Consider the following 52,353-nt stretch of genomic DNA (forward strand, 5'->3'; position numbering starts at 1 on the left):
CTGAAGAAGCATGGGATCGCCGGCCAGGCTGTTTCCGCCATCACGATCGACGCCGGGCAGCCGTAAGACTGGGGGCGCCGCCCCCAGACCCCCGCCGGGGGGATAGTATCCCCCCGGACCCCGCCTTCAGTCAGGATCCGCCATGCTCATCACCAACGCCGCCCTCGTCACCTGCAACGACAGCCGTGAAGTGATCGCGCACCAGGCCATCCTGATCCGCCACAACAAGATCGCCGAAATCGGTGACAGCAAAGCGCTGGAAGCTCAGCACCCGACCGAAGAAAAATTCGACGCCACGGGCCTGGCCGTCACCCCCGGCCTGGTCAACGCCCATACCCACACCGTGCTGACCGCGCTCCGCGGCACCGTGGAAGATTGGGAAGGCGACGTGATCTACGGCTACATGTCGCCGATCTCCTACGCCATGACCGACGAAGAACGCGCGACCATGGCCATGCTCGGCTGCCTGGAAGCCATCCGCAGCGGCACCACCACCCTTGTCGATCCCTTCCGCCATGTGCCGTCCTACGGAAAGGCCATGGCCTCGACCGGACTGCGCCTCTGGCTGTCGGAAAGCTGCGCCGACATCGACACGCGGAAAATCCGCCACGGCGACTACTCGGAGGACGAGGCCTTCGGCGCCCAGTTCCTTGACCGCGCCGAGGCCATGATCGAGAGCCTGCACGGCAGCCACAACGACCGCGTCCGCTGCCAGGTCGCCGCCCATGCGCCGGACAACTGCTCGCCGCGCATGCTGCGCAGGCTGCTGGACCTGGCCGCCCGCCACGGCCTGACCCGCACCGTCCACCTGTCGCAAAGCCCCGGCGAGGCCAAGGCCGTCCGCGCCGCCCGCAATGCCACCTCGGCCGAATACCTGGACCGCGAGGGCTTCCTCGGCCGCGACCTCTCCGCCGCGCATTGGACCTTCTGCACCGAATCCGACATCGCGCTGCTGGCCGAGCGCGGCGTCACCATGGCGCATACCCCGGCCAGCATCAGCCGCCGCCGCGGCATGCACCAGGCGAAGCTCGGCCTGATCCGCGATGCCGGGGTGCGCGTCGCCTTCGGCACCGACAACATGACCGAGGACATGTTCCAGGCCATGAGCATCGGCTCCATCCTGCACCGCACCGGCCGCGGCCGCGCGACCGAGGGCGGCGTCGCCCCGGGCCCGCAGAAGATCCTGGACGCGGTGACCCGCGACGCCGCCGGCAGCGTCGGCGCCGAGGCCGAGATCGGCAGCATCGAGGTCGGCAAGAAGGCCGACCTGACCTTCATCGACCTGAACACCCCGGCGATGCGCCCGGTGGTGCGGCTGGTCTCCAATATTGTTCACTATGGCCATCCGGGCGTGGTGCATTCCGTGATGGTCGACGGCGACTTCGTCATGCGCGACCGCCGCGTGCTGACCGTCGACGAGCCTGCCCTGCTGGCCGAGGCCCAGGCGGTCACCGAGCGGGTCTGGGGCCGGATGATCGAGCAGAACCCTGATCTGGCGAAGACGCCCGACCCGCTGCCCTGGTTCCAGATCTAGCCTGCGCGACGCGGGGCGCGCCCATCGAGGCACGCCCCCACTGACAGAATCAATCGGCGCGGGCGCCGGAGTCGCGGACGACCTGCTGCCACATCGGCCGCTCCTTGGCGGCGCGGGTGGCGGCATCCTCGGCCGTGGTCCACAGCGCTGTGGCGCCGCCCTGGATGAAGCGTTTCTGCATCGCCTCGTCCTGGGCCACGCGGCGCATGGCGCCGTTCAGCTTCTCGATCACCGCCGGCGGCGTGCCGGCCGGGGCCACGAAGGCGCCCCAGACGCTGACCACGAAGTTCGGCACGCCGGCCTCGACCATGGTGGGGATGTTGGGCAGGGTCGGCCAGCGCTCGGCGCCGGTCACCGCCAGGCCGCGCATCCGCCCTTCCTGGATCAGCGAGATCTGCGAGGCCAGGTTGTCCAGCGCCACGTCGACATCGCCCGCCAGCAGCGCCGGCACCACCTGCGCGGCGCCGCGATAGGGGACATGGGTCGCCTTCACGCCGGTCCGGCCGAACAGCATGGCGCTGGACAGGTGGGTGGTCTGGCCGATGCCGGTCGAGGCGTAGGTGATGCCGTCAGGCCGGGCCTTCGCCCACGTCAAGAAATCCTGCAGGGTCTGGGCCTTGTTGTGCTCGGGCGCGACGACGGCGATGTTCGGCGTGTCCCAGGCCAGGCCGATCGGCAGGATGTCCTTCGCCGTGTCGAAGGGCATGCTCTGGAACAGGAACTGGTTGATGGCCATGATGCTGGCCGTCACCGCGCCGATCGTGTAGCCGTCCGGCGCCGCCTTGGCGACGGCGTCGGTGCCGATATTGCCGCTGGCGCCCGGGCGGTTCTCGATCACCACCGGCTGGCCGAGGCTGGCGCCCATGCGCTCGGCATAGAGTCGGCTGAGCACGTCGGTCGAGCCGCCCGGCGGATAGGGCACCACCATGCGGATCGGCTTGGCCGGCCAGGCGGGCTGGGCCAGCGCCGGCCGGGCCAGCGCTCCGGCGGCGGCGGCGGCAAGGGGCAGCGCCAGCAGGCTGCGGCGGTGGGTCATCGTCTCGTCTCTCCCGGTCAACACGCCGTCTTCGCGGCGTCGGGAGCGAGCATCGGCCAGGCCGGGCGCGGCTGTCCAGCGCCCTTCAGCCGCGGCGGGGCAGGGCGGCGCCGTCGACGCGGAACAGGTGGCAGGCCTCGGGCGGCAGGTGCAACCGCCCTGCCATGCCGCGCTGCAGGCGGCCGCCTTCCGGAATGCGGGCGGTCAGCAGCGTGCCGTCGGGGGCGCGCAGATAGGCCAGCTGCTCCTCGCCGAGCTCTTCCACCACCTCGATCGGGCCGCTGATGGCCGGGCCCTCGCCCTCGAGGCGCAGATGCTCGGGGCGGATGCCCAGCGTCAGCGCCTCGCCGGGCTGGGCGCTGGCGCGGTCCACAGGCACCGCCAGGCTCGCCCCGCCCGGCAGCGCCACGGTGACGGTCTTGCCGTCGCTCTCCTCGGCATGCACAGCAAAAAAGTTCATGCGGGTGGCGCCGATGAAGCCGGCGACGAAGAGGTTGCGCGGGTGGCGATACAGCTCCAACGGGCTGCCCACCTGCTCGACCCGCCCGGCATTCAGCACGACGATGCGGTCGGCCAGCGTCATCGCCTCCACCTGGTCATGGGTGACGTAGATCATGGTGGTCTTCAGCGACTGGTGCAGCCGCGCGATCTCGATCCGCATCTGGCCGCGCAGGCTGGCATCGAGATTCGACAGCGGCTCGTCGAACAGGAAGACCTGCGGCGCGCGGATGATGGCGCGGCCGATCGCCACCCGCTGCCGCTGCCCGCCCGACAGCTGCTTCGGCAGCCGGTCCAGCAGCGGCGTCAGCTCCAGGATGCGCGCCACCTCCTGCAGCTTCTCTTCCACGGCGGCGCGCTCGCTGCGCTTCGCCTGCAGGCCGAAGGCGATGTTCTCGCGCACCGTCATATGCGGATAGAGGGCATAGGACTGGAAGACCATGGCGATGCCGCGCTCGCGCGGGGCCTTGGCGGTCATGTCCTCGCCGCCGATGCGGATGCTGCCGCCCGAGACGCTCTCCAGCCCGGCCACCAGCCGCAGCAGCGTCGACTTGCCGCAGCCGGAGGGGCCGACGAAGACGCAGAACTCGCCATCGGCGATGTCGAGGTCGACGTCGCGGATGATCTCGGCGCCGTCGAAGCGCTTGCGCAAGCCGCGCAGTTCCAGGCTGGCCATGGGGCGGTTCTCCGGCAGCTCAGCCCTTCACCGCGCCGGCGGTGAGGCCCGAGACGATCTTGCGCTGGAAGGCGACGACCAGCGCGACGATCGGGATGGTGACGACGGTGGAGGCGGCCATGACCAGGCCCCAGGGCAGCTCCTGCCGGCTGCCGCCGCTGAGCAGCGCGATGGCGACCGGCACGGTCCGCGTCTCCTCGGAAAGCGTGAAGGTCAGGGCGAAGAGGAACTCGTTCCAGCTGACGATGAAGGCCAGCAGGGCGGTCGGCGCCAGCGCCGGCCAGAGCAGCGGCAGCAATACCCGCGTCACCACGGTCAGCGCGCTGGCGCCGTCGGCATAGGCGGCCTCTTCCAGCTCCTTCGGCAGCTCGCGCATGAAGGTGGTCAGCACCCAGATGGTGAAGGGCAGCGTCAGCATCAGGTTGGCCAGCATCAGCCCGGGCAGGGTGTCGTAGAGGCCCAAAGCGCGGATCAGCTCGAACATGCCGGACAGCACGGCGATCTGCGGGAACATCGATACGCCGAGGATGGTCAGCAGCAGCGCGTAGCGGCCGCGGAAGCGCACCCGCCCCAGCGCATAGGCGGCGCCGACCGCCAGGACCAGCGAGACGCCGGTCACCGTCGCCGCCACCAGCACCGAGTTCAGGATGGTCCGGCCGAAATCCTGCTGGGTGAAGACCAGCTCGTAGTTCCGCGGATCCAGCGCCTCCGGCAGCATCGCCGGCACGAACAGGAAGCTGCCGGAGCGGAAGGAGGTGACCAGCGCGTGGTAGAAAGGAAACAGCGCGAAGGCGCCGATCGCCAGCAGCAGGAGCGCGAAGCCGAGGTGGCGGGCGAGCCGGATCATCGCGCCGCCTCGCCATCCAGCTTCAGCCGGCCGAGCAGCACGACGCTCAGCGTCAGCAGCGCGATCACCAGGAAGAGCAGGGTGGAAGCGGCCGAGCCCTGGCCGACATCCTGGAACTCCACCAGCAGTTGCCGCGCATAGACCGACATCGACATGGTGCCGGCGGAATTGGCGGTGAGCACATAGATCAGGTCGAAAACCCGCAGCGCGTCCAGCGCCCGGAAGATCAGCGCGACAGTCAGTGCCGGGCGGATCAGCGGCAATGTCACGCGGAAGAAGACACGGACCGGATGGATGCCGTCGACGCGGGCGGCCTCGTAGCAGTCGGTCGGCAGCATCTGCAGGGCGGCCAGGATCAGCAGCGCCATGAAGGGCGTGGTCTTCCAGACATCGACGATGACCACGGCCCAGAGCGCGGTGTCGGCATTCGCCATCCAGGCCACCGGCGCGTCGATCAGCCCCAGTCCCATCAGCGCATGGTTGATGACGCCGAACTGGTCGTTGAGCATCCAGGACCAGATCCGCGCCGAGACGATGGTCGGGATCGCCCAGGGGATCAGCACCACCGCCCGCACCAGCCCGCGCATCGGGAAGCGGGCATTGAGGGCGAGGGCCACCACCATTCCCAGCACCGCCTCCAGCCCCACCGAGACGAGCGCGAACCACAGCGTCCGCCAGACCGCGTCCCACCACAGCGGATCGGCCAGCACGCCGAGCCATTCGCCCTCATAGCGTTCCAGGTAATTGGCGAAGCCGATGAAGCGCGCCTCGGACAGGCGGCCGAGCTCGGCATCCGTCAGGCTGAACCAGATGGTGCGGGCCAGCGGCCAGCCGGCGACCGCCAGCAGCACCACCAGCGTCGGCGCCAGGAAGATCCAGGCGGCGCGGATGCGGGCGCGGACCAGCCCGGATTCGACCGGCCTTGCCTCCATGGTCCCGCTCACCAGCCGCGCCGCCCGATGCGGCGCAGGTCCTGGGCCAGGCCTTCCAGCGCCGGATCGGCCTGTTGCCGCCCGGCCAGCACCCCATGCACCCGGGTCCAGAAGGCGTTGGAGACCCGGTTGTACTTGCTGCCCGCCGCCAGGGACGGCCGCGCCACCGCGCCGCTGAAGGTCGGGAACAGGGTGCGGAAGAAGGGATTGGCCTTCAGCACCTCGGGGTCTTCGTAAAGCGCGGGCAGCGTCGGATTGTAGGCGGCGACCACGGCGCGGCGCTTCTGCTCGGCCGTGTCGGTCAGGTACATGACCAGGGCTGCGGCCTCGGCCGGGTGGCGGGAATAGCGCGAGACGCCGAGATTCCAGCCGCCCAGCACGCCCGTCGGCGCGTCGCCAGGTTCCCGGGGCAGGGGGGCGATGCCCACCTTGCCCCGCACCGGGCTGTCCTCGCCCTCGGCCAGGGCCCAGGCATAGGGCCAGTTGCGCATGAAGACGGCGTTGCCCGACTGGAACAACCCGCGCGCCTCTTCCTCGGTATAGGTCAGCACGCCTTCGGGGGCGATCCGGCCGATCCAGCCGCCGGCGCGGGCGAGGGCTGCCCGGGCGCGGTCGTTGTCGATGGTGACATGGGCCTGGGCATCCAGGATGGTGCCGCCGCCCGAGCCCGCCACCCATTCCAGCGCATTGACCGTCAGCCCCTCATAGGCGCGGCCCTGGAAGACATAGCCCCAGAGCGGCTGGCTGCCGGGCGGGGCCGCGGCGCGCTCGGCCTGCTGGATGGCTGCCGCCGTCTCGGTCAGCGCTTCCCAGGTCGAGGGCACGGCGCGCCCGTGCTTCTCCAGCAGGTCGCGGCGATAGAACAGCACGCCGGCATCGGTGTAGAGCGGCATGGCGATCAGCCTTCCGTCCACCGTGTTGTTGGCGATGATGGCGGGGAAGTGCCGCGCCTCGGCGCCCCGGGAGAAGGGCTTCAGGTCGATGAAATGATGGCCGAGGATGCCGGGCCAGACCACGTCGATCTGGTAGACGTCGATCTGCGGCGCGGCGCCGGCGAGCATCATCTGGTACAGCGCCAGCCGCTCGCTGGCCGAATTCGGCACCGAGACGATCTTCACGCTGTGGCCCGATTGCCGCGCCCAGGCCTCGGCCCCGTCGCGGCAGAGCTCGAGCTCCTGCCCCAGCGCACCGCAGGAGATGGTGACCTCGACCGCCGCGACCGGCCGCGCCGCCGCAAGGCCGAGGCCGGCCGCCAGCAGGAATGCGAGGCAGCGTCGGATCATCGGCGTCTCCTTCCGGATCTCGGGACAGGGCGCCATGGAGGCACCGGGCACCGCCGGAGGGGCCAGGGCGGGCAAGGGGCCGTCCAGGGCTAAACGCCGTGGCCGCGCCCGGCAAGCCAAGCCGGGCGACGGGTCAAGCCATTGTGACGGTGGGCTTGCGACGAAAAGGGCCGGGACCTTGCGGTCCCGGCCCTGATCCGGCCTGCCAGAAAAGGCGGCTCAGCGGATGGTGTAGGTGCTGACCTCGCAAACATTGACACCGCGGCGCTCGATGCGCTGGCCGCCCTGCAGCACGGTCAGGAAGTCGAAGACGCAGGCGCCGGTGCCGTCGTCGATGTTGATGGTCACAGACTGACCCGGCTCCAGCACATCATTGCCCAGGATGTCCTCTTCCCAGCTCGATCGCTTCGAGTTCGAGGCATGGAAGGAGACGATGGTGGTGCGCGAAGCGTTCACCAGCTGGACCCGACGGTCCTGCGCCTCCGCCGGGGAGGGCGCGAAGCTGACGGCGGCGGCGGCGGCGATGAGGGAGGCTGCGAGGAAACGGCGAAGCATGACTCGGCTTTCCAAGGGTTGGTGCCGCTATTCTGCCGCGCTTTCGCTCCGCCGTCGCTGGGATTGCGATATATTTCTGGGCCTGCAACGCAAATTCGCGACTGCGAACAAGGGCTTGTGACCAGCCTTGCTCACTTTTCAGAGATTGGCGCCAGCCGGAACCCTGTGCCTCTGGAAACGCGAACGGCGGAGGCGGGCTGGGGGGCCACGCTCCGCCGAGGGGATAGGCGTCGTCGGGGAAGGAGGGAAGAAGGGCGACTTACCAGCGGCCGTAAGAGCCCATGCTCAGGGTGCTGCGCTCGCCATAGCTGTTCCAGGCGGCCTGCGTCTCGGCGCGGTCGGAGAGGACGGCGTCGTCACGGGCGCGGTCGGCGGCCAGGGCGGCGACGCGGCGCTCGGAAACCAGATCCTTGGCGGGCTGCTTACGGAAGAACATGGCGACCTCCTGCTTCTGCGCCATATTTGCGGCAGGCTGCCGCCATAATCCAGACACAAAATCGACAGGCAGGCACATTTCCGCCTTATTTTCGCCTTGATTGCGGCGGGGCCGGAGAGTGCAGCCAGGGAAAACAGGCAGTTCCAGGCCACAAGCCAAGGCTTGTCCGTGCAGAAGAAGCCTGCCGCCGGCGTCCGCACCCAAGAGAAACCGTTGAATGCCGGCAAGGTGCCTGCGATTCGACTGGATTGGGGTGCGGCCGGGAACTTGCCATCTCTTGGCTTGGAGGCCCTGAGGGCGGCGCGGCCTTAGCCCGTATCATCCTGGCTGGACTGTTGCTTGCTGAAACATTGCACCGGCGAGAGCCAACGGGCGGGGGGCAAATAAGGCGGCGATGCGGCGTCCCGCTCCAGCTTGCCACATTTGCACGAAGCCGGACGTTGCTTGTGCGGCCAAGTCGCCATCCGGTGCGCAAGCCGACCCAAAAGCAAAGCCCAAGCCAAACAGCAGAAAGCCGGAAGGGGCATGGCCCGTCCGGCTTGGATGACTTCTTCGCTTTTACTGGAAGAGGATGGCTGGGGAACCTGGATTCCCTGATCAGCCGACCACGCTCTAGGCCTTCAAGGCTTTCCAGGCCGCCCGCGAAGGATTTGTGGACCACGAATCCGGACCCGTCAACCGCGTCACCCGGACGGCAGTGAAGCACCGCAGGCACCGCTGAGTCCCCCCGCCGACCGCCTCCGCCTGCCCAGAATTCCTTGTCATCGTCCTGGGTGGCCGGTGCGCCCGCACCAGCGGTCCAGTCCCTGATCGCTGGACATAACGGTTCTTCAGGCGGCCGTTCCGGCGTCATCGCGAACCTCTTGTCCTTGCATGCGTGCAGTAATGCCTGGCGGCCTGAGCCCGCGACCGCTGTGGTCCCATCAATGGTAGACATGAGGGCGCTCCCGGGTAGCGAGCACAGTACCGACCAGCCGGGTCAGGCGCCGCAGGGAACCGCCCTGCCACGCAGCTTCCAGAGCGGCGAACTCGACACCATCAAGCGGCAAAGCCCACCGGCGGTCCAGGCCGCGCTCAATGGTCAGGCTCTCCAGGATGCGACCAGCTAGGGAAGCGAGGTGTTCGGACCTCGGCTTCGGGAAGGAAAGGGCCAGAAAGCGGTCCCGCAGCGCGACTGGCACATCGTCCAGTCCGTTAGCCGTGGCGAACCAGATCACATGGGCCAGGTTGACCGGCGCCTCGAGATAAGGATCACGCCAGCACCTGGCTGTTCGCGGCTCCAGCATCGACAAAAGGGCATCGAGAAGGCTCCCGTTGACCTTGGCTGTGCCCGCCTTGTCTACCTCGTCCAGGATGACGGCAGGTGAGGCATGTCGATAATCCCGCATGAGGCTTGCTGGAGAGGAGGGACCGCCGGTGCTCCATCGGCGGGCGGTACCCGCGAAGGCTGCATCGGCCACTCCGCCGCAGCCATAGATCTGCGATGGCAGGTTCAGGAGCGTGGCCAGCCGCAGGGCGTAGGTCGTCTTCCCGCAGCCGGGCGGTCCGACCAGCAGAGTTGGCCGCAGCGCAACATATGGCCTGCCGACGAGTTCGCCGAGGATAACCTCCGTGACGGCCGCTGCATGCGGGAATTCTGCATGGAGCGATCGCCGTACCTCTGCCAGGTCAGACACTGGCTCCAGAGGAAGCCGCAGGTTCAGGAGGTCCTTGAACTCCTTGAAAACCCGCTGCCCAGCCGCGGTAGACAGATTACCGATCTCCATGAACACGATGTCCGATTGGCACCGTGCGTCAGTGCCCGTACCACAGGCGCCAGTCTCGTCAGGCGCGGGTGTCTCATCCTCCTTCATGAACTGCGTGGCCAAGCTAGATTGAGACTTCGTCCGGGCAGGTGCCTGGTCAGCAGTAGGTGATGAGCCGGATTTTCCTGAGCGGTTAGCCAACATCTTGGCCATCATCTGCTCGCCGGGGCCAGCGAGTGCGGCCTCCAGGAACACCGTCGCCCCATTTCGGGACCAACGTTCGGGCAACTCGATCTGCCCGGTCGCTGCCAGCAGCCAGCCGACGGCTGACCTGGCACGATGGATAGCCTCATGCTGCTCGATGCCGGGCTCATAGGCACGGGCGACCGCGAAGGCCGCGACCTTGTGGATTGACGCGGCATGCCCCGACAGGGCGGCATAGAGATAACAGCGGATATCCCCATGCATCTGTGCCAGGGAGGGCAGTCTGCGTTGGGCCAGGAAGCCCTCGATGGCTTCGGCTGCCGTGATGTAGTCTTTGACCACTGGCTTCTCGGTCAGGTCGCTAAGAGCCAGGATCAATGCGTGGGTAGCGAGGTCCTGAGGGTCCAGGAACTCGACTGCGCGTGCAGCAAAATGCCCGGCATCTTGGTGTACATCATCTCGAAACAGCGCACAGCCATCCAGGACCTCGGGAAGCGAGGGCACACGCTTCCCGGCAGAAGCCTCGGCAGAGATGTGGTTCAGGTGATCGCGACGTGCGGTGACGACGTCGATAACTCGGCGCGTGTTTGAGACCTGCCCGGAACGGCTCATGAGAGCACCTCCGCCGCCTGGTAGTGAGGCGCACATCTCCTGGCACCGGACAGCCCGACGCGCAGCATGATAGTCATGGGGGTGAAGCCCTGCGTTCGAGTGGCGTTTACCCACCTCCCGCACCGAGGCGCGGGAGGTGGGGGGAACGGAAGAGCCAGGCCTCACACGGTCAGCGGCAGTCCGCTAACGCCTCAGGCCTGCGCCATCCGCCCTGTTCGTATTCGCAAGGTGTCCAGAGGACGGATCGCCCACCAAGCCTGGGTCAGGCTCCTGGCAGCGGCATCAAAGGCCGAGATGTCGGCGCGGTCCGTCATGGAGAGAACGTATGTAGAACGATGTAGGCCGTCAACGACGAAATGCGATTCGTGGAGACCGCTGTCGATGTGATGAGGTGGGCAGGCTCACCGGGGTGCATGGAACCTGCCACAGGCTCGTTGCAAGGCGCGAACTGTAGGGAACATAGGAAGTGAGTTCAGCGCGATTCGTAGGGGAGATGGCCAAAACAGGATGCAGATTCAGAGGCTTGCAAGCGCTGAATCGCGCCTGCGCGAAGAGAAATAATCTGGCGATGCTGAGCACCTTGGCAGACAATAGTGCCTCGCTCGCCGGGAGATCCGCACGATGAGCCATAGCCAGCCGCAGGAAACGACGGACTACGAGTCCGCGCTGGAGATGCGTGCCGGGGGCAGCCTGTCGGCAGAGGATGTCGGACATCTTCTGGGCGTCACCCTTCAGGAAGTCGACAAGCGGCGCCGGGAGCGAGCTCTCCTGGCTATCCAACACGGCGACGAATGGGCCTACCCGCGCGCGCAGTTCGCCGGGACGGAAACAATCCCCTACCTCGCGAGGGTGGTGGAGGGCCTCGAAGTCTCCGGCCCGTGGGTGACATCCGAGTTTTTAATCACCCCTGATGACACCCTCGACGGCCTGACACCCAGGGAGGCGCTACTACAGGGTGGCGAGATGCGTGATCGAGTCTTGAGCCTCGTGCGGGGCTGGAGCGAGGGAGAGGGTTTCCCTTGAGCGCATGGACGGCCGCTACGCGTCCCTTCAGATGAGTACATTCCGCTGATTGCGCCCCGAGCTCCTAGCCTAGCCGCTCAGCCAACTTGGCCACCTGGATGCACTTCCAGGTAAGAGACGAAGCGGGAAGCCGCTGCCATCTTCGGCCCTGGCCAAGCCTCCGGAGTGACCGGCCATGCGGCTTACTGCGCTGGCTGGAGCACCGGTGAGGACGAGGCGGGAGGATTAGCTTCCAATTCGGCAATCAACTGCTTCATCTCGCCGATCTCCCGCACCTGGGCCTCGATGATGCTGTCGGCCAGTTGCCGAACGCGAGGATCCCGGATGCGGGCGCGCTCGCTAGTCATGATGGCGATGGAATGGTGCGGGATCATCGCCTTCATGTAGGCCACGTCGCCCACCGTCTGCTGGCTTCTGACCAGCCACAGCGCCCCCGCGAACACCAGGACGCTGGCGCCGAGGATGGCCATGTTGGCGGTCCGGTTGCGATACATGCCCAACATGAACAGCAGCATGATGACCGCCATGGTCGCTCCCATGACGAGTGCCATCCAAGTCCGGGTCTGGCTGTAGAAGACGTGGTCCAAGGCGTAGGTGTTCAGGTACATCAGGCCGAACATGATCACGGTCGAGGTCAGGATCATCAGGCCGAAGCGCGTATAGCTCATGGCAGAGTGTCTCTCTGAAAGGCCGGGCATCTTCAGTCCCGGCAAGCCTCGGCATCAGGAATCGGTTGAGGGGTGGCCGACGCCCGCAGGCATCGGCCATGTGGGGAACCCGTCCGATTGGACGTTCGTCAGGCTCAGGCGATCGGGCCGCCGCTCTCCGGGAAGACGTACCAGGAGCCGAAGTCGCCGATGCCCTCCACGAAACCTGGCACCTCGGCGAACATGAAGTCGCTCTGCCGCAGGTCGTCCTTGCTGACGCCCTCGAGGAGAATGGACCCCGCGAAGGTGCCGTCCGCCTCCATGCCCCAGCCGACCAGGGCGCCCTCGGCGGTGTCCCGGACCACGACATCCGCGGGCTGGATACCCTCCATGAAGGCGATGTGGTCGAAGGCGCCCTGGGCATCGCCGGTCGCTTCGAAGTCCAGGACCACGTCGTGGCCGCTGTCCATCGACACCATGAAGGCGTCAGCGCCGGTGCCGCCGACCAGGGTGTCGTCGCCCATGCCGCCGTTCAGCATGCCGTGCGCGGCGCCCTCGTCGAGGTAGTCGTCCCCGTCGCCGCCCATGAGCTCGTCGGACTCCGCCCCGCCTGAGAGCCTGTCGTCGCCAGCCTCGCCCATCAGGCGGTCCATGCCGTCGCCGCCCGCCATGGTGTCATTGCCGTCGCCGCCCTGGAGATGGTCGTCCCCGGCCAAGCCCGAGATGGTGTCGTCCCCGGCCAGCCCGAAGACCGTGTCCGATTCCGACGACCCGGCCAGGGCGTCGTGCCCGTCGGTGCCGCGGAGGATGGCGTTCCCCTCGATGTCAAAGCTCAGGGTGCGGCCATCGAACAGGTGGTCGGCCAGGACGTCGAACACCGCTCCGGCCTGCGCTTCCCCGGACACCTCAGGACCCGCGACACTGGGTGTCGGCGCCTCGTCGGCTGGCCCCCCGGGTTCCCGCAGGCCGGGCGGCAGGTCAGCCGCGTCGCCGAACATTAAGTCGTCCTGCGCCAGGTCCGCCTTGGACACGCCTTCCAGCAGGACGGATCCGCCGTCCCAACTGACCTGAACCCCGTCCGCGGTGTCGGCAAAGGCCAGGTCCGTCCACTGGAGGCCATCCATGACCGCCAGGTGGTCGAACATGCCGGGACCGGCCGTGAAGTCCTTGATCACGTCGTGGCCGCTCGTGCGACCAATCATGAAGGCATCCGGGCCGCCGCCGCCGACCAGGGTGTCGTCGCCCATGCCGCCGTCAACGGTGCTGTGGCCCTCGCCCTCGTCGAGGTGGTCGTTCCCGGCGCCGCCCCGCAGCGTGTCGGCACCCGCGCCGCCGTAGAGGATGTCATCACCGTCCCCACCCTCGACCTCGTCGTCGCCCATGTTGCCGGAGACGAGGTCGGCGCCCGCGCCGCCATGGAGGATGTCGTCCATGCCGCCCCCGCCGATGCGGTCGTCGCCGCCCAGGCCCCAGGTGAACTCGGCGCCGTCAGTGCCGCCCAAGGTGTCGGGGTTCTCACCGCCGAAGGTGACGTTATGAACGTGGCCACCGGCCGTGAAACTGAAGTGAAGCCCGCCCAGTGCGCCGTGCAGGCTGTCAGCCACACGGTTTGCGAGGCTCGCGAGAAGGTTGTCGTGGTGCTGGCCCCAACTCATGCCGAAGCTCCGTCAGAACGTGTTGATCCGCTCGGGAAGCGCTTGTGCTTCCGGTTGAGGCGACAAGGACCAGGCCCGATGCCCGGTCCCTGTCTCGGCGTCAGGCGCTCAATTCGCGGCAGGACGCGGCACACTTGCGGCACTGCGCGACGCAGTCCTCCATGCCACCCACGGCCTCGCAGCTTTTGGCGCACTCCTCGCAGATCTCGGCGCATTCGGCGCAGGTGTGCTTATGGTGGGGCGTGCCGATCAGCATCATGTTGGCGGAGGTCTGGCAGATGGTGGCGCAAGCCATCATGAGCCTGAAGTGCTGCGGCTCCACGTGCTTGCCGCCCGCCTCGAGGCAGTGGTTCATGGCCATGCCGAGGCAGGTGGAGTGGCAGCGCAGGCATTCCTCGATGCAGGCCTGCATGGCGGGGGTCATCTGATGCATTTCTCTTCTCCGTAAGGGCTTCCATGAGGGAAGGCTCGCCGACCCGTGCGCCGGGCCGACGGCCGGTCCAGGTGGAGCGCTGGCTTGGTCCCGCGCCCTCTCGGCAGCGGTAAGGCCACGCTCCGCCATCCGCGGGCCACTGGCTCCGCGGGCGGCTTGGCGCCCTATCGGGGTGGTGGAGAGGGAAGGTCCGGCGTGATGCCCACGACCGCCGCCGTGGGCGTGGCGAAGAAGCCGCCACGGCTGACCAGGAGCGCGGCCTGAGGTCTCGTCGTCGGCAGCAGCGCGGCGCCGCTCCCGCAATGCCCGAGGGTGCAGCACCCGGGCCGCATGCCGTCGTCACCGCAGTTCGGGCAGCACTTCTTCCCAGTCCCTCGGCCCTTCATGGCGGGGCCGGATGAGCGCATGGCCTGGGACGCGGGTGCCGGACGGCCCGCATGGACGGAGGCCTGCATGGCGACCGGGACGGCGGACGCCATGGGGGCACCACGATGGGCCGAAGCGGGCACGGCAAGCAGGGACACGCACAGGGTGAGCGCCAGAACAACTACAGCTTGGATTGCGCTCGCCGTCAGGCGCATCGGTTCGTCCGCTCCACTGGTACCCCAGTAAGGCGTCAATCCAGGCCGGGTTGCGCTTCCAGCCGCACAAGGCGGCGATCCGGGACACGCCGTCCCGACCTGGGCCACCAGGGCGTCAGAGTGGCCGCCGGAGCCACGGCCGGGTTGCGTTGACCTGGCAAGACGCCTGCGGCTGCCGAGGATCCTGTACGATCGCCGTCAGCCGCGGCCAGGGCCGAACGAGGAACTCCCACCGCGCTCCACTCCCGGCCTGACGTCGTCGCGCGCCTCCCCGTGACCGGCATGCCCGCCGTGGCCGTGGTGCATGAACAGATGCATCAGGGGGCAGGCCAGCAGGAGCAGGTACGGCAGCACGCCGAGGACGTGCGCGTAGTGCTCCCGCAGGACATAGAACGCGGCGATCAAGGCGAACCCGATGACGGCGATGCCGGTCCGGCTGCGCCACCAAGAGGAATCAGCATGGTCATGCATCTTGGATCTCCTTCCCACATCCGGATCATTGCCCTCCGGTCCGTGCCCGCGCCTTGATCTGGGACAAGGCACCGGGGAGCCTTCCGCGTCGACGCCCGGCTGGGTCCAGCGGACAGGTGGTTCACGCACGGAGCGCCGCGCCGACATGGCCAGCGCTCCGCGTTGGCACGCGGCTGGCTACACGCCCTCGGGGCGCGGGCTGGTCGACGTCATCTCGGCAACGGCCCAGAAGACCAGCACCATCACAACGATTTCCCAGCCGATCGAAGCTGCGAGGCGGGCGCCGGAGCCCGGTGCCCCGGCAGCCAGGGCTGGAGTCAGTCGGAAGCGGTGCCAGGCGGCGAAACCCAATAAGGCGCCGACCAGCGCGACCTTGACGAGCAGGGCCCAGCCGTAGGCGGTGGTCACCAGCAGGTCCAGTTGTCCGACCAACAGCCACGCCAGCGTCACACCGGCCAGGATAAGACCACCGACGACCCAGGAGGCTGCCCGCGCCCACTCCTCGACCACGGTGACGGCCCCCGGGCCCGCTCGCTTGGAGGCGATCAGGAGGGGCCACAGGCTGCCCGCCCAGAAGGCCGCCGCAAGCAGGTGCACCACCAGCGCCGTGGCCAGCAGCCACCGTGGCTGGTGCTGCGTCGTATGGCCGACCGCCGTGAAGCTTGCGGCGACCGCGAGCACGCCAGCGGCCCCGAGCGGCCAGGCCGCGCGTCCAATCCGGGTCGCCAGCGCCACGGCCAGCAGGCCCGCCCAGGTGACCAGCACGGACATGCCGGGACGCGAACCCAGCATCATCTCCCAGATCTCGGCGTCGAACGGATCGCCATCCGACGCCAGGGCGACCTGGGCCGCTAGCCAAGCAAGGCTCGAGCCCAATCCCGCCGCCACCATGACCAGGGTCAGGCGGCGGCATGCGGCGACGTCACCGGCGTCCTGTAGGCGCCCGAAGCCCATGGCGAAGATGGCAAGGCCAGCCGCACCGAGGCACGACACGTAGTAGGCGAAGCGCAGCGCCACGGAGAGGGCGCGCAGCAGGTCCGGCTCAGGCCCAAGCAGTTCGAGGATCACCGGGCCGCGTTCACCGCAAACCGCACCGCCCCGCTCATGACGTGGCCGTCGTCGCCCATCGCGCGCCACTCGAGCCGATAGGCGCCGGGACGCAGGGGAGCCACCAGCGTTGCCGTCACCTGGCTGGACGCAGCCCGGCCACCTTCGCGACGCACCTGGTGCTCCCGGCCGCCCTCGTCGAGCAGGCGCAACGCGGTCACGCGGCAGTCTTCGGTGAAGGCCAGGCTGAGCGTGCGGGGGGACGCGTTCAGCGTTGCGCCGTCGGCCGGGTCGGACGAGTGCATCATCGCGTGCGCGGAGGCGGCGCCGGGAACCAGGACGCCGAGGGCGGCGGCGAGGATGCCGTGGCGGAGGAAGGTGGAGCGAGAAAGCATGGAAATCTCCTGTCAGCGCTCGCCGCGGCCTGCCGCCCCGGCGATCATCCGACCCCCTCAATAAGCAGGCAGTGGACACCCCGCAGCGGCGTTTTCCCACCATTTTATTGCTGCTGGGCTGCTACCCACGTCGGGAACACGGCGAACATGGACGACCTCACCTCGCGGGCTGCCGGGACAGCCAAGTCCGCAGGTGGCTGATCTCCTGCTGCTGCTTCTGGATGACCTCCTCGGCCATCTTCCGCATCTCGGGGTCGCGGCCATGCTCGAGTTCCACGCGAGCCATGTCGATGGCGGCTTGGTGGTGCTTGGCCATCATGCTCGCGAAGTCCCGGTCGGCGTTACCAGAGGGGGCCTCGCCCGCCGTCTCCCGGTTCATCTTTTCCATGGCGGCGTGGTACCCGGCTGTGGCGCCTTGGGCGGCCGCACCCTGGCCGGTCGCGGATTGACTGGCGCCCTGCGCCAGCGAGGGCGCAGCCCACAGGAGCGGGGCCGCAATGATAGCCAGGGCGGCCGAATGGGCTGCGCGGCGGTCGATCGTCATCGGCTTCGGTCCTTTGCTCTGGTCGGACGCGATGCCCCGAGACCGACCGCGCGTGACACGGCCGGTGAACATCGTTCTCGACGCCTGCTTTAACGATCGCTGCGGACGTCGGGATCGTCGGCCAATTACAACGCTTTATTGCAGCCCACGCCGACAGTTCCACGAGGGAACCGCACCGTCACCACCGTCCCGCGTCCCGCGGCGCTCTCGATGGCTAGCCCGCCGCCGTGGGCCTCGACAATGGCGCGCGCGGTCGAGAGGCCGAGGCCGCTCCCGCCGCCCGCCGCACGCGTGCGGTCGCCGCGGAAGAACGGCTCGGTAACCCTTGGCAGATCCTCCGGCGGAATGCCGGGACCGTGGTCGCCGACCCGCACCAGCACGTCGTCGGCGTGGGCCTCAACCTCCACCCAGGGATCGCGCCCATGGCGCGCGGCATTGGCCACCAGGTTGGTCACGGCCCGCTTCACAGCGACGCGCCGCACCGATGCAACCGCCTCCTCGTCCATGCGCCCCTCCCGGACGGGGGTGCCCGCCTCGGCGAACTCGTCCACGACGGTGCGGAGGAGCGTGGTGAACGCCAGCGGCTGGACGGCCTCACCAGCATGCCCCCCGCGCAGGTAGGCGAGCACGTCTGAGACCATGGTCTCCATCTCCGCAAGGTCGCGCCGAACCGGCTCCCGGACCTCGTCGGGCATCTCCTCGGCGCGCAGGCGCAGGCGGGCGATCGGCGACATTAGGTCGTGCGACAGCGCGCCCAGGGCCAGCGTCCGCTGCCGGAACGCGTCGCGCGTCCTGGCGGCCATGTCGTTCAGCGCCTCGGCCAACTGCCTCACCTCGCGGGGGCCGGAGGCTGCCAGGAGCGGCGCCGCGCGCTCGATGTCCATGCCGGAGACGGTCCTTGCCAGGGCGGCAACCGGCGCCGAGACCGAGCGCGCGGCGACGCCTACGGCCACCAGCAGCGCCAGGCCGATGGCGGCCGCATAGAGGTGCAGCGCACTCCTGTCGGCGGACAGGACGTTGAGGGAGGCGATCTCCACGTCGAGCCAGGATCCATCCTGGAGGCGCGCCATGGCAGCGATGTCGACGATCCGGTCCGATGTCGCGTCGTGGCGCCCGGGGCGGACCCGCACCTCGGTGGCGAGGCCCGACAAGGCCAGGGTGCGGGCTGCCAGAGTGCCCCACTCACCCGGAAGAGGGTGTTCGGGCGTGGGCGCCGGGTCGCGCCGCCAGTGCACGCTCAGGTCCACCCGGGAAAGGGCGTGCGCCACGTGGTCGCGGTCCGCCTCGGGCGCGGCGCCCACGGCGTCCATCAGTGTCGCGAGGCGGTGGGCCAGCAGTTCCTCGGTCCCGCGCTCCACCGCTTGGCGGAGGAGGATGTCGTGCACCCCGATCATGGCCGCGAAGAGAACCGCGAAGCCGACCGTCAGTGCCGCGAGCGTGCGGGCGGCCAGGGACTGCGGGATGAAGCGCCTCACGCCGACCATTCCACGGGGCTCGATAGCAGGTAGCCGATGCCCCGCACGGTCTTGATCAGGCCCGGCTCACCATCCTCGTGCGGACGAGGACCCAGCTTGGCGCGTAACCGGCTGATCTGCACGTCCATGGAGCGGTCCAGCCCGCCGTAAGGGCGGTTCCGGGCGAGGTCCAGGAGTTGGTCGCGCGTCAGGATCCGCTGCGGCCGCTCGACGAAGGCGAGCAGGAGGTCGTACTCGCCGCTCGTCAGTTCGACGGCCACCCCGTCCGGCCGGAGCAGTTCGCGCCGCCTGGTGTGCAGGGACCACCCGGCAAAGCGCGCCACCTCATGCCCCAGCGCACCCGGGGAGCCCTCCTGGTCTTCGACCCGGCGCAAAACAGCGCGGATGCGGGCCACCAGTTCGCGGGGATCGGCTGGCTTCACGACGAAGTCGTCGGCACCCAGTTCCAGTCCAATGACCCGGTCCGAGGTCTCGGCCAAAGCAGTGAGAATGATCACCGGCACCCGCCCCTCGGCGCGGAGGTCGCGGCAGAGTTCGAATCCCGACTGGCCGGGCAGCATCACATCGAGCAGGACGAGGTTCACCGGCGCCGCCGCCAGGAGGCGCCGCATCTCGACACCGTCCCGGGCGCCGGTGGCCCGGAACCCGTTCCGGCGCAGCAGGGAGAGCAGGAGCTTGCGGAGATCCTCGTCGTCCTCGACGACCAGGACGTGCCGCCCCTCGCCGGACATAGGAGGCAGGTCCGCGGGCGACGTGCCCCGGAAACCGTCGGTGGTGGAGCGGTCGGTCAATTTGCGTTCCCCTCGACCACGCCCGTCAGATGCGCGTGGTCCGCAGGCGCAGCGCGTTGCCGATCACCGAGACGGAGCTCAGCGCCATGGCCAGGGCCGCGACGATGGGGCTGAGCAGCAGGCCCAACACCGGGTAGAGCACACCCGCCGCCAAGGGCACCCCAGCCGCGTTGTAGACGAAGGCAAAGAACAGGTTCTGCCTGATATTCCTCATCGTCGCTCGGCTCAGTGTCCGGGCCCGCGCGATGCCCGCGAGGTCGCCCTTCACCAACGTCACACCCGCGCTCTGCATGGCAACGTCCGTGCCGGTGCCCATGGCGATGCCGACATCGGCTTCGGCCAGCGCCGGGGCATCATTCACCCCGTCGCCCGCCATGGCGACAACCTTCCCCTGGGCGCGGAGCTCTCGGACGATGCGGTGTTTGTCCTCGGGCAGCACGTCGCCCTGGAACTCATCGATGCCGAGCCTGCGGGCCACCGCTTCCGCCGTCGTGCGGTTGTCGCCGGTCAGCATGACGATGTGGATGCCGCTGGCGCGCAGGCTCTCCAGCGCTGCGGGGGTGCTCTGCTTGATTGGATCGGCGACCGCGATGACGCCGCCCGGGCCTCCGTCCACCGCCAGGAACAGCGCCGTGCCGCCCTCGCGCCGGAGTTCGTCGGCCTTGGCGGCGAGACCACCCAGGTCCACCCCGAGCTCCTGCATCAGCCGCGCGTTGCCCAGCGCCACCCGGCGCCCGCTTACGATGCCGGTCACGCCCTTGCCGGTAACGGAGGCGAAGTCGGCGGGCTCGCCGAAGGCGATGCCGCGCTCCTTGGCGGCGGCCACGACTGCCGCCGCCAGTGGGTGCTCACTGGACCGCTCCAGGCTGGCCGCCAACGGCAGCACCTCGGCCTCGGTCAGGCCGGGAGCCGGAACCACGGCCACGACCTTCGGCTTGCCTTCCGTCAGCGTGCCGGTCTTGTCCACCACCAGCGTGTCGACCTTCTCCATGTGCTCGAGCGCCTCGGCGTTCTTGATGAGCACGCCTGCGGACGCGCCCTTGCCGACGCCGACCATGATGCTCATGGGCGTGGCCAGGCCGAGCGCGCAGGGGCAGGCGATGATGAGCACGGAGACAGCGGCGATCAGCCCGTAGGAGAGCGCTGGCGACGGACCCCAGACCGCCCAGGCGACGAAGGCGATGACCGCGATGGCCATGACGGCGGGGACGAACCAGCCCGCCACCGTGTCGGCCATGCGTTGGATGGGCGCCCGGCTGCGCTGCGCCTCGGCAACCATGGCGACGATGCGCGACAGCATGGTGTCGGAGCCGACCTTGTCCGCCCGCATCACCAGCGCGCCGGTGCCGTTCACCGTGCCACCGATGACCTTGGCGCCGGGCTGCTTCTCGACCGGCAGGGATTCGCCGGTCACCATGGACTCGTCCACGGCCCCGCTCCCCTCCAGCACTTCGCCATCCACCGGCACGCTCTCGCCCGGCCGCACGCGCAGCCGGTCACCCGCATGCACCTCGGCCAAGGGAATCTCCTCGTCCGAGCCGTCCGCACGGATGCGGCGCGCGGTCTTGGGCGCCATGTTGAGCAGGGCGCGGATGGCGCCGCCGGTCTGCTCGCGGGCGCGCAGTTCCAGCACCTGGCCTAGCAGCACCAGGACGGTGATGACGGCCGCAGCCTCGAAGTAGACGGCGACCGTGTCGTCCATCCTGCGGAACCCTTCGGGGAAGACGCCGGGCGCGAAGGTCGCGACCAGGCTGTAGAGATAGGCGGCGCCGGTGCCGAGCGCGATCAGGCTGAACATGTTCAGGCTGCGGTTCACGACCGACTGCCAGCCGCGCACAAAGAACGGCCAACCCGCCCAGAGCACCACGGGCGTCCCGAGCAGGAACTGGAGCCACACAGAGACCCTGGACGGCACCAGGTGGTGGATGTCGAGGCCCGGGATATGCGCACCCATCTCCAGCACAAGGATGGGAAGGGTCAGGACCAGGCCGACCCAGAACCGCCGCGTCATGTCGGCGAGTTCCGCGTTAGGCGCGGCCTCGGCGGTAACCTGTAGCGGCTCCAGGGCCATGCCGCAGATTGGGCAGTTGCCCGGGCCCTGCTGGCGGACCTCTGGGTGCATCGGGCAGGTGTAGATCGCGGCCTTCTCCGCCGCCGTCAGCGCGGCCACCTTCTCTGCCTTCAGATATCTGTCGGGGTCGGTCTCGAACTTTGACTTGCAGCCCGCCGAGCAGAAATGGAAGGCGGCGCCGCCGTGATGTGCGTGGTGCGGCGTCTTGGCCGGGTCGACCTCCATCCCGCAAACGGGGTCGCGGACCTTGGGCGCGTTGTTGTTGGCCGGGTGCACGGCCGGTGGCACATCATGGCCGTGATGGTGGCCATGGTGATGGTGGTGATCGTGATGACGCTCGTCCATCTGCGGCACTCCCTACGGCCGCCGTGGCCGTTCCATTGGGCTGAGATGGAGTTTCCCAGTGTGGGAAGGTCAAGGCGCCGCAAGGGTTCGGCCAGCGCCTTGACCTTCCCACGGGGGCAAGCCCCACCTGTGGCGCGGTCACTCGCGAGGAGAGCACGATGTACCGCTTCGAGGTTCCCGGCATGAAGTGCGGCGGCTGCGCCAAGAAGGTGGAGCGCGCCGTGAAGTCCAAGGACGCGTCGGCCGGATTTAGCGCCGACGTCGAAAACAGGCGGGTGACCGTCACCTCCTCCGTGCCGCAGGCGGAACTCGCCGCGGCCATCGAGCAGGCGGGCTACGCCAACCAGGTGGCCGCCTGAGGCCGCTGGCCGATGTCGCGTGACGGGGCGCCCGGGGGCGCCCCGCCCCGGGGGTCAGTGGTTCATCATTTGGCAGTGCTGCATCATCTGCTGCATCTCCGGCGACAGCGAGCCCCGCTGGGCCTGGGCCCGCATCTGCTGACAGTGCTGCATCATCTGCTGCATGTTCATGCCGCCCATGCCACCCATGTTGTGGCCCTGCATGCTGGACATGTCGTGGCCGGGCATGGAGCCCATGCCGCCCTGGGCGCCCGAGGTGGCCGTGGCGGCGGACGAGCCCCGCGGGGTGCTCGGCGCCGGGGTCAGGGACATCTGCGACGAGGTCGGGGTCGCTGCCGGGGGGCCTCCGGGCTGCGCGCAGGCGGCGACGCCCAGCAGCAGCGTCGCGGCCAAGGCGACCTTGCCGATCGCCTTCGATGTGATGTGGACCATGTGTCCTCCTAGGGGTGGCAGGGGTTCTTCGGGCGCCCCGGCCCGCCGCGGCCAGCCAGGGTGACGACGCTGCACGGTGGGTCGGAGGCCAGGCGCCGCGACCGACGCGCCGTGCAGGACGTGGGGTGAAGGCAGGCACTCGGGCGGCCCGCCGCAAGCGAAGGTGGCGGCCGCGCTCACACGGCCTCCAGGCCGCAGAAGCGCATCCACGGCCGCCAAGAGCCGTCGCGGCCGAAGGCGACGACCTCGTAGGTCGAGGGCTCCGCGCCCGGGACTTCCATGCCCGGCACGCCGACCGGCATGGCGGGCACGGATAGCCCGGCGACGCCGCTGGGCATTTCCTTGAGCAGCCGCCGGATGGCGGCGGCCGGGACATGGCCTTCCAGGGCGTAGCTGCCGACCTTCCCAGCGTGGCACGACATCAGGTTGGGAGGCGTCCCGAGCGCCTGCCGGTGCGGGCCGACGGCGTCCACCACCTTGTCGTCCACCTCAAAGCCCTCGGCCCGCAGGTGTTCGACCCAGCCGCCGCAGCAGCCGCATGTGCGGTCCCACCAAGCTTCCACCTTGGGCGGGCCACCGCAGGCCGTGGGCAACGCGGCCAGGCCGAGCAGGCCAGTGGTGAAGCTCCGGCGCGTGCTTCGGGCGGGCATCGTCATTCTCCTAGGCGAGCCTGGGCAGGCGGATGCTGGCGCGCAGGCCGCCGCCCGCGAGGTTCTGGAGCGTCACCGAGCCGCCGTGGTGGCCGACCGCCTGGCGGGCGATGGCCAGACCGAGCCCCGAGCCGCCGGTGCCGCGGTTGCGGGATTCCTCGAGGCGGTAGAAGGGCTGGAAGACACTCTCCAACTGCTCCTCCGGCACCCCCGGTCCGGCGTCGTCGACGTGGATCACGAGTTCCCGGCCGCGGTCGGCCAGCACCACCCGGGCCGAAGTCCCGTACTTCACCGCGTTGTCGATGACGTTGGCGAAGGCACGCTTGAGCGCGATGGCCCGGCAAGGCAGCCGCGCCTGCGGCGGACCCTCGTAGGTCACCGCCTTGCCCATGTCCTCAGCGTCGCCGCAGAGCGTCTGAAGCATCGCCGCGATGTCAGCGGACCGCACCTCCTCCTGCTCCTCGTCGCCCCGCAGGTAGGCCAGCGTGGAGCCGATCATGGCGTCCATCTCGTCGAGGTCGGCGTCGATCTGCTGCTGCACCTCGGCGTCGTCCAGGAAGCCCGCGCGCAGGCGCAGGCGCGCCAGAGGCGTGCGGAGGTCGTGGCTGACAGCGGCAAGCGCTTGGGTGCGATCGGCGATCAGGCGGTCGATGCGCGCCTGCATGCGGTTGAATGCCTGGGCCGCCTGCCGGACCTCGCGGGGACCTTCCTCGGGGACGGTGACCGTCTGCCCCGGCCTGCCGATGCGGTCGGCCGCGCTGGAAAGCTCGCGCAGCGGCCGCGCGATGAGGCGCACCACCAGCAGTCCCAGCACCAGGATGCCGACCGCCATCGCCGTGGTGGAAAGCAGCGTGGCGTGCTCCGGCTGCGCTTGCAGCGGGTCGGCGTGGTACCAGAGGGAGCCGCCCTCCGGCAGGCCGACCGTGCCCTGGGCCTCCCGGTGGCCCGTAATGGTGAGGTCCTCGGCCGCGACGGTGCCCTCCACAGCACCGGGTTGCCAGCGCACCTGGAAACCCGGCGAGGACAGAGCCTGCGCCACGGCCTCGCGGGCCTCCGGCGGCACCATGCCGACGGCACGCGCGGCGGCGGCGACCCGCTCGGCGGTGACCCTCTGCTGCGTGCTGCCCAGCAGGATGTCGCTGCCCGTCTGGTGCAGCCACAGGCTACCCACGTGGAAGGCCATCAGGCCGACCAGCAGCACCAGGATGATGCGGCCAGCCAGGGTGCTGGGCAGCAGGCGTCTCACTGTCGGGCCACCGCGGGGACGAACATGTAACCCGCGCCCCGAATGGTCTTGATGATGGAGGGACTGTCTGGCAGCGGCTCCAGCTTGCGGCGGAGGCGGCTGACCATGACGTCGACTGAGCGGTCGATGCTGTCCGAGATCCGGTTGCGCGCGAGGTCCAGCAACTGGTCGCGCGACAGGACGCGCTGCGGATGCTCGCAGAAGGCCAGCAGCAGGTCGTACTCACCGCTCGACAGGTCGACGGCCGAGCCGTCCGGCGCCGCCAGTTCGCGGCGTCGGGTGTCGAGCACCCAGTCGGAGAACACCATGCGGTCGCCGGTCACCAGCCCCATCCGCGCGGCTCCTCCCTGCGCACGACGAAGCACGGCGCGGATGCGCGCCAGGAGTTCCGGACGGCCGAACGGCTTGGGGAGGTAGTCGTCGGCGCCAAGTTCCAGGCCTACGACCCGGTCGGCCTCCTCGCCACGTGCGGTCACCATGATGATCGGAACCTCCGACCTGGCGCGGAGCATCCGGCACAGGTCCAGCCCCGACTGGCCCGGCAGCATCACGTCGAGCAGCACGAGGTCCACCGGGGCAAGGGCGATGGTGTCCCACATCTCCGCGCCGTTCCGCGCGCCCGTCACCCGGAAGCCATTCTGGCGCAGGAACTTGGCGATCAGCGTGCGCATCTCGCCGTCGTCCTCGACGACGAGGATGTGGGCCTCGGGGGGGAGCGGGCTGGCGGCCCGCGCCTCCCGCTCGGTCTCAGGATCGACCGGCGGCATCGGCGGATGCAGTCTGCGCTGCGAGTTCGTTCATGTCGGCGTCTCCCATCACGGTCAGGACCATGCCCAGCCCAGAGTGGGGTGTGCACCGCACGGGGTAAACGCCGGGACGGCCGAAGGTCACCATCGCGGCGGGGGGCGTGCGGAGCACCATGACCGGCTTCAGAAGAACAGCCGGATGCCGGTCAGGAAGGCCCAGCCGCCGACGTCCTCGCCCTCATTGCGGGCGTAGCGCGCGGTATCGCCGAGCTTCCGCTCGTAGCTGACGCCGATGTAGGGCGAGACCTCGCGGGTGACCTCGTAGCGCAGGCGCAGCCCGGCCTCGATGTCATTGAAGCCGCTGCCGACGCCAAGCTCGGGCACCTTCTGGAGCGCTAGGTTGACCTCGACGTTGGGCTGAAGCACCAGCCGCTGGGTGATGTAGGCATCGTAGGACACCTCCGCGCGTGCCGAGAGGTCGCCCTTCTCGCTGACGAAGCCCTGGACGTCGACTTCGAACATGCCGGGCGCCAGCCCCTGGAGGCCGATGACGCCATAGAAGCGGTCCGGCCGGGGACGGATGTCGTAGCGGACACCGGCCTGGAAGTCCCAGTAGTAGCTGAGCAGGCGGGAGTAGAGCAGTTGGACCTCGGCGCCCTCGACGATCCCGTTCCGAGACGTCTCGCCCTCGGTCTTCAGCCAGACGCGGTTGACGTCGCCGCCATACCAAGCTTGCCCATCCCAGCGGCCGATGTTGGGGCCGTCCAGCCCCCAGCCGTATTCGAGCTTCTCGAACAGAACCGCGCCGGTGAAGATCTCGTGGCTGAACGGCGGCTCGGTGCTGTGCTGCATGGCCTGCGCCTGCGCCGGTGCGGCCTGGAGGACGCCCCAGGTCAGCACGGCCAGAGAGGCGGCGGCGGCCAGGATGCTCTTGGTCTTCATGGCCGTCACCGCGCCGCAGCCGTGCGGGGCATCGACACGACCGACACCTTGCGCATCATTCCGGTCTCCATGTGGTAGAGCATGTGGCAGTGGAAGGCCCAGCCGCCGGGCGCGTCGGCCTCGATGTCCACGTCGACCGTCGAGCCGGGCTTGATGTTGACCGTATGCAGCAAGGGATTCTCCGCCCCGTTGCCGACCTGCGGCATCATCCACATGCCGTGCAGGTGCATCGGGTGGTTCATCATGGTCTCGTTGACGAAGCGGAAGCGCGCCCGCTCGCCGAGGTGCAACTGGATGGGCTGCGCCTGACTGAAGCTGTTGCCGTTGATGGACCAGAAGTACCGCTCCATGTTGCCGGTCAGCCGGATCTCGATGATCCGGGTGGGCTCGCGCACCGGGTAGAGCGGCTTCGCGGCCCGCAGGTCGCGGTAGGACAGCACGCGGGCGCCCGGCGGCGCGCCGACGTCGTTCACCAGCGGATCTGGCATCGCCATGCCGCCATGGCCCATGGCGCTGTGGTCCATGCCGCCCATGGCACCGTGGTTCATGCCAGCCATCCCGGCATGGTTCATCCCGGCCATGTTGGAGTGGTCCATCCCCGGCATCGCCGAGTGGTCCATGCCCGCCATGGAGGAATGGTCTATCCCGGCCATGCTCCCGTGGTTCATCCCGCCCATGGAGCCGTGCTGCATGCCCTGGGAGCCTCCGGCGGGCATCTGCATGGCGGAGTGGTCCATGCCGCCCATGTCCATCGGCGCGACGTGGCCGGGCGCGTCCACCTCCGGCATCGGCGTGCCGCGGTCGAGGCCCTTGGGCCCGTAGTTCATGCCCATGTCAGCCATGGTCAGGACCGGGCGCGGGCGGTGCGGCGGCAGCGGCAGGGCGGGCATGCCCTCCTGGGTGGCGAGGCTGAACTGCGCGAAACCCTGGCGGCCCATGGACTCCGCCAGCACCTGGTACTGGCGCCCGTCGCGCGGGCGGACCAGCACGTCGAAGGTCTCGGCCGGGGCGATGCGGAATTCATCCACGGTGACCGGGCGCACGTTGTTGCCATGCGCCTGCACCACGGTCATCTCGAGGCCGGGGACGCGCACGTCGAAGTGGGACATGGCCCCGCTGTTGATGAAGCGCAGGCGTACCGTCTCGCCCGGCCGGAAGACTGCGGTGAAGTTCTGCGCCGGAGTGTGGCCGTTGACGAGATAAGTGTAGCCGCCGACATCTTCGATGTCGGTCGGGTCCATCCGCATGTCGCCCCACATGATGCGGTCGGAGACGATGGCCGAGCGGGCGGCGCCGTCTGGCGCGCGGCGGAGCTCACCGACCAGGCTGGCCAGGGTGCGCTTGTTGTAGTTGTAGTAGCCAGGGTCACGCTTCAGGTTGGCGATGACGTGGCTCGGCGTCTCGTCCGTCCAGTCCGACAACTGGATGATGTAGTCGCGGTCGTAGCCGAAGGGCTCCGGCGTCGCGGGGTCGATAACGATGGAGCCGTAGATCCCGGACTGCTCCTGCAAGCCCGAGTGGCTGTGGTACCAGTAGGTCCCGGCCTGGACGAGCGGGAAGCGGTACTGGTGCGTCCCGCCTGCGTCGATACCTTGGAAGCCGTCGCTGATGCCGGGCACGCCGTCCTGGCTGCTCGGCAGGATCAGGCCGTGCCAGTGGATCGAGGTGTGCTCGCGCAGCCGGTTGGTGACATTGATCACCACCTCCTCGCCCTCGCGGAAGCGCAGGACGGGTCCTGGGATCTGCCCGTTGATGGCCATGGCCGGGCGGCGGCGCCCGGTGATGTTGGCCGTCACGTGGGACAGAGTCAGGTTGAACTCGCGCGGCATCACCCGGCCGACGGCGGGCTGTGCCAGGGCAGCAGGGGCGGCTGGGAACGCCAGGGCGGCGACCCCAAGGCTCAGCGCCTGCCGCCTGCTCAGCATGTTGTTGGTCATCGTTCGATCCTTGGCCGCGACGGCGCGGCGTGGCCTTGCTGGCTGGTCAGCGCGAGAAGACGACGTTGCCCACCATCCCGGACTCGTAGTGGCCCGGCACGTTGCAGGCGAACTCCAGTTCGGCGGCCTTGGTGAACTTGAAGATCATTTCCTCGGTCTGACCTGGGTTAACCAGGACAGCGTTCGGGTCGTCGTGACGCATCGCAGCGCCGCCATGGTTCATGCCGCCGTGGCCCATGGCGCCGTGGTTCATACCCGGCATGCTGGAGTGGTCCATGCCTGCCATGGCGTCCTTGCGGGTCGCCGACATCATGCCGCTCTCGAACATGGCCCGCATCTCACGCTGGTGCTGCTGGTGCATGGCGGCGGTGCCGATGTTGAACTCGTGCAGGAGCTCGCCCGCGTTGCGCACCCGGAAGCGGATGGTCTCGCCAGCGCGGACCTGGATGCGCTGCGTCTGGTAGCTGTTGTCGCGCATGACGATGTCGATCGTTCGCTTGACGTCCTGGGCGCGGCCGAGGGTGCCGAACTCCTGGTAGGACTGGTCCGCGGCGGCGGGCCAGGTCTGGCCCGCGACGGCGAGGAGGGCCAGGGCGGCGGCCGCGACGGAGGTGACAAGACGCATCTCTAGGCTTCCCCAGTCTGTGCAGGCGCGGGAAAGGCAAGGCCCACGCTCGATGTGACGGGGTCAGGATGGCGGCCGAGTGCGAGCCGAAGATTGCCCGAGTGTGACAAGATATTTCATGGAGGCGGCGGGCGGCCGTATCGACCCGACGGACAAAGCATGCGGCACTTCTGGCATTCATTCGGGCCGCCAATCCGGCTTGACATCGGGAATATATCGGCAATACCAGATATATGGAATCGTATGACGCCCTGGCCTGCCTCGGTGCCCTGTCGCAGTCCACGCGCCTGGAAACCTTCCGGCTCTTGGTCCGGCATGAGCCGGACGGCCTGCCCGCCGGTGAGGTGGCCCGGCAACTCGACGTTCCCCAGAACACGATGTCCACGCACCTGGCGGTGCTGACGCGCGCTGGCCTGCTCCGCTCCGAGCGCCTCAGCCGCTCCATCGTCTATCGGGCCGACCTGGAGCGCCTGCGCGAGATGATGCTGTTCCTGGTCAGGGACTGCTGCGGCGGCCGCGCCGACCTGTGCCAGCCCCTGATCGCCGACCTGCTGCCCTGCTGCCCGCAAGAGAAGGCTGTCCCATGAGCAACGTGACCATCTACCACAACCCGGCCTGCGGGACGTCTCGCAACACCCTGGCCCTCATCCGCAACAGTGGCGAGGAGCCGCAGGTCATCGAGTACCTGAAGACGCCGCCGACGCGGGAGGAACTCAAGGGCCTCATCCAGCGCATGGGCGTGTCGGTGCGCGACGTGCTGCGCCAGAAGGGCACGCCCTATGCAGAGCTTGGCCTTGGCGACCCGTCTCTTACGGACGACCAGTTGCTCGACGCCATGATGGCGCACCCCATCCTCATCAACCGTCCCATCGTGGTGACCTCGCTCGGCGTGAAGCTGTGCAGGCCGTCCGAGGCGGTGCTCGACATCCTGCCGAACCCGCAGCAGGGCGCCTACGCGAAAGAGGGTGGTGAGCCGGTGGTCGATGAGCAGGGCCGCCGCCTGATCTGAGAGCCGGGCGTCCGCGCCTTCTCCCCCCTTGACGACGACGTACTGCACCGCTCCGTCCCAGGTGAGCGGGTATCCTGGCGCGCCCTGAAGTCTGAGAGCACCCTCTACATGCTGGCCTTGGCTATCTTCGTCTTCACCCTCGTCCTGGTCATCTGGCAGCCCCGCGGCCTCGGCATCGGCTGGAGCGCCATGGGCGGCGCCGCGCTGGCCCTGCTGACCGGCGTCATCGGCTGGGCCGACGTGCCGGTGGTCTGGGGCATCGTCTGGGATGCCACCTTCACCTTCGTGGCGCTCATCATCATCTCGCTGCTGCTGGACGAGGCCGGGTTCTTCCAGTGGGCCGCGCTGCACGTGGCGCGCTGGGGCGGCGGCAACGGACGGCGGCTGTTCCCGCTGATCGTGGTGCTGGGCGCGCTCATCGCCGCCTTCTTCGCCAACGACGGCGCGGCCCTGCTGCTGACGCCCATCGTCATGGCCATCCTGCTGCGGCTGAACTTCTCGGCAGGCGCCACGCTGGCCTTCATCGTGGCCTGCGGCTTCGTGGCCGACACTACCAGCCTGCCGCTGGTGATCTCGAACCTCGTCAACATTGTCTCGGCCAACTACTTCGGCATCGAGTTCGGCCGCTACGCCGCCGTCATGGTGCCGGTGAACCTGGTGGCCCTCGTCGCGACGCTGGCCGTGCTCTGGGCCTACTACGGGCGCCAGGTGTCCGCCGCCTACGCGCTGGACCAGTTGGAGCGGCCGAGCGCCGCCATTCGCGACCACCTCGTCTTCCGGGCGGCCTTTCCGCTGCTCGCCGTGCTGCTGCTGGCCTACTTCGTCCTGGCGCCGCTCGGCGTGCCGGTCGCGGCGGTGACCAGCGCGGCCGCCCTGGTGCTGCTGGTGCTGGCCGGGCGCTGGCACCGGGGCGGCAACGGCGCCGTGGTCTCCATCCGCAAGGTGCTGAGCGAGGCGCCATGGCAGATCGTTGTCTTCTCGCTGGGCATGTACCTGGTGGTCTATGGCCTGCGGAACGCCGGGCTGACGGACCACCTGGCTGGCACGCTGGAGTGGCTGGCCGGGCATGGCCTATGGGCGGCGACTATCGGCACCGGCGTCGGCGCTGCGCTGATCTCCTCGGTGATGAACAACATGCCCAGCGTGCTGGTCGGCGCCCTGGCCATCGAGCAGGCCGAGGGCATCCCGCCCGCCATCCGCGAGGCCATGGTCTACGCCAACGTCATCGGCTGCGACCTCGGCCCCAAGTTCACCCCCATCGGCAGCCTGGCGACGCTGCTGTGGCTGCACGTGCTGGCGCGCAAGGGCACCACCATCACCTGGGGGCAGTACATGAGGGTCGGCCTCGTCATCACGCCGCCGGTGCTGCTGGCCGTGCTGGCCGCCCTGGCGCTCTGGCTGCCCGTGGTCCGCGCGCCATGAGCGGTCGGGTCTTCCGCGACGTCGTGGTCATCGGTGGCGGGCAGTCCGGCCTCGCCGCCGGGTACTTCCTGCGCCGTCAGGGCATCGACTTCGAGATCCTGGACGCCAACGACCGACCGGGCGGCGCCTGGCCGGACGCCTGGGACTCCCTCCGCCTGTTCTCGCCAGCGCAGATGAGTTCGCTGCCTGGCTGGCCCATGCCCCCATCTGCGGGCGGCTACCCCACCCGGGACCACGTGGTCGACTACCTGGAGCAGTACGAGCAGCGGTACAGCCTGCCGATCCAGAGGCCGGTGCGCGTCAGGGACATCCTGAGCTCGCCGGACGGGCTGTCGGTGCGCACCGACCGCGGCACATGGCTGGCGAAGGCGGTCATCAGCGCGACCGGGGGCGCCAGCCAGCCCTACATTCCGCCCTACTCCGGCCGAGCGCTGTTCCAGGGCAGGCAGGTCCATTCCTCTGCCTACCGCTCCCCCGACGAGTTCGCAGGCCAGCGCGTGCTGGTGGTGGGTGGCGGCAACTCGGGCGCGCAGATCCTGGCCGAGGTCTCCAAGGTCGCGGAGACGGCCTGGGTCACATTGGAGCCGCCCCGCTTCCTGCCGGATAGCGTGGACGGCCGTGTGCTGTTCGAGCGCGCGACAGAGCGGGTGCGGGCGCAGATGGAAGGCCGGGAGGCGGATCTGCCGAAGGGTGGCCTGGGCGACATCGTCATGGTGCCGTCCGTGCGAGAGGCCCGGGACCTGGACGTGCTCTACACGGTCCGGCCGTTCTCCCGCTTTGTGGCAGACGGCGTGGTCTGGCCGGATGGCACGCGTACGGCCGTGGACGCTGTGATCTGGTGCACGGGCTTCCGGGCGAACCTGAGCCACCTGGCGCATCTGGGCGTGCTGACGGCGGAGGGTCACGTCGCCGTCGAACACGGCCGCGCCACGCGCGAGCGGCGTCTCTGGCTGCTCGGCTATGGCGACTGGACCGGCGCCGCCTCCGCGACGCTGGCGGGCATCACCCGGTCCGCCCGCGACACCGTCCACGCCATCCAACAGTTCCTGACGACGGGGAGACCCTGATGCCCTCCGACCTCGACCTCTCGCTCCCCAACGTGGCCGACGAATACCTCCAGACGCCGGACCTGGGTAAGCTGGGCATCTCCGGTGCGAGCCAGCATCCGCCGCGCATCCTGCTGCTCTACGGCTCGCTGCGGGAGCGGTCCTACAGCCGCCTCCTGGTCCTCGAGGCCGAGCGTATCCTCCGCCGCCTCGGCGCCGAGACGCGGGTCTACGACCCCCGCGACCTACCGGTGGTCGACAGCGTTCCCGCCGACCACCCCAAGGTGGTGGAACTGCGGGACCTGTCCCTGTGGTCCGAAGGCCAAGTCTGGTGCAGCCCGGAGCGGCACGGCGCCGTCACCGGCATCCTCAAGAACCAGATCGACTGGCTGCCCCTTGAGAGCCGCGGCGTCCGGCCGACCCAGGGGCGCACGCTGGCGGTAATGCAGGTCTCTGGCGGCAGCCAGAGCTTCAACGCCGTGAACACGCTGCGCCTGCTCGGCCGCTGGATGCGGATGATCACCATCCCGAACCAGTCCTCGGTGCCCAAGGCCTATGAGCAGTTCGACGAGCAAGGGCGGATGCTGCCGGGCCCGCTCTACGACCGCGTGGTGGACGTCATGGAAGAGCTCATGAAGTTCACCCTGCTGACGCGGGATGTATCAGGCCACCTGACCGACCGCTACAGCGAGCGCAAAGAGCGGGCGGAGAAGCAGGCCAAGATTGACCTCGCCGCTGCGTCGGGTGCTGTGGGTTAGATCATCCGCAGCCCGGAGGCATTTCAACGAGAATGCTGAACAAGTCTGAGATGTTGACAATCTTGGCTATATAATGAACGTACGTTGTCAACATTCCATGTCGATGAGCGGCCACCAGGCTGTCACCACCTCATGGCCTTCATGAACATGTCCCAGTAGAACTCGGCGCCGCCCTGGAAGGTCAGGCGCGACGAACGCTCACCATGCGTCGTGAACCCCAAGGGCCGCATGAAGATGCCTTCCTCGTCAGACTCTATGAACAGAGACTCGTTGAAGCTGCCTGCCCCCATGTTCTCGCTGGAGGAGTAGGCGATTCCTCTGGGACTCTGCTCCATGGCGATGTGGCAATAGGCGCGCTTCTTGCCGCCGATGTAGGCGACGGCAGAGAATTTGTGCGCGTCGATACGCTTGAACCGGGTCTCAACGCCGTCATTCCGCGCCTGGAGTTCCTGGAGCGAGTTCTCGAAGAACTTGGCCATGAAGTCGAAGGCGTCTTCCCGGAATTGATCGACATCGGCTTCGGTGAAGGTCTTCGGCAGCCTGAGGTTGCTTGAGCGGGGTCCCGGGGCCGCCACGACCGGCGACTGGGGTGCGGCAGGCGCCTGCTGGGGTGAACGCGTTGCCTTCATGCTGGCGAGCGCGCCCTTCAGGGCCTCGACCACTTGCATGAACCCTTCGTCGAGGTCTGGGAAGGTTGTGATAGGCTTCCCGTCCTTCGGCGTGGCCATCAGCTTGCCAAAAGGCGTTCCATGCCAGTCGCACCGCCTGAGGATAACTGGAATGACCCGTGCGTCACCGGCCTCATGCCGCTCTAAAGCCCGCTTCATCTCCCGGTCATAGCAGTAATCCGATGCGATGAAGTTGGCGCTGACCAACAGCAGGATGACATCTGCCGCTTCCAGTTCGCGGCTGATTGTGTGGTCGAGATCACTGCCAGCGGCGATGCGGCGGTCATGCCAGGTCTCGATGACGCCCTGGCGCTTCAGACCTGCGAGATGGATCTCAAGTTGATCCCTGAGAGCCTCGTCGACGTGGGTGTAGGAGAAGAAGACAGTGGCCACCGCTTACGCGCCTCCCGCAGCAGAACAGGGCTCCAATTATCAACATTGGTGCACATAGCCTCAAGTCCGCAGGAGAAACGCGGTTTCAGATGAGAGCCATGAACAGACGGTGGCCAGTTCCATTGAGCGCCGCGCTGTCCAACGTGCTCCTACTTGTGGCGCCAGACTTTCCAGGCCGAGATCAGCAGGATGACGGCCAGGGCAGACAATAGTACCCCGTCCGGCACCAGCCCGAGCAGGCGGCCGTCGATGATTGCCCGCCGCCGAAGGAGGCTGGGAGAATTCGTGCCTCCGGGGTGGTCGATGTGCTCATAGCGTCATGTTTGGCCAGACACATCGACCTGCCAATCCCCTGGACATGCTGGGTGACCGGACGTGCCGGGTTTACTCGACTTCCGGGCTGGTCTTATCGCCGTCTCCCAGTGCCAACTGCATCAGCACGGTGTCCAGCCAGCGCCCATGCTTCCGACCGACAGACCGCAAGGTACCGATCGGCTGAAATTTGAGCGCCTTGTGCAGGCGGATGGACGCCTCGTTGGCACTGTCGCCGATGACGGCCACCATCTGGCGGTAGCCGAGCGCGGCGCACTCCTGGATGAGGGCCTCCAGCAGGCGTCGGCCGATGCCGTGACCACGTGCCTCCTCGCTGATGTAGACGGAGTTCTCGAGCGTGTTCCGGTAGGCAGGCCTGGGCCGGTAGGCTCCCGCGTAGGCGTAGCCGAGCACGCGGCCATTGGCGTCCTCGGCCATTAGGTAAGGCAGCCCGCGCTCGGCGATGGCGATCCGTCGCTGACGCATGTCCTCAGCCGTCGGTGGCTCCGTCTCGAAGGTGGCGGTGCCGTGGAGCACGTGGTGCCGGTAGATGGCGGCGACGGCGTCCATGTCGGCATCGAGGGCAGGCCGAACGGTCACTTCGGCGGGCTGTTTGGCGGGAACGGCTGTGTTGAGTTCAGGCACGGACGTCTCTTTCTCCTGGTTGGATGATGACTGTCAGCGGCGCCGAAGTGCATGTGGCACGAGCACCAGCACCATCAGGATGTTCAGGACGGCGGTAGCGCACAGCACGGCCAGCGTGGTGGAGGCGCCAAAGCTGTCCAGCAGCCAGGCGCCCAGGAAGGGCGAAGCTGCCTGCGCGATGAGGGTCGGCATCGCAATCTTCCCCATCAGCACGGCGTACCCCTCCTTACCGAAGAGAGCCAAGGGCACCGTGCCGCGGGCGATGGAGCGGATGCCGCTGCCCATGCCGTACATGACGATGCCTGCGGCTACGACACCCGGCGCGCCCACCAGCATGCCCAGGCCAACCGCCACCAGCACTGCCGAAGCCACCAAGCTCCAGATCGGGTGCGCCTTCTTGCCGAAGAGCATCTCCAGCACGCGGGCGCCGACCTGGGCCGGGCCGATCAGCGTGCCCAGAGCGACCGCCGCTGCCAACGCTAGTCCCTGCGACTGGAGCAGGGTCAGCAGGTGGACGGAGAGCACAGTCATGATGATCGCCGCCAGGGTGAACCCTGCCGCCAGCATAACGAAGGCATAGCGCTGACCCGCCTGCACATGGCCCGACGGCGCGGCAGCCTTGGCGGCCGTGGGTGCTGTGGCGGGCTTAGCGGCTTCACGCGGCACCCCGAACAGGTAGAGCGGCAGCACGACGGCCAAGTGGATGGCGGCATAGGTCAGGCAGGCGCCGCGCCAGCCCAGATGGTCGACCAGGAAGGCGCTGAGCGGCCAGCAGACCGTGCTGGCGAAGCCGCCGAATAGGGTGACGTGGGTGATGGCGGAGCGCGCCTGCTCGCCGTAGAGCCGCCCCAGGGTCGAGAAGGCGGGGTCGTACAGCCCGGCACCCATGGCCAGCCCGAGGATGACCCAGGCCAGCACGAAGACCGGCAGGCTGGGTGCCAGCCCAAGCAGCAGCAGGCCAGCGGAGAGGAGGACAGCGCTGGCTGCCAGCACGGGGCGGCCGCCATGCCGGTCGATCAGGTGGCCGATGCGCGGGGAGGCCAAACCGGAGACCAGCATGCCGATGGACAGGGCACCCATGATCCAGGTGAGCGGCCAGCCCGTGTCCGAGGCGATCGGTCCGGCGAGCACGGCCAGCAGGTAGTAACTGCTTCCCCAGGCCAGGATCTGGGCGACACCGATGGCGGAGACCACGGTCAGGCGGCTGCGGCTGGCCGCCGGACCTGTGGAGCCAGCCTGAGCCTGAATGGCGGCCTGGCTCATTCCGCAGGCTCGGCCGGGACGGACACTTTCTGGGCTGCGGTCCCGCAGCACGGAGCATCCTCCGCCAATTCGGGCTTGGGCGCGCAGCAGGCGCCCTGGGGCGTTGCAGGCGTGCAGCAGGAGGATGCCGCGTCAGCGTCCGCAGGCAGCACGCGGTTGCTGGTGCACACGCCAGTCTGCGGCAGGTCGAGTTCCACCCGGCGCGCGGCCTCGATGTCGCCTGCCAAGAAGGCGGCGATTGAGCGCACCTGCTCGTAGCCGGTGGCCAGCAGGAAGGTCGGGGCCCGCCCGTAGGAGGTCATGCCCGCCAGGAAGAGTCCGCTGTCTGGCTGCTGGAGCTCGATGGCACCATGCGGCCGGACGGTCCCGCAGGAGTGCAGGTTGGGGTCGATCAGAGGCGCCAGGACGCGCGGGCACTCCAGCGCCGGATCCAGGTCGAGGCGGACCTCCCGCAGGATGGAGAGCTCAGGGCGCAGGCCGGTGGCCACCACCATCTCGTCCGCCTGAACCGACCGGCCGCTGCTATCGAGGACATCTAGCGAGCCGTCTGTCTGGCGGCGGATCTCCTCCACAGCGAAGGGCGCCAGCAACTGCACCCGGCCACCCTCGACATAGGCCTTCAGCCGCTGCCCCAGAGCGCCACGCTCCGGCAACTGGTCGGCCGCGCCACCACCGTAGGCCCGCGTCAGATCAGGGCTGCGCGCCGCCCAGATGACGGTGGTGCCCGGCGCCTGGTCGGCCAGGGCGACGAGGTCGATGAGGCTGCCGATGGCCGAGTGGCCAGAGCCGACAACCAGCACGCGCTTGCCCGCGTACCGGCCTCGCTCGGCGCCCAGGACGTCCGGCATGCCGTAGCGGATCCGGTCGGCGGCTGATTGCTCACCGATGGCGGGCAGGCCAGAGGCGCCTGCCGGATTGGGATGTCCCCAGGTGCCGGTCGCCACGATAACGGCCCGCGCGAGCAGGCGGCCCTCTTGGCCCCCGGTCTGAAACCTGACCTCGAACGGCTGCTGCTCACGACCGTCATTGCGAACCTTGCCAGCCCGCAACCGTGCGACGCCCGTCACCCGGGTGTTCAGACGCAGGCAGGCGGCGAACTCCGGTAAGACGGCCAGAGGTGCCAGGTAGTCCTCGACGAGCTCGCGGCCGGTCGGGAAGACCTCGGCATCTGGCGCCGTCCACCCGTGCCGCTCCAGGAGCGCGCGGCAGGCCCGGTCTACATTGTACCGCCAGGGGGAGAAGGTATGGACATGGCCCCAGTCCAGAGGCGCCGTGCCGACCGAAGGTCCGGCCTCGAACACCACCGGCTCCAGGCCGCGCTCCAGCAGGTGCGCGGCGGCAGCCAGGCCGACCGGACCACCGCCGATGATGGCGACGGGCAGCGATCCGGGGCTCGCGGAGCGCTCAGGGGCCCTGTTCTGAGGACCGGGTTTGGCGGAGCAGCAGGAGCTCATCTCACGTTCCCCTTCATGATACCTCGTTGGGCGATGCATACGGATAAGCCGAAGGTCAGCATTGGCAGGTGTCCTTGGCCTTGTTGCGGGCCTTGGCTGCGCGGCCGGTCTCGGTCAGGGTGGTGGTGGCATCCATCCAGGCCTCCAGACCGACCTTGAAGGCGTCCCGGCCCTTGTCGGTCAGGGTGTAGACCTTGCGTTCACGGCCGGAGACGACCTCAGATTCCGAGGTCAGATAACCGCCCTGCTCGAACTCCCGGAGCGTCGGATACAGGGCACCCTCGGACGGCGAGCAGCAGCCATTGGTGGTCCGCTCAACCGCTCGGGCGATGTCGTAGCCGTGCGCCGGGCCATCGTGCAGGACCTGGAGCACGAAGAAGCGGCTGAGGGCCATCTTGATGGTTCCGGCCCAGTAGCTCCGGTCCGTGAAGTCCGGGGAGGGACGAGGGACGGCTTGGAGAGTGGGCTGCTTGGGCATATCGGCAAGCTATGCCTTGGAGGGCGAGGTATCAAGAAGTACCGCACGTCGCTGTGGCGGTTGCGGAGGATTCTTGTCTCTTGGGGCGAAAACATGTACAGATCTATGTGTTGGCTGTACAGCTTGTGGGCCGGTGCCCCGCAGGCGAAGGAGGCTACATGTTTTTCCTGACCGCTCGAAGCGCCCGTCCCAGCCAGCCTCAAGGCAGGGGAGAGAACCGCATCTTTCGTATCCGTGGCCAGCAGCAGTTGGCGGGCTCGGCGGGTGACAAGGTATCTGTGGCCGAGTTCGTCCACATCCAAGCCAGCACGCCTAGCTCGCCCGATGAGTTGGCCCGCTCCCTGGCTGACCGCGTCCGCCAGGTGATCACAGGGCTGGCTGTGCGAGTAGGTTTGGAGCCCGTCAGCGAGGAGAAGGATGCGGCGCCTTTGACCGAGGCCACGGTGGAGCGTGCCAGGGCCGCGCTTCCCAGGCTGATGAGTGGGACGCGGGAGAGCTTCGTGTCTGTCATCTCGAAGCAGGGGAAGGTGGACGAGGCGGTCGCGATGGTCGACTGGCGCGTTCTCGAGGTCATCATGGAACTGGCTGAAGAGGCCCTCAAGTCGAAGCCACGAGCCGGTGACCTGATGCCGGTTGAGTTCTCGGCTTCGGAAGCCGCGCAATTGAGTTCCGGTGACTTCAACCGGCCACTGCCGAAGCGGCAGAAGGCTGCGGATCGCGAGCGCGCCATCGCCGAACTGCTTGGCGAGCCCGGCTGAACGGTTGTGGCTGGCTTTTTCCTGACGACTGCCGGGCTGCGTGTCAGCTTGCTGTGGGCGGACAGCCCCCTCGCCAAGTACATCCGCACTGCACCAACTGAGGAGATCTGGGTATCGCCGCTCTCCCACGCCATCATGAAAGATCAGTTCTTCGGAGAGAGTGGCGCGTCACCGGAACTCAGAAAGCGGGGATACCAGGCGGTAGAGGCGCATGCCCGGCAGATGGCGCGGATTAACCCTACCCAATACCCATATCCTGATGAACCAGCGCTGGACATCTGGGCGCAGATCCGATCCCTGGAGGTGAATATCGCCGCCTATGATGATGGGATCGCCCAGCACGTTGCCCAGCAGTTAGGGCCTGACGAGCTTCTCGTCTTCGCCACGGCCGCCGCCCACCTCAAGCCGCTGATCGGGCCAGGTCCTGACGATCCTGCAACGATCAGAGTACTCGATGGTCTTGGCGTCCGCTTTGTCCCTGCATCGACCTGGCTAGGTGCACATGGCACCTGACGATGCGGCAGAAGCCCGCCAGACAATGCCGCTGCTCCTTTGCCTGTCAGGCGGCGGCTTCCGTGGCTACTACAGCGCCCTCGTGCTTGCAGCCGTCGAAGAGGCGGTTGGTGCACCCTGCAACCGGATCTTCGACCTTATCGCGGGAACATCGATCGGCGGCATACTGGCGCTTGGCTTGGCCCACGGGGTGCCTGCGCGCACCTTGGCGGACATGATCGGGGAGCACGGCCCGGCGATCTTCCCACGATATCCCCTCCCAGGATTACGGCGCGCCTTTGGGCCGCCCTATCGCGGTGGGCGGGTCGGCGATGCCGTGAAGCGGATCCTTCCCGCTCAGGCTAGTCTCTCACTCTCTGCGGCGCCGACTCCCGTCATGGTCGTCTCGGTGTCGCCTGCAACGGCAAGACTGGTGGTGCTGTCGAGTTGGGACGGCGGCGCCACTGCGCTCATGTCTACCGCGGACGCTGCTATGGCGACCTCGGCTGCTCCGACCTACTTCCCCTCACATCGGGCGAGCCTGGGCTCGGGGGGCACCTCCATGGATCTCGTGGACGGGGGCATTGCGGCCAACGCGCCGGACGCTCTGGCCATCCGCGAGGCCACCTTCAGCCTTGGCTTGCCGGAGGAACGGCTCGCCATCCTCTCGGTAGGAACCTGTGCCCCCGCACAGGGAGGGGTCGGCACTCTTACTCCAGCCGCTTTCGGCGTGCCGGGAACTCTCGGGCGCCTGGGCGGCCGCGGCATTGTCGACCTGATGATGGCTGTCCAGGAAGCTCATGGGATCGCAGAGGCCAAAGCCCGCCTCGGAGGCGGTCGCTATCTGCGGCTTGATCGCGCCCCGAGCGACGCCCAAGCCAAGTTGCTCCAGCTTGATAACGCCTCGGGGGAGGCGCGCCAGACGCTGGAGGACCTCGCTCAGCAGACCCAAGCCGGTCTGCGCGATCATCAGAGTCACGGAGTTTGGCGCAGGATGGTCGCGCGAGCGCAGTTCGTCCGCCGCTGAGCGCCCGGCGCCCTGTACACAGGGCACCACGTTTCGGCTTCAGTGACCTGGCCTGGATGGCGGGCTGCTTGGACCTACCGGAAGGCTATGCTTGGAGGGGAGGTATCAAGCTCTTCATCAGCCGTGGCGCGAGGCTACGGAACGCCTCCATGTCATTGAAGGTGAAGCCATAACAATAAGTTACTAGATGCGCGACGAAGTGCCTCACTCAGGAACCAAGCTCCTGAGAGGCTAGGGAGGCGTTGTTTCCAGCCCCGAGGCGCACTAGGTTGTTGGGTGACAGGAGCGGTAGATGACGGAAGCTCAACGCAAGACCTTCGAGATGATGGCCAGGCGGTACACTGAGGTGAACACGACTACCCGTGATGTTGCCCGGGCCGCTTTGGTTCGCGAGGGTATCCGGCTGGCTGATGGCCGTCTTGCTCCTGAATACGGCGGCACAGCGTCGAAGAAGTCAGCGAAGAAGCCAGCCGCAGTCCGTAGTTGAGCCGGTACGCTACTTCCTTCGTTCTCGGCTATCACGGCTGCGACGAAGAGGTGGGCAGGAAAGCCCTTGCTGGGGAAGTGAACCTGCTGCGCAGCGAGAGGGACTACGACTGGCTTGGTCCGGGTGTCTACTTCTGGGAGGGTGATCCCGGACGAGCCCGCGAGTGGGCCGAGGAGAAGGTCGCCCGCGGCGCCTACGAGAAGCCGTTCGTTCTCGGCGCGGTCATTGACTTGGGCAACTGCCTGGATCTTCTGGTCCGCGAGAACCTTGACTGGCTGAAGATCGCTTATGAGAGCCTTGCAGCTTCGCACGAGAAGAGCGGGTTAGCGCTGCCGCGTAACAAGGACATCAAGGGCAGCACGACCAACGATAAGCTGCTTCGCAATCTGGACTGCGCCGTCATCCGCCGCCTCCATTCCATCTTGGAGCAGAAGGACGACCTGCCTCCCGGCACCGAAGCACTGGCTCCCTTCGATACAGTCCGCGGCCTGTTTACTAAAGGCGAGCCTGTCTATCCAGACGGCGGATTCTATCTGAAGTCCCACACCCAGATTGCAGTGTGCAATGACACCTGCATCAAGGGCCTGTTCCTACCCCGGTGACCTCGAGTCTCAAGCCGCGGGCGTCTAAGAACGCCCTTATGCCGGATCCTTTCGGTTGCCCTTGGCCACGATGAGCATATCGGCATCCGGCAAGGGCCGCTGAAGCTCCCGGGCGATCTCCCACGGCGCCTCCAGCCAGGTGTCCATCTCGTCCGGCGTGGTTAGCAGAACCGGCATCGCCGTAGGGTGGATGGCACCCACCGTCTCGTTCGGGTCGCAGGTCAGGAAGCCGTAGAGTTCGTGCTCTCCCTCAACAGGGGCTGACTTTGGGCCGCGGGTGCCAGTCCACTGGGTCCAGATGCCCGCGAAGGCGAACAGCGGCCGCTCCTCCGAGAGCGCGAACCACACCGGCGTCTTCTTGGGCTTCGTATCTTCCCACTCGGAGAAGGAGGTGACCGGCACCAGGCAACGGTGCGCCGGGCCGAGCCACCGGCGCCAGTGCGGGCTGCGGGTGTTGCGGATGTTGGTCACGGGATGGCCGCCATACTGCTCTGGCCCCGGCATCCCCAGCGCATCATTGTGAGCTCGCGTTCGCCATCCTCGGCTTGGCGCACGACAGGCGCCATGCTGTCCGGATAGATGGCGGGTAACGGCGGCTGGTTGCCGGTGCTGTCACGCGTGGCTCGCGTCAGGTCGAGGATGGCCCGCTGGTTGCTGGTCATCGAGTAGAGATTGCACATCGACCGTCTCTCAGGGGCGCTTCTTTCTGGTCCGCTTCTTCGGCGCCGCGCCGGTCATCGCTGCCGTCCAGAAGTCTGTGACCTGTTTGGCGCTCTGACGCGTCGCAGCCGCCTGCTGGCGCTTGGCTTGGCCGGTCATGATGCCGCGGGCGGCTCCGGCCCAGGCATTGGCGCCGCTCAGCATGATGCTCAGGAACGGGTTCTTCTTGGTCCAGGGATTGGCCATAAGGCCCTCCTCACATAGAGGCGCCGCTACCGAGCACCTTGTCATCTTTTGAAGCGACAAAGCGTTCTTGGAGTTGCCCTAGTCAGGACCCAGGTCCACCTTGGATGCCTCGGTCGACGCTGCTCAGCCGCCAAGTCCAGGGTGCCCGAGCGATGGGAGTCAGCCATGGAAACCTACGCCCCTGTCACCAGCGACGTCCTCTGCATTGCCATAGGTATCGGCCTCCTCGTCTGGTGCTCCTTGGCCGTCTACACAGCGTCGAGGAGCGATAGGCTGCACCAGGAGCACTCGATGGCGAGCCTTCAGAGGTCAATGGAAGACAGCTTGCGAACCCTGCGCCTGCGCAGGGCGATGAAGCGGTCTATTCCCGAGTAATCGCTATGCGTCACGCCGTTCTCCGGAAGGAGGGCAGCGTGAACGCGGGGGTCAATGGGACCTCTGCGCCGATTCGGACCTGAAGTTCCAGGGCTCCTGGCGGCGTCGCACGATCTTCCTTGTCGGGCCCCAAGCGTTCTCTTAATGTTCTTACCTGGAGATGAGGAGGCCTGAGTTGGCCGAGTGCCTGACCCGGACTGCGCCCCTGCGAATAGCGACCGGCCCCGCCGTGCCGCCATCCCGCACTCACGCCAGCAGGGTTCAGCATGCCCAACCCCCATCAGGACTTCGACGAGTCGGAGTTCGAGATCCACGTCAAACGGCTCGGTGACGAGCCGGACTCGGAAGACCCCGCCCGCCAGGTAGACCCGGCGCGAGCGGCTTCTCTCCTTGCCCTCCGCCGTACCTTGGCCGCCCATCAGGTTGATGCCGCCATCCTTCAGGGTGCTGTCATCATCGAGGTGCCCGAGGCCGCCTGGATTGAGCCTGTCAGCAGCGCCTGGATCGACGTGGTCAGCGTGCCCAGCAGCAAGAGCTCCGGCGGCAGATTGGGCGACCTCGCTGTCCGGCCAGGTGAGTGGATGGTCTTCGAGGGTGGCGGTGGATCCCAGCGCCGTCAGCCACCCAGCTACGAGAATGACCTCATCGCGACCAGCCTATGGCAGGGGCAGAACGTCCTCGGCGTGTCCCAGGCGCCAGAACGCTATCTGCCGCCTGACCTGCTTCGTGCGGCTGACCTGCGCCTGGTGCTGGAACCGTTGGATGCTGAGGGTCTGAAGGTGGTCGCCCAGTGGGTCACGAACGGCCATCCAACATCCCTGCCATCGCGAGAGAACTGCGCGCTGATCTCGCCGCTGGCCTTGCGGCTGGCCCGCCGCTCTGGCCAGTCGGCAGATGACTTCCTGGAGCGTGCCGCCCGTATCGCCGCACGCAGCAAGAGTGCGGCAGTCGCTCCTGGCGGTTCCCTCGACAGCCTGCCCGGCATGGATGAAGCGGTAGCCTGGGGACTGGACCTCGCCCGTGACCTCCAGGACTACGCGGCCGGGCGGCTGCTCTGGCGTGACGTCGACCGCGGCTGCCTGTTGGCAGGGCCTCCTGGCACCGGCAAAACGACCTTCGCCAAGGCGCTGGCCGCAACCTGCGGCGTACCGCTGGTCGCCACCTCCTATGCACGCTGGCAGTCGACCAAGGACGGTCATCTCGGCGACCTGCTTCGGGCGATGGCCGCCTCCTTCAACGAGGCCCGCAAGGCCGCACCCTGCATCATGTTCATCGATGAGCTCGACAGCCTGCACACACGGCAAGGAGGCGCCGGAGGCCGGGACTGGTGGACTGCCGTTATCGGCGCCTTGCTGGAGCAGCTTGATGGCCTTCAGGGCCGCGAGGGTGTCGTCGTCGTTGGCGCCACGAACCACCCGGAGCTCATCGACCCGGCTATCCTGCGGGCAGGCCGCCTGGACCGCACCATCACCATCCCGCTGCCCGACCGGCAGGCGCTGGCCGCCATCCTCAGGATCCACCTGGGAGCGGACTTGGCGGGCGCTGACCTGACCCAGGCTGCTCTGTATGCCCAGGGCAGCACTGGAGCGGATTGCGAGAAGTGGGTCCGCGGTGCTCGGCGGCGGGCACGCAACGGCAGGCGCCCGATGGTGCTGGATGACCTGATGGTGGAGATTCGGGGCACTTCAGTGCAGCGCCCGGTTGGCGGTCGTGTGGTCCCGGCGGTCCATGAAGCCGGGCATGCCCTGATCCAGGAACTCGAGCAGCCCGGCACTTTGAAGTACGTCTCCATCCGCGAGGACGCGCTGAGCGCCGGTCACGTGGCCGTCGACACCGTCAGCGACGACCTTACGGAAGCCTGGCTCAGCATGCATCTACGCCGTTTCCTGGCCGGGCGAGCCGCCGAGGAAGTGGTCCTGGGGCATGTCACGGGCGGCTCTGGTGGCCCTATCAACAGTGATCTGGCCCGCGCGACCTGGTTGGCTGTGAATGCGGACACGGCCATGGGCATGTCGCGGCGGCCACTGCTCTGGCTTGGCCTCTGGGATGACCAGCACTTGGCAACCCTGCTGCTGACAAGGCCCGAGCTTGCTCAACGGACTGAGGAGCGTCTGGCAGGCGCCTACGCAGAGGTCTGCGGCCTGCTGCGGGAACATCGGGCCACCCTGAACAAGCTGGCGGCTGAGCTCATCCAGCGGGAGGTGCTGACCGGTGCCGAGGTCGAAGCCATTGTGCGGGCGGAGCGCCAAACATGAGGAGCAGGGCCGACCTGCTGGCGCACCAGTGCGAGTACCTGGACGACATCTTCAGCCTTACGGACGGCGAGGCTGAGACACGGCGCCGCTTTGAGGAGATGGCGGCCGACACCATTGATGCCCTACTGGCGGCAGATGCTCGTCTGGTGGTGCCCTTCTACATTGCCCCGTCGAGCGCCTTCTGCTGGGCGCGGACGACGTGGCAGCACCCCCTGGTCGCTCCCGAGCTCGTCGCACGCTGGATGCAGTGGAAGGCGGATTACCCCGCCGTGCTGACCCGGAACCCCAGGCTCGACCTGCATGATGCCATGCGCTGGTGCGCGGAAACACATGACGCCGCCAGTTGGCCCTATGGCTGGGAGCGCGGGATCTACGACTGGGTCGCTTCGGGCGATTTCGCTGCCCGCCCGTTCAGCGACGGCATGCGGATCGTGACGCCAGAGTTCTTTGAGCGCCTGCGCCACCTCCAGGCCAAGGTCGATGGCTGGCTTGTCTGGTCCGAGGAGGCCGGGCGGGTCGTTCATGTGCCCGGCGATGAATGGCGGCGCCGGTCATGACAGCACCAAGGCCATTCATAGCACTACGGAGACAACGATGATCCCAACGAGGCAGCCGATACCCGGCGTAGGCGACCTGCTTGCCCATCTGCGCTCCTTCTGCCTGCCCTGGCGGGCGCTCACCATCGCCATCGATGGCCGGAATGGCGCGGGCAAGACGTCGGTGGCGCGCTATCTGGCGTGGCAGCTTGGTATGCCGGTGCTGGAGACGGATCTCTGGCTGTCCTCGACGTCGCCTGTGACCCACCGGATCGAAGAGATCAGAGAGGTCATGCGAGCCCGGCATCATCGCGACCGCCCTGTCATCATCGAAGGCGTGATGATGCTGCGGACACTGGAGCTCCTCGGGGTGCAGCCGGACTACCTCATCTTCGTCACCAACGAGGCGTTGGAAGCCGATCCTGAGGAAGATGACGAAGACAGGGGGGCGCCGCAGTGCCTGTCAGAGGAGGTCGACGCCTACCTGAGGGAGCGCCAGCCAGCGAGGCGCGCGGACTTCCATGTGACTTGGCGGGAGCCGGAGGTGAGGGTCGGCAGGCTGGAGGCGACGGCGGATATCGAGACATCCTGACGGAAAATCTCGTGCACTGCTCTACTTCCAATTGAAGCATGAACTCACGATATATTCCTTGAGGTAGGGTCGCTGTCTTCAACGCCTACTCCCTCTGCCACACACAAGGAATCCGGAGAGCAACGTGACTGAGTTCCTGTTCAACTCTTCTGGTGATTGGATCGCTTTTCGACGCAGCCCCACAGACAAGTTCGTCTTCAACGATGACGGTGATTGGGTAGGCTGGCTTCCCTGGGGTGATACTGACGTCGCAGATACCGATGGGAACTATCTGGGCACCATCGTTGGGAATCGTTTGGTAGCTCTCAACCGCCCATTCCGCGGGTATCCCGGTTACCCTGGATATCCGGGATACCCTGGGTATCCAGGTTACCCTGGTTATGCTGGCTACAAGCCTTTGCCCGCGGGTGCCTCTGACGTACGAAGCTTGAAAAAAACTTAGTTCGTAGAAGCCAATCTGGCCATGCGGTCAACAAACTTCACGGTGTCAACTCACGGCAGCGTACGGCATGCAGACGGGCGGTTGCCTTATCAGTCCGGGATGTCCGGCTCATCTCCCCAGGCAGCCGATCCCGCGCTGTTTGCCGTGGCCGACCCGGCGCGGCTAGACGCAGCGAATGGTGAACTGATGCGTGCGCTATCGGTAGAGCGATAGACAAGGCGGTCACCCGTGATGGTCCCAACGTAGCGTCCGTTTGTACCGAAGACCTTGTCACCACTGATGCGGCCGACGACCTGACCCGAGCGGCTGTAGACGGTATTGCCAGAGACCTGGAGGGGCCGACCGTTCTTCGTGTACAGACTCATGGCCTCTCCCCAGTGCGGTCGGCGGCGCTCCAGGACAGCCGGTGCTGTCGGCTTGGCTACTCGTCGCCCATGGCTCTGGCGACTTCCGCCAGCGCGCTGAATTCGTCGAAGGAAGTGAACCTGGTCATCTTGGATGTGTGCTCAACGGTGACCTCCTTGGCGAGCATCACGTCAGGGTCATCCATGCGCACTCCGTTCACGAGCGGCGCCTTCTTCACCCCGCTGGCCAGTCCCGATAACTCGTCCAGCAGGTGGTCCCTGGTGCCGGGCCGCCTGCACACGATCAGCACCTTGACCGTGTAGACATCATCCCCCGAAAGCTCGCTGTCGGGGCTCCAGGCAATGTAGATCCTGTCGACGTCGGTGTGCACCTTGTAGGCCTCAGTGCCATCCATCAGCATCTGGCCCAAGGCCTTCTCGACTTTCTTATGGAACTGTCGCTTGCGCAGGCGGCGGTCCAATTCGTCGGGCAGAGCAATGCGGGCATAGTAGCGAGCGATCCAGCCCTGGAACGCCTTTAGCGCCCTTTCCGAAACCTGGGCCTGGGCGGGCTTCATCTGCTGAAGATGCGCGCTCGGCAGGATGACGCGGCGGGAAACATCGAGACGGATGCCGCGCCCTGTTGCGCCGCCTTCCAAGGGAAGCTGGAGGAAGCGGGTAATCTTCCCCTTGGCTTCAGGAGCCGCTGGGTTGAACTCTTCAATCAGGCGGACAGCCACGACCTCGAAGGCAGGCTCCGCACCCTTGCCAACCAGTGAGCAGGTCTGCGTGGCGATCAGGAGCAGATCTTTGTCCGGTTCGTAGGCAAGGATCTCTGGCAGGATCGCGGGGTCGGACGGCGTGCAGAGACTGCACTGCCGCCAGTCGACCTGTTCAATCCCGCCGTCCGGCTCGCCCGCCGTTGATTCCGCGTCCGCCATTCCCGGAAGTCCCTGCCAGCCTGTTACCTGGAGCCAACCTCCAGGTACTCGGACAGCAGATCCGCTGGATGAGGCGCTTCATAGGATACCGGACCGCGCGCCCGATCAGAAGAGATGGCAGCGTTCACGGCGGGCCGGAGGGCCTCCAGCGCCGACCGGATCCGCTCAGGCTCCAGGGTCGGCGCCATCAGCACCTCATGCAATGATGAGCCATCCGGCAGCGTGCGCTTCCAAAAGCGGTGAAAGACGCGCAGGGAGCCAGGCTCCTCCTGGGCAAAGGCCTCCACAAGGCGGTGCAGGCGCTCCGCGTTCTCGTGTCCGGCCTCGGACCCCTTCTTCAGCCAGTCGTAGATCGTCTTGCGCTCGACATCGAGCACGTCCGACAGGGCAGTGATCGGGAAGTCGAGCTTGTTGACGAGGATGCCCGCCATGTCCCTGGCAGTGGAGACCGCCAGCTTGGGCGTTGCGAGGACTGGCGCTGCCGCCCGCACCGGCACTGGCGCAGGCAAGGGCGCAGCGACGGACGGGACGAAGACTGTGGCCAATTGGAAGGCGGCATTAGCCACGGCTCCGGCAAACCAGTTCGCCATGCTGCCTCCGGCCTGAAGCTTCGCGATGCTGGGAGAAAAGGCGGGCGGAAGCCTCAAGGCGGGGCTGTATCCCTGTGCGATAACGAGCGTCATCCTGTTCTTCCCCAGACCTCGAATGCGAACGGAGTGGCTGCGGATTCAAACACCTTTCGCGAGGAAAGGTACAAGCCCTCGAATTTTTCACGGAGCTCGACCGGATTCAGCGCGATCGGCGGCTCAAGGGCAGCAAAGTGGTCGATGTCCAGAATCACGAAATCCTCGGCAGTCACCTGCGGGAGCCAGCCGTTGTTCTGGACAAAGGGAGTGGCCAAGTCGGCCGGGAACGACCCTCCCGGACGTCTCAACGCCTGGAAGCGCAGCCCACCATGAGGCGTCGAGAAAGAGGCAATATAGGCCCCCTCGCGCATCTCGATTGCACCATCCCCCATATCGGCCGCGGCGGTGGGCAAGGCCCAGGGGCATAGGTACTGGGCGACTGTTTCCTCATTCCCAGAACGCGGCTCAACCAGGTCGATCACTCGCAGTCCAAGGGCCGTGGCGTGCGTGATTCCCATCCCCGGGGTCTGCATCAGCGCGAAGACCGCATCGCGGAGCCGGTCCAGGAACGGTCCGTGCCCCTCATAGGCCGCACCAGCATGGATGAGCAGGAAGTCAGAGCCCAGAACCAAGGCATACTTGCGCTCCGGGTCGGCGAACTGCCACAGCTTGTCGAGGACCTGGTTGAACCGGACTCCCTCTGGGCCGACCTCAGCCACCAGGCCCTGGTTCATATAGGTGTCTGGCAGGGGGTACTGGTGCCGGATCTGCTCTTGGAAGTTGCCGACATGCGGCTCCATGTTGAGCAAGCGCGGGAACCTGACGATAGCGAGGGAGTAGCGCAGTGGCGCGAACTTCAACCGTTCCATCACGTGTCCCTCCTCCTTCGACTATCCATCTAACTATACAAGCCACTAAACAGTAGGTCCTGTCCATGCTGGCGACAAAGTTTTTCGCGTGATCGCTGTGCCTCTAAAATTAAAACTAATGTTTTCAGTAGGTTACCTTTAGAAGCTCTCGACGGCCGCGACCACCATCGGTTGCGAGCGAGCCCGGCTTGGCTAAAGCTTCCCTAAAGCTCAAAGCATCAGCCCTGAAGGGGTAGGCCCGCCAGCCATCGGTCAGCCCAGCCGGGCGGCCCAGGTCCGCCACAAGGGTTCAGCCTTCTGGCGCGGCCACCGACGACCTAGTTCCGGGGAGAGTATCGCCCCCTGGTAGAGTTTCCGCCTTCCTGGGTTCGCAGTGGAGGTTGAGGACATGCGCCTGCTGACGGGCCTCGTCGATTCCCCACCGCTGGTACCTCAGGCCGGAAGTGTCCCCGCTGCGTTGAGCGAGAGAGAACGGGCCAAGCGGAAGATGGCTTCTCACTAGGAGCCTGGGTGCGCGGCCGTCGGAAAGCTTATGCCCAGAACAAACTCGTCTCTCACAGGATCCGTGCGCTGGAAGCCATACCAGGCTGGTCCTGGGTTGCGCTGCGTAAGCTCCAGTCGACCGTCTCCGCCGGACACCCTAATCTCTCCTGGTGCGCCCAGGAGGGTAAGGACCCCTGGCTCGTCCACAAGGTCGGCCTTGTCGGCGTCAAGGAATCGGGCGGCCGGTACGTCATCAAGACGTCCGCCTCCGACCGGATCGAGGGCCAAGGATATCTGGCGCCGGACTACGAGACTGGTGACATCCGGATCCATGCTCCGGACGGCGAGCTCGAGTACCTGGTCAATGATGGGGGGCTCTTCCACCGCAGTGAGGTGGCGGAGGAGATGGAGCACGGGGCGTCGCAGATGCTTCGCTGAGACGCGGCCGGTGGCTTGGGGCAACAAGATATACGAGGCAACAGCCGACGAGTTGGCGATGACCCGCAGGCCGTCCAGTCGGCTAAGGCTTTGCGTTACATCGCGGGGGGCACCCGGCATCCGAGCAGCCGCAGCGATGCCCCCAGTGCCGTCTCGGCGGCGGAGCAGAGGGTGATCCGTGAGGCCTGGATCTCCGGTGCCTGCTCCCCCAACACGGGGCAATCCGCATAGAAGCGGCTGACCTCGGCAGCCAGGTCGAAAGTCCAGGCCGTGAGTTCGTGGGGCGACCGAGACTTCACGGCCCGATGCACTGCATCCCCAAGGCCGAGACACGCGATCGCCAAGCGCCGCTCAGCCGGATGCTGGAGCACAATGTGCCCGCCAGCCGCCCCGGCCTTGGCCAGGATGGCCCGCAGCCGGACGAGGGCGTAGAGCAGGTAGGGACCTGTCTTTCCCTCGAAGGACACGGCACGGTCGAGATCCAGGATATAGCCCGTCGTCCGATGGGAGGAGAGATCGGCGATGCGAAGCGCGGCAGTGCCGATCGCGTCGGCTGCATCGTCCAGTGCTTCCGACGAGGAATCCTTCAACCGCCCGCCCTCTGCTAGCCGTGCCAGCGCCTTTTCCTTGGCGAGGTCAAGAAGTTCAACGAGGCCCATCGTATTCCCCGCCCGCGTCCGGAAGGGCTTGCCATCCGGACCGTTCACGGTGCCGAAGGCGATGTGCTCGAGAGCAGCTTCCCCGGACAGGCCAGCCTTCACCGCAGCCCGGAAGACTTGAAGGAAGTGCAGGTGCTGCCGTCCGTCGACAACGTAGAGGATGCGATCAGCATTGAGGTCCCGCCGCCGCATCAGGATGGTCGCTAGGTCTGTGGTGGCGTATAGCGCGCTTCCATCGCCCTTCTTCACGACGAGTGGAGGCACCTCGTGCCGGTCCTCAGAGGCCACCACGTCCATGAGCAGGGCGGCTCCATCCCGCCGGGCAGCACCGGTGGCCTCCAAGTAGGCAAGCAGGGCTGGGATCTCCGGCTGGGCGTCGGACTCTCCGAGGGTGAGATCGAAGTGGGCGCCGAGCCGGTCACAGGATTCGAGGATACGGCCCTTGGCCAGCGCCACGATGGACCGCCAGAGGGCTGACAGCCCGGGCTGGCCTGCCTGGAGTGCAGCAGTGGTGGCCCGGGCCTCTTCCATCCGGCTCTCGTCGGCCTTACAGGCGGCCGCCGCTTGTGGGTAGAGGGAGGACAGGTCATCCACGCTGACCGGGAGTTCCTCAGGGAACGGACCTTGGGCCGCCTGATCGAACCAGGGAGCTTCCGGGAACCGATGCCGGATCTCCGCGAGGATCATGCCACTCGGCAGGCCCCAGTCTCCGAGGTGGATATCAGACACCACGTCATGGCCGATAGCCTCGAGCATCCGCCGCAACGCCTCACCGATGACCAGCGACCGGAGATGGCCCACGTGCATGGGCTTGATGTTTGGCCCACCGAAGTCGATGACCACCTTTTCGGGGGCGGGGACGCCGGGGATACCGCATTTTGGGTCGGCCGCCTGCGCCTCCAGAGCCGCGGCAATCGCGTCGTCCGTGAAGGTGAGGTTCACGTAGCCGGGCGGCGCCACCTCTGCCTTGGCAATGCCAGATGCACCCGACATGGCCACTGCGATGTCGGCGGCGATGGACATGGGGGACCGCTTCAGCAGCTTGGCGCCTTGGAGCGCGCTACCGATGGCTGCATGCCCGAGCTCGGGCTTGGGACAGGGAAGTAGGCGCGCGGGAACATCTTGGAGACCGAGAGAGATCAAGGCGGCGCCGAGAGCGTGCTCGGCCGCTTGGTGGAGGACGGTAGTCATGTGCTTTGTTCCTGGCCGGTGCGACGATGGGAGAAGGCGGAAGGGAGCCGTCTCATCTTCGTCGCGCCGCCACGCAGCCGCCCATGGGCGGCTGCGTGGCGGCCAGGAG

52 protein-coding genes and 2 pseudogenes are annotated in these 52,353 nt (G+C 67.4%); 16 read left to right on the top strand and 38 right to left on the bottom strand.

Translation table 11 applies throughout. From position 1 onward, the window contains the following. Positions 1–142: 142 nt before the first annotated feature. Complete coding sequence (locus tag BKE38_RS07645; protein ID WP_076956760.1) at positions 143–1,534, top strand: amidohydrolase family protein; 1,392 nt, start codon at positions 143–145, stop codon at positions 1,532–1,534. 49 nt (positions 1,535–1,583) lie between these two features. On the opposite strand, the gene BKE38_RS07650 is transcribed toward BKE38_RS07645, so the two are convergent. The 8 genes from BKE38_RS07650 to BKE38_RS30365 form a co-directional block, all read right to left on the bottom strand. Then, positions 1,584–2,570: a Bug family tripartite tricarboxylate transporter substrate binding protein gene (locus tag BKE38_RS07650; protein ID WP_076956761.1), complete on the bottom strand. Its 987-nt coding sequence runs from the start codon at positions 2,568–2,570 to the stop codon at positions 1,584–1,586. Positions 2,571–2,655: 85 nt separating this feature from the next. Then, positions 2,656–3,744: an ABC transporter ATP-binding protein gene (locus BKE38_RS07655; protein ID WP_076956762.1), complete on the bottom strand. Its 1,089-nt coding sequence runs from the start codon at positions 3,742–3,744 to the stop codon at positions 2,656–2,658. Between the two features lie 19 nt (positions 3,745–3,763). Then, positions 3,764–4,591 (bottom strand): carbohydrate ABC transporter permease, encoded by an 828-nt coding sequence (locus tag BKE38_RS07660; RefSeq protein ID WP_076956763.1) that lies wholly within the window; start codon positions 4,589–4,591, stop codon positions 3,764–3,766. Further along, the gene (locus BKE38_RS07665; RefSeq protein ID WP_367595472.1) at positions 4,588–5,535 is read right to left on the bottom strand and encodes a carbohydrate ABC transporter permease; all 948 of its coding nucleotides are present in this window, start codon (positions 5,533–5,535) and stop codon (positions 4,588–4,590) included. Before BKE38_RS07665 ends, BKE38_RS07660 begins: the two co-directional genes overlap by 4 nt. Next, positions 5,532–6,806 (bottom strand): ABC transporter substrate-binding protein, encoded by a 1,275-nt coding sequence (locus tag BKE38_RS07670; protein WP_076956765.1) that lies wholly within the window; start codon positions 6,804–6,806, stop codon positions 5,532–5,534. The genes BKE38_RS07665 and BKE38_RS07670 overlap by 4 nt, the downstream gene beginning before the upstream one ends. Before the next feature lie 219 nt (positions 6,807–7,025). Continuing rightward, the gene (locus tag BKE38_RS07675; protein ID WP_076956766.1) at positions 7,026–7,361 is read right to left on the bottom strand and encodes a hypothetical protein; all 336 of its coding nucleotides are present in this window, start codon (positions 7,359–7,361) and stop codon (positions 7,026–7,028) included. Positions 7,362–7,620: 259 nt separating this feature from the next. Then, entirely contained in the window at positions 7,621–7,797 is a 177-nt protein-coding gene (locus BKE38_RS31905) for a hypothetical protein (RefSeq protein WP_165694144.1), read from the bottom strand. 923 nt (positions 7,798–8,720) lie between these two features. Further along, the gene (locus tag BKE38_RS30365) at positions 8,721–10,358 is read right to left on the bottom strand and encodes an AAA family ATPase (protein ID WP_157223101.1); all 1,638 of its coding nucleotides are present in this window, start codon (positions 10,356–10,358) and stop codon (positions 8,721–8,723) included. A 621-nt stretch (positions 10,359–10,979) separates the two neighbouring features. Here BKE38_RS30365 and BKE38_RS07695 point away from each other — a divergent pair. Next, a complete protein-coding gene (locus BKE38_RS07695; protein ID WP_019460565.1) occupies positions 10,980–11,381 on the top strand; it encodes a hypothetical protein in 402 nt (133 codons plus the stop codon). Positions 11,382–11,563: 182 nt separating this feature from the next. Here BKE38_RS07695 and BKE38_RS07700 read toward each other — a convergent pair whose 3' ends face one another. The 10 genes from BKE38_RS07700 to BKE38_RS07745 form a co-directional block, all read right to left on the bottom strand. Continuing rightward, complete coding sequence (locus BKE38_RS07700; RefSeq protein WP_019460566.1) at positions 11,564–12,049, bottom strand: DUF305 domain-containing protein; 486 nt, start codon at positions 12,047–12,049, stop codon at positions 11,564–11,566. Positions 12,050–12,183: 134 nt separating this feature from the next. Next, positions 12,184–13,683 carry a calcium-binding protein gene (locus BKE38_RS07705; RefSeq protein ID WP_242662266.1) on the bottom strand — a complete coding sequence of 500 codons (1,500 nt, stop codon included), beginning with the start codon at positions 13,681–13,683 and terminating at the stop codon, positions 12,184–12,186. Positions 13,684–13,783: 100 nt separating this feature from the next. After that, positions 13,784–14,116, bottom strand: a complete 333-nt coding sequence (locus BKE38_RS07710; protein WP_076956768.1) for a four-helix bundle copper-binding protein — start codon at positions 14,114–14,116, stop codon at positions 13,784–13,786. A gap of 779 nt (positions 14,117–14,895) precedes the next feature. After that, positions 14,896–15,168 (bottom strand): DUF2933 domain-containing protein, encoded by a 273-nt coding sequence (locus tag BKE38_RS07715; RefSeq protein ID WP_019460569.1) that lies wholly within the window; start codon positions 15,166–15,168, stop codon positions 14,896–14,898. A gap of 177 nt (positions 15,169–15,345) precedes the next feature. After that, entirely contained in the window at positions 15,346–16,236 is an 891-nt protein-coding gene (locus tag BKE38_RS07720) for a CopD family protein (protein WP_019460570.1), read from the bottom strand. Further along, positions 16,233–16,610, bottom strand: a complete 378-nt coding sequence (locus BKE38_RS07725; protein ID WP_019460571.1) for a copper resistance CopC family protein — start codon at positions 16,608–16,610, stop codon at positions 16,233–16,235. Before BKE38_RS07725 ends, BKE38_RS07720 begins: the two co-directional genes overlap by 4 nt. Positions 16,611–16,767: 157 nt before the next feature. Next, the gene (gene copM / locus BKE38_RS07730) at positions 16,768–17,154 is read right to left on the bottom strand and encodes a CopM family metallochaperone (RefSeq protein ID WP_076956769.1); all 387 of its coding nucleotides are present in this window, start codon (positions 17,152–17,154) and stop codon (positions 16,768–16,770) included. A 125-nt stretch (positions 17,155–17,279) separates the two neighbouring features. Further along, positions 17,280–18,638: an ATP-binding protein gene (locus BKE38_RS07735; RefSeq protein ID WP_076956770.1), complete on the bottom strand. Its 1,359-nt coding sequence runs from the start codon at positions 18,636–18,638 to the stop codon at positions 17,280–17,282. Continuing rightward, entirely contained in the window at positions 18,626–19,360 is a 735-nt protein-coding gene (locus BKE38_RS07740) for a response regulator (protein ID WP_019460574.1), read from the bottom strand. Before BKE38_RS07740 ends, BKE38_RS07735 begins: the two co-directional genes overlap by 13 nt. Before the next feature lie 85 nt (positions 19,361–19,445). Continuing rightward, positions 19,446–21,836 (bottom strand): heavy metal translocating P-type ATPase, encoded by a 2,391-nt coding sequence (locus BKE38_RS07745; RefSeq protein WP_076956771.1) that lies wholly within the window; start codon positions 21,834–21,836, stop codon positions 19,446–19,448. Positions 21,837–21,994: 158 nt separating this feature from the next. Between BKE38_RS07745 and BKE38_RS07750 the strand changes: the two genes are divergently transcribed. Then, entirely contained in the window at positions 21,995–22,195 is a 201-nt protein-coding gene (locus BKE38_RS07750; RefSeq protein ID WP_019460576.1) for a heavy-metal-associated domain-containing protein, read from the top strand. A 54-nt stretch (positions 22,196–22,249) separates the two neighbouring features. Here the strand turns inward: BKE38_RS07750 and BKE38_RS07755 are convergent, their stop codons facing one another. From BKE38_RS07755 to BKE38_RS07785, 8 genes are all read right to left on the bottom strand, one after another. Further along, on the bottom strand, positions 22,250–22,627 hold the full coding sequence (locus BKE38_RS07755; protein WP_076956772.1) for a hypothetical protein: 378 nt from the start codon (positions 22,625–22,627) through the stop codon (positions 22,250–22,252). Between the two features lie 176 nt (positions 22,628–22,803). Next, positions 22,804–23,283: a DUF411 domain-containing protein gene (locus tag BKE38_RS07760; RefSeq protein WP_076956773.1), complete on the bottom strand. Its 480-nt coding sequence runs from the start codon at positions 23,281–23,283 to the stop codon at positions 22,804–22,806. A 4-nt stretch (positions 23,284–23,287) separates the two neighbouring features. Further along, positions 23,288–24,523 carry an ATP-binding protein gene (locus tag BKE38_RS07765; protein WP_019460579.1) on the bottom strand — a complete coding sequence of 412 codons (1,236 nt, stop codon included), beginning with the start codon at positions 24,521–24,523 and terminating at the stop codon, positions 23,288–23,290. Next, positions 24,520–25,290: a response regulator gene (locus tag BKE38_RS07770; protein WP_019460580.1), complete on the bottom strand. Its 771-nt coding sequence runs from the start codon at positions 25,288–25,290 to the stop codon at positions 24,520–24,522. Before BKE38_RS07770 ends, BKE38_RS07765 begins: the two co-directional genes overlap by 4 nt. Further along, entirely contained in the window at positions 25,271–25,444 is a 174-nt protein-coding gene (locus BKE38_RS33795; protein WP_338929323.1) for a plastocyanin/azurin family copper-binding protein, read from the bottom strand. The genes BKE38_RS07770 and BKE38_RS33795 overlap by 20 nt, the downstream gene beginning before the upstream one ends. Before the next feature lie 8 nt (positions 25,445–25,452). Further along, positions 25,453–26,211, bottom strand: coding sequence for a copper resistance protein B (locus BKE38_RS07775; RefSeq protein ID WP_076956785.1), 759 nt, complete (start codon positions 26,209–26,211; stop codon positions 25,453–25,455). A 5-nt stretch (positions 26,212–26,216) separates the two neighbouring features. Then, positions 26,217–28,148: a copper resistance system multicopper oxidase gene (locus tag BKE38_RS07780; protein WP_076956774.1), complete on the bottom strand. Its 1,932-nt coding sequence runs from the start codon at positions 28,146–28,148 to the stop codon at positions 26,217–26,219. A 46-nt stretch (positions 28,149–28,194) separates the two neighbouring features. Continuing rightward, positions 28,195–28,773 carry a cupredoxin domain-containing protein gene (locus BKE38_RS07785; protein ID WP_019460583.1) on the bottom strand — a complete coding sequence of 193 codons (579 nt, stop codon included), beginning with the start codon at positions 28,771–28,773 and terminating at the stop codon, positions 28,195–28,197. 233 nt (positions 28,774–29,006) lie between these two features. Here BKE38_RS07785 and BKE38_RS07790 point away from each other — a divergent pair, with 233 nt between their 5' ends. The 5 genes from BKE38_RS07790 to arsH all read left to right on the top strand — a co-directional run bounded on the left by BKE38_RS07790 (position 29,007) and on the right by arsH (position 33,008). Then, positions 29,007–29,360, top strand: a complete 354-nt coding sequence (locus BKE38_RS07790) for an ArsR/SmtB family transcription factor (protein WP_019460584.1) — start codon at positions 29,007–29,009, stop codon at positions 29,358–29,360. Next, a complete protein-coding gene (gene arsC / locus BKE38_RS07795; protein WP_019460585.1) occupies positions 29,357–29,782 on the top strand; it encodes an arsenate reductase (glutaredoxin) in 426 nt (141 codons plus the stop codon). Before BKE38_RS07790 ends, arsC begins: the two co-directional genes overlap by 4 nt. A 108-nt stretch (positions 29,783–29,890) precedes the next feature. Then, a complete protein-coding gene (locus BKE38_RS07800) occupies positions 29,891–31,204 on the top strand; it encodes an arsenic transporter (protein WP_076956775.1) in 1,314 nt (437 codons plus the stop codon). After that, positions 31,201–32,271, top strand: a complete 1,071-nt coding sequence (locus BKE38_RS07805) for an ArsO family NAD(P)H-dependent flavin-containing monooxygenase (protein WP_076956776.1) — start codon at positions 31,201–31,203, stop codon at positions 32,269–32,271. Before BKE38_RS07800 ends, BKE38_RS07805 begins: the two co-directional genes overlap by 4 nt. Beyond that, complete coding sequence (gene arsH, locus BKE38_RS07810; RefSeq protein ID WP_076956777.1) at positions 32,271–33,008, top strand: arsenical resistance protein ArsH; 738 nt, start codon at positions 32,271–32,273, stop codon at positions 33,006–33,008. Before BKE38_RS07805 ends, arsH begins: the two co-directional genes overlap by 1 nt. A 122-nt stretch (positions 33,009–33,130) precedes the next feature. On the opposite strand, the gene BKE38_RS07815 is transcribed toward arsH, so the two are convergent. From BKE38_RS07815 to BKE38_RS07835, 5 genes are all read right to left on the bottom strand, one after another. Beyond that, a complete protein-coding gene (locus tag BKE38_RS07815) occupies positions 33,131–34,069 on the bottom strand; it encodes a toll/interleukin-1 receptor domain-containing protein (protein ID WP_076956778.1) in 939 nt (312 codons plus the stop codon). A 384-nt stretch (positions 34,070–34,453) separates the two neighbouring features. Next, on the bottom strand, positions 34,454–35,026 hold the full coding sequence (locus BKE38_RS07820; protein ID WP_076956779.1) for a GNAT family N-acetyltransferase: 573 nt from the start codon (positions 35,024–35,026) through the stop codon (positions 34,454–34,456). 33 nt (positions 35,027–35,059) lie between these two features. Further along, positions 35,060–36,289: an MFS transporter gene (locus tag BKE38_RS07825; protein ID WP_083747374.1), complete on the bottom strand. Its 1,230-nt coding sequence runs from the start codon at positions 36,287–36,289 to the stop codon at positions 35,060–35,062. Continuing rightward, the gene (locus BKE38_RS07830; RefSeq protein WP_106409158.1) at positions 36,286–37,743 is read right to left on the bottom strand and encodes an FAD-dependent oxidoreductase; all 1,458 of its coding nucleotides are present in this window, start codon (positions 37,741–37,743) and stop codon (positions 36,286–36,288) included. The genes BKE38_RS07825 and BKE38_RS07830 overlap by 4 nt, the downstream gene beginning before the upstream one ends. A 55-nt stretch (positions 37,744–37,798) precedes the next feature. After that, positions 37,799–38,137: a PadR family transcriptional regulator gene (locus BKE38_RS07835; protein WP_083747375.1), complete on the bottom strand. Its 339-nt coding sequence runs from the start codon at positions 38,135–38,137 to the stop codon at positions 37,799–37,801. A 242-nt stretch (positions 38,138–38,379) separates the two neighbouring features. Here BKE38_RS07835 and BKE38_RS07840 point away from each other — a divergent pair, with 242 nt between their 5' ends. The 4 genes from BKE38_RS07840 to BKE38_RS07855 all read left to right on the top strand — a co-directional run bounded on the left by BKE38_RS07840 (position 38,380) and on the right by BKE38_RS07855 (position 41,587). After that, a complete protein-coding gene (locus tag BKE38_RS07840; protein WP_019460599.1) occupies positions 38,380–38,979 on the top strand; it encodes a hypothetical protein in 600 nt (199 codons plus the stop codon). Between the two features lie 6 nt (positions 38,980–38,985). Beyond that, complete coding sequence (locus BKE38_RS31335; protein ID WP_019460600.1) at positions 38,986–39,492, top strand: hypothetical protein; 507 nt, start codon at positions 38,986–38,988, stop codon at positions 39,490–39,492. Further along, positions 39,482–40,498: a patatin-like phospholipase family protein gene (locus BKE38_RS07845; protein ID WP_081798711.1), complete on the top strand. Its 1,017-nt coding sequence runs from the start codon at positions 39,482–39,484 to the stop codon at positions 40,496–40,498. Before BKE38_RS31335 ends, BKE38_RS07845 begins: the two co-directional genes overlap by 11 nt. Before the next feature lie 483 nt (positions 40,499–40,981). Next, on the top strand, positions 40,982–41,587 hold the full coding sequence (locus BKE38_RS07855) for a hypothetical protein (protein WP_076956781.1): 606 nt from the start codon (positions 40,982–40,984) through the stop codon (positions 41,585–41,587). Between the two features lie 36 nt (positions 41,588–41,623). On the opposite strand, the pseudogene BKE38_RS07860 reads toward BKE38_RS07855, so the two are convergent. Further along, a pseudogene (locus BKE38_RS07860) lies at positions 41,624–42,267 on the bottom strand (SOS response-associated peptidase). 10 nt (positions 42,268–42,277) lie between these two features. Then, entirely contained in the window at positions 42,278–42,493 is a 216-nt protein-coding gene (locus BKE38_RS07865) for a hypothetical protein (protein WP_019460603.1), read from the bottom strand. A gap of 641 nt (positions 42,494–43,134) precedes the next feature. On the opposite strand from BKE38_RS07865, the gene BKE38_RS07875 reads away from it, so the two are divergent. The 3 genes from BKE38_RS07875 to BKE38_RS07885 are packed head-to-tail and all read left to right on the top strand — an operon-like array spanning position 43,135 to position 46,251. After that, positions 43,135–45,123: an AAA family ATPase gene (locus BKE38_RS07875; protein WP_076956782.1), complete on the top strand. Its 1,989-nt coding sequence runs from the start codon at positions 43,135–43,137 to the stop codon at positions 45,121–45,123. Further along, entirely contained in the window at positions 45,120–45,680 is a 561-nt protein-coding gene (locus BKE38_RS07880) for a hypothetical protein (RefSeq protein WP_019460606.1), read from the top strand. Before BKE38_RS07875 ends, BKE38_RS07880 begins: the two co-directional genes overlap by 4 nt. Before the next feature lie 37 nt (positions 45,681–45,717). Continuing rightward, the gene (locus BKE38_RS07885) at positions 45,718–46,251 is read left to right on the top strand and encodes a nucleoside/nucleotide kinase family protein (protein WP_076956783.1); all 534 of its coding nucleotides are present in this window, start codon (positions 45,718–45,720) and stop codon (positions 46,249–46,251) included. 531 nt (positions 46,252–46,782) lie between these two features. Here BKE38_RS07885 and BKE38_RS33905 read toward each other — a convergent pair. The 4 genes from BKE38_RS33905 to BKE38_RS07910 are packed head-to-tail and all read right to left on the bottom strand — an operon-like array spanning position 46,783 to position 49,473. Beyond that, positions 46,783–47,058, bottom strand: coding sequence for a 4-fold beta flower protein (locus tag BKE38_RS33905; protein WP_075798171.1), 276 nt, complete (start codon positions 47,056–47,058; stop codon positions 46,783–46,785). Positions 47,059–47,114: 56 nt separating this feature from the next. Next, complete coding sequence (locus BKE38_RS07900) at positions 47,115–47,978, bottom strand: hypothetical protein (RefSeq protein ID WP_027297179.1); 864 nt, start codon at positions 47,976–47,978, stop codon at positions 47,115–47,117. 23 nt (positions 47,979–48,001) lie between these two features. After that, positions 48,002–48,661 carry a hypothetical protein gene (locus BKE38_RS07905; RefSeq protein WP_019460609.1) on the bottom strand — a complete coding sequence of 220 codons (660 nt, stop codon included), beginning with the start codon at positions 48,659–48,661 and terminating at the stop codon, positions 48,002–48,004. Beyond that, positions 48,658–49,473 carry a TIGR04255 family protein gene (locus BKE38_RS07910; RefSeq protein ID WP_019460610.1) on the bottom strand — a complete coding sequence of 272 codons (816 nt, stop codon included), beginning with the start codon at positions 49,471–49,473 and terminating at the stop codon, positions 48,658–48,660. The genes BKE38_RS07905 and BKE38_RS07910 overlap by 4 nt, the downstream gene beginning before the upstream one ends. 486 nt (positions 49,474–49,959) lie before the next feature. On the opposite strand from BKE38_RS07910, the pseudogene BKE38_RS07915 reads away from it, so the two are divergent. Continuing rightward, positions 49,960–50,394 (top strand): annotated as a pseudogene (locus BKE38_RS07915) (helicase associated domain-containing protein); the annotation flags it as partial. A gap of 95 nt (positions 50,395–50,489) precedes the next feature. On the opposite strand, the gene argS reads toward BKE38_RS07915, so the two are convergent. Next, on the bottom strand, positions 50,490–52,244 hold the full coding sequence (gene argS, locus BKE38_RS07920) for an arginine--tRNA ligase (RefSeq protein ID WP_019460612.1): 1,755 nt from the start codon (positions 52,242–52,244) through the stop codon (positions 50,490–50,492). Positions 52,245–52,353 lie beyond the last annotated feature (109 nt).

Origin of the sequence: Teichococcus deserti, from assembly GCF_001982615.1 — a bacterium.
GTDB lineage: Bacteria > Pseudomonadota > Alphaproteobacteria > Acetobacterales > Acetobacteraceae > Pseudoroseomonas > Pseudoroseomonas deserti.

Coding starts and splice junctions, on each gene's coding strand:
- BKE38_RS07645 (WP_076956760.1), top strand. CDS start 143: ATGCTCATCACCAACGCCGCCCTCGTCACCTGCAACGACAGCCGTGAA.
- BKE38_RS07650 (WP_076956761.1), bottom strand. CDS start 2,570: ATGACCCACCGCCGCAGCCTGCTGGCGCTGCCCCTTGCCGCCGCCGCC.
- BKE38_RS07655 (WP_076956762.1), bottom strand. CDS start 3,744: ATGGCCAGCCTGGAACTGCGCGGCTTGCGCAAGCGCTTCGACGGCGCC.
- BKE38_RS07660 (WP_076956763.1), bottom strand. CDS start 4,591: ATGATCCGGCTCGCCCGCCACCTCGGCTTCGCGCTCCTGCTGCTGGCG.
- BKE38_RS07670 (WP_076956765.1), bottom strand. CDS start 6,806: ATGATCCGACGCTGCCTCGCATTCCTGCTGGCGGCCGGCCTCGGCCTT.
- BKE38_RS07675 (WP_076956766.1), bottom strand. CDS start 7,361: ATGCTTCGCCGTTTCCTCGCAGCCTCCCTCATCGCCGCCGCCGCCGCC.
- BKE38_RS31905 (WP_165694144.1), bottom strand. CDS start 7,797: ATGTTCTTCCGTAAGCAGCCCGCCAAGGATCTGGTTTCCGAGCGCCGC.
- BKE38_RS30365 (WP_157223101.1), bottom strand. CDS start 10,358: ATGAGCCGTTCCGGGCAGGTCTCAAACACGCGCCGAGTTATCGACGTC.
- BKE38_RS07695 (WP_019460565.1), top strand. CDS start 10,980: ATGAGCCATAGCCAGCCGCAGGAAACGACGGACTACGAGTCCGCGCTG.
- BKE38_RS07700 (WP_019460566.1), bottom strand. CDS start 12,049: ATGAGCTATACGCGCTTCGGCCTGATGATCCTGACCTCGACCGTGATC.
- BKE38_RS07705 (WP_242662266.1), bottom strand. CDS start 13,683: ATGAGTTGGGGCCAGCACCACGACAACCTTCTCGCGAGCCTCGCAAAC.
- BKE38_RS07710 (WP_076956768.1), bottom strand. CDS start 14,116: ATGCATCAGATGACCCCCGCCATGCAGGCCTGCATCGAGGAATGCCTG.
- BKE38_RS07715 (WP_019460569.1), bottom strand. CDS start 15,168: ATGCATGACCATGCTGATTCCTCTTGGTGGCGCAGCCGGACCGGCATC.
- BKE38_RS07725 (WP_019460571.1), bottom strand. CDS start 16,610: ATGCTTTCTCGCTCCACCTTCCTCCGCCACGGCATCCTCGCCGCCGCC.
- copM (WP_076956769.1), bottom strand. CDS start 17,154: ATGACGATCGACCGCCGCGCAGCCCATTCGGCCGCCCTGGCTATCATT.
- BKE38_RS07735 (WP_076956770.1), bottom strand. CDS start 18,638: ATGGTCGGCGTGAGGCGCTTCATCCCGCAGTCCCTGGCCGCCCGCACG.
- BKE38_RS07740 (WP_019460574.1), bottom strand. CDS start 19,360: ATGTCCGGCGAGGGGCGGCACGTCCTGGTCGTCGAGGACGACGAGGAT.
- BKE38_RS07745 (WP_076956771.1), bottom strand. CDS start 21,836: ATGGACGAGCGTCATCACGATCACCACCATCACCATGGCCACCATCAC.
- BKE38_RS07750 (WP_019460576.1), top strand. CDS start 21,995: ATGTACCGCTTCGAGGTTCCCGGCATGAAGTGCGGCGGCTGCGCCAAG.
- BKE38_RS07755 (WP_076956772.1), bottom strand. CDS start 22,627: ATGGTCCACATCACATCGAAGGCGATCGGCAAGGTCGCCTTGGCCGCG.
- BKE38_RS07760 (WP_076956773.1), bottom strand. CDS start 23,283: ATGACGATGCCCGCCCGAAGCACGCGCCGGAGCTTCACCACTGGCCTG.
- BKE38_RS07770 (WP_019460580.1), bottom strand. CDS start 25,290: ATGCCGCCGGTCGATCCTGAGACCGAGCGGGAGGCGCGGGCCGCCAGC.
- BKE38_RS33795 (WP_338929323.1), bottom strand. CDS start 25,444: ATGGTGCTCCGCACGCCCCCCGCCGCGATGGTGACCTTCGGCCGTCCC.
- BKE38_RS07775 (WP_076956785.1), bottom strand. CDS start 26,211: ATGAAGACCAAGAGCATCCTGGCCGCCGCCGCCTCTCTGGCCGTGCTG.
- BKE38_RS07780 (WP_076956774.1), bottom strand. CDS start 28,148: ATGACCAACAACATGCTGAGCAGGCGGCAGGCGCTGAGCCTTGGGGTC.
- BKE38_RS07785 (WP_019460583.1), bottom strand. CDS start 28,773: ATGCGTCTTGTCACCTCCGTCGCGGCCGCCGCCCTGGCCCTCCTCGCC.
- BKE38_RS07790 (WP_019460584.1), top strand. CDS start 29,007: ATGGAATCGTATGACGCCCTGGCCTGCCTCGGTGCCCTGTCGCAGTCC.
- arsC (WP_019460585.1), top strand. CDS start 29,357: ATGAGCAACGTGACCATCTACCACAACCCGGCCTGCGGGACGTCTCGC.
- BKE38_RS07800 (WP_076956775.1), top strand. CDS start 29,891: ATGCTGGCCTTGGCTATCTTCGTCTTCACCCTCGTCCTGGTCATCTGG.
- BKE38_RS07805 (WP_076956776.1), top strand. CDS start 31,201: ATGAGCGGTCGGGTCTTCCGCGACGTCGTGGTCATCGGTGGCGGGCAG.
- arsH (WP_076956777.1), top strand. CDS start 32,271: ATGCCCTCCGACCTCGACCTCTCGCTCCCCAACGTGGCCGACGAATAC.
- BKE38_RS07825 (WP_083747374.1), bottom strand. CDS start 36,289: ATGAGCCAGGCCGCCATTCAGGCTCAGGCTGGCTCCACAGGTCCGGCG.
- BKE38_RS07830 (WP_106409158.1), bottom strand. CDS start 37,743: ATGAGCTCCTGCTGCTCCGCCAAACCCGGTCCTCAGAACAGGGCCCCT.
- BKE38_RS07835 (WP_083747375.1), bottom strand. CDS start 38,137: ATGGCCCTCAGCCGCTTCTTCGTGCTCCAGGTCCTGCACGATGGCCCG.
- BKE38_RS07840 (WP_019460599.1), top strand. CDS start 38,380: ATGTTTTTCCTGACCGCTCGAAGCGCCCGTCCCAGCCAGCCTCAAGGC.
- BKE38_RS07845 (WP_081798711.1), top strand. CDS start 39,482: ATGGCACCTGACGATGCGGCAGAAGCCCGCCAGACAATGCCGCTGCTC.
- BKE38_RS07865 (WP_019460603.1), bottom strand. CDS start 42,493: ATGGCCAATCCCTGGACCAAGAAGAACCCGTTCCTGAGCATCATGCTG.
- BKE38_RS07875 (WP_076956782.1), top strand. CDS start 43,135: ATGCCCAACCCCCATCAGGACTTCGACGAGTCGGAGTTCGAGATCCAC.
- BKE38_RS07880 (WP_019460606.1), top strand. CDS start 45,120: ATGAGGAGCAGGGCCGACCTGCTGGCGCACCAGTGCGAGTACCTGGAC.
- BKE38_RS07885 (WP_076956783.1), top strand. CDS start 45,718: ATGATCCCAACGAGGCAGCCGATACCCGGCGTAGGCGACCTGCTTGCC.
- BKE38_RS33905 (WP_075798171.1), bottom strand. CDS start 47,058: ATGAGTCTGTACACGAAGAACGGTCGGCCCCTCCAGGTCTCTGGCAAT.
- BKE38_RS07900 (WP_027297179.1), bottom strand. CDS start 47,978: ATGGCGGACGCGGAATCAACGGCGGGCGAGCCGGACGGCGGGATTGAA.
- BKE38_RS07905 (WP_019460609.1), bottom strand. CDS start 48,661: ATGACGCTCGTTATCGCACAGGGATACAGCCCCGCCTTGAGGCTTCCG.
- BKE38_RS07910 (WP_019460610.1), bottom strand. CDS start 49,473: ATGGAACGGTTGAAGTTCGCGCCACTGCGCTACTCCCTCGCTATCGTC.
- argS (WP_019460612.1), bottom strand. CDS start 52,244: ATGACTACCGTCCTCCACCAAGCGGCCGAGCACGCTCTCGGCGCCGCC.